The organism is Desulfuromonas thiophila (assembly GCF_900101955.1).
Classification (GTDB): Bacteria; Desulfobacterota; Desulfuromonadia; order Desulfuromonadales; family Desulfuromonadaceae; genus Pseudodesulfuromonas; species Pseudodesulfuromonas thiophila.
This window is the reverse complement of record NZ_FNAQ01000012.1, coordinates 1-57,671: the sequence shown is the minus strand read 5'-3', so window position 1 is coordinate 57,671 and position 57,671 is coordinate 1. Positions and strand designations below refer to the sequence as shown.

At 61.3% G+C, this 57,671-nt stretch carries 49 protein-coding genes, 1 tRNA gene, 1 pseudogene and 1 riboswitch (1 of these 52 running past the window's edge); of the genes and pseudogenes, 19 read left to right on the top strand and 32 right to left on the bottom strand.

Going from position 1 to position 57,671, the window contains the following annotated elements; all coding sequences use genetic code 11:
- The 8 genes from ruvB to BLR80_RS09635 form a co-directional block, all read right to left on the bottom strand.
- On the bottom strand, window positions 1-612 hold the 5' portion of the coding sequence (gene ruvB, locus BLR80_RS09670; protein ID WP_092079301.1) for a Holliday junction branch migration DNA helicase RuvB. The gene continues 444 nt to the left of window position 1, outside the view; 612 of the gene's 1,056 nt are visible here — the first part of the coding sequence; the start codon lies at window positions 610-612; its stop codon lies beyond the left edge, outside the window.
- Window positions 613-630: 18 nt separating this feature from the next.
- Window positions 631-1,242, bottom strand: coding sequence for a Holliday junction branch migration protein RuvA (gene ruvA / locus BLR80_RS09665; protein WP_092079298.1), 612 nt, complete (start codon window positions 1,240-1,242; stop codon window positions 631-633).
- Entirely contained in the window at window positions 1,239-1,763 is a 525-nt protein-coding gene (gene ruvC, locus BLR80_RS09660; RefSeq protein WP_092079295.1) for a crossover junction endodeoxyribonuclease RuvC, read from the bottom strand. Before ruvC ends, ruvA begins: the two co-directional genes overlap by 4 nt.
- A gap of 10 nt (window positions 1,764-1,773) precedes the next feature.
- Entirely contained in the window at window positions 1,774-2,520 is a 747-nt protein-coding gene (locus tag BLR80_RS09655) for a YebC/PmpR family DNA-binding transcriptional regulator (protein WP_092079292.1), read from the bottom strand.
- Between the two features lie 489 nt (window positions 2,521-3,009).
- Window positions 3,010-5,292, bottom strand: coding sequence for a sigma 54-interacting transcriptional regulator (locus tag BLR80_RS09650; RefSeq protein WP_092079289.1), 2,283 nt, complete (start codon window positions 5,290-5,292; stop codon window positions 3,010-3,012).
- Between the two features lie 74 nt (window positions 5,293-5,366).
- Window positions 5,367-6,371: an ABC transporter ATP-binding protein gene (locus BLR80_RS09645; protein WP_092079286.1), complete on the bottom strand. Its 1,005-nt coding sequence runs from the start codon at window positions 6,369-6,371 to the stop codon at window positions 5,367-5,369.
- Window positions 6,371-7,330 carry an ABC transporter ATP-binding protein gene (locus tag BLR80_RS09640; RefSeq protein WP_092079283.1) on the bottom strand — a complete coding sequence of 320 codons (960 nt, stop codon included), beginning with the start codon at window positions 7,328-7,330 and terminating at the stop codon, window positions 6,371-6,373. The genes BLR80_RS09645 and BLR80_RS09640 overlap by 1 nt, the downstream gene beginning before the upstream one ends.
- The gene (locus tag BLR80_RS09635; RefSeq protein WP_092079280.1) at window positions 7,327-8,847 is read right to left on the bottom strand and encodes a sensor histidine kinase; all 1,521 of its coding nucleotides are present in this window, start codon (window positions 8,845-8,847) and stop codon (window positions 7,327-7,329) included. The genes BLR80_RS09640 and BLR80_RS09635 overlap by 4 nt, the downstream gene beginning before the upstream one ends.
- Window positions 8,848-8,946: 99 nt before the next feature.
- On the opposite strand from BLR80_RS09635, the gene BLR80_RS09630 reads away from it, so the two are divergent.
- From BLR80_RS09630 to BLR80_RS09565, 14 genes are all read left to right on the top strand, one after another.
- Window positions 8,947-9,972, top strand: a complete 1,026-nt coding sequence (locus tag BLR80_RS09630) for a PHP domain-containing protein (protein WP_245691461.1) — start codon at window positions 8,947-8,949, stop codon at window positions 9,970-9,972.
- A 5-nt stretch (window positions 9,973-9,977) separates the two neighbouring features.
- Window positions 9,978-10,406 carry an FKBP-type peptidyl-prolyl cis-trans isomerase gene (locus BLR80_RS09625; protein WP_092079274.1) on the top strand — a complete coding sequence of 143 codons (429 nt, stop codon included), beginning with the start codon at window positions 9,978-9,980 and terminating at the stop codon, window positions 10,404-10,406.
- Between the two features lie 5 nt (window positions 10,407-10,411).
- On the top strand, window positions 10,412-12,598 hold the full coding sequence (gene rlmKL, locus BLR80_RS09620) for a bifunctional 23S rRNA (guanine(2069)-N(7))-methyltransferase RlmK/23S rRNA (guanine(2445)-N(2))-methyltransferase RlmL (RefSeq protein WP_092079271.1): 2,187 nt from the start codon (window positions 10,412-10,414) through the stop codon (window positions 12,596-12,598).
- Between the two features lie 34 nt (window positions 12,599-12,632).
- Complete coding sequence (locus BLR80_RS09615; RefSeq protein WP_092079268.1) at window positions 12,633-13,034, top strand: rhodanese-like domain-containing protein; 402 nt, start codon at window positions 12,633-12,635, stop codon at window positions 13,032-13,034.
- Between the two features lie 121 nt (window positions 13,035-13,155).
- Window positions 13,156-13,764: a TetR/AcrR family transcriptional regulator gene (locus BLR80_RS09610; RefSeq protein ID WP_092079265.1), complete on the top strand. Its 609-nt coding sequence runs from the start codon at window positions 13,156-13,158 to the stop codon at window positions 13,762-13,764.
- A gap of 92 nt (window positions 13,765-13,856) precedes the next feature.
- Window positions 13,857-15,299, top strand: a complete 1,443-nt coding sequence (gene extH / locus BLR80_RS09605) for a selenite/tellurite reduction operon rhodanese-like protein ExtH (RefSeq protein WP_092079262.1) — start codon at window positions 13,857-13,859, stop codon at window positions 15,297-15,299.
- Window positions 15,300-15,361: 62 nt separating this feature from the next.
- Window positions 15,362-16,528, top strand: a complete 1,167-nt coding sequence (extI, locus tag BLR80_RS09600; RefSeq protein ID WP_281241639.1) for a selenite/tellurite reduction operon porin ExtI — start codon at window positions 15,362-15,364, stop codon at window positions 16,526-16,528.
- Between the two features lie 229 nt (window positions 16,529-16,757).
- Window positions 16,758-18,614 (top strand): selenite/tellurite reduction operon c-type cytochrome ExtM, encoded by a 1,857-nt coding sequence (gene extM / locus BLR80_RS09595; protein ID WP_245691459.1) that lies wholly within the window; start codon window positions 16,758-16,760, stop codon window positions 18,612-18,614.
- A complete protein-coding gene (gene extO / locus BLR80_RS09590; protein WP_245691458.1) occupies window positions 18,556-19,809 on the top strand; it encodes a selenite/tellurite reduction operon b-type cytochrome iron-sulfur cluster-binding subunit ExtO in 1,254 nt (417 codons plus the stop codon). The genes extM and extO overlap by 59 nt, the downstream gene beginning before the upstream one ends.
- Window positions 19,764-20,174: a QcrA and Rieske domain-containing protein gene (locus BLR80_RS09585; protein ID WP_092079257.1), complete on the top strand. Its 411-nt coding sequence runs from the start codon at window positions 19,764-19,766 to the stop codon at window positions 20,172-20,174. The genes extO and BLR80_RS09585 overlap by 46 nt, the downstream gene beginning before the upstream one ends.
- 16 nt (window positions 20,175-20,190) lie before the next feature.
- Window positions 20,191-20,808, top strand: a complete 618-nt coding sequence (locus tag BLR80_RS09580) for a cytochrome b N-terminal domain-containing protein (RefSeq protein WP_092079254.1) — start codon at window positions 20,191-20,193, stop codon at window positions 20,806-20,808.
- A complete protein-coding gene (gene extQ, locus BLR80_RS09575) occupies window positions 20,805-21,236 on the top strand; it encodes a selenite/tellurite reduction operon b-type cytochrome membrane protein ExtQ (RefSeq protein ID WP_092079251.1) in 432 nt (143 codons plus the stop codon). The genes BLR80_RS09580 and extQ overlap by 4 nt, the downstream gene beginning before the upstream one ends.
- A complete protein-coding gene (gene extS / locus BLR80_RS09570; protein ID WP_092079248.1) occupies window positions 21,212-22,024 on the top strand; it encodes a selenite/tellurite reduction operon c-type cytochrome lipoprotein ExtS in 813 nt (270 codons plus the stop codon). Before extQ ends, extS begins: the two co-directional genes overlap by 25 nt.
- The gene (locus BLR80_RS09565) at window positions 22,021-22,893 is read left to right on the top strand and encodes a hypothetical protein (RefSeq protein WP_092079245.1); all 873 of its coding nucleotides are present in this window, start codon (window positions 22,021-22,023) and stop codon (window positions 22,891-22,893) included. Before extS ends, BLR80_RS09565 begins: the two co-directional genes overlap by 4 nt.
- Before the next feature lie 316 nt (window positions 22,894-23,209).
- Here BLR80_RS09565 and BLR80_RS09560 read toward each other — a convergent pair whose 3' ends face one another.
- The 12 genes from BLR80_RS09560 to BLR80_RS09505 all read right to left on the bottom strand — a co-directional run bounded on the left by BLR80_RS09560 (window position 23,210) and on the right by BLR80_RS09505 (window position 39,694).
- Window positions 23,210-24,205 (bottom strand): 2-oxoacid:ferredoxin oxidoreductase subunit beta, encoded by a 996-nt coding sequence (locus BLR80_RS09560; protein ID WP_092079242.1) that lies wholly within the window; start codon window positions 24,203-24,205, stop codon window positions 23,210-23,212.
- Window positions 24,206-24,210: 5 nt separating this feature from the next.
- Complete coding sequence (locus BLR80_RS09555; protein ID WP_092079239.1) at window positions 24,211-26,082, bottom strand: 2-oxoacid:acceptor oxidoreductase subunit alpha; 1,872 nt, start codon at window positions 26,080-26,082, stop codon at window positions 24,211-24,213.
- 287 nt (window positions 26,083-26,369) lie between these two features.
- Window positions 26,370-27,353: a malate dehydrogenase gene (mdh, locus tag BLR80_RS09550; RefSeq protein ID WP_092079236.1), complete on the bottom strand. Its 984-nt coding sequence runs from the start codon at window positions 27,351-27,353 to the stop codon at window positions 26,370-26,372.
- Window positions 27,354-27,682: 329 nt separating this feature from the next.
- Window positions 27,683-28,429: a LysM peptidoglycan-binding domain-containing protein gene (locus BLR80_RS09545; protein WP_092079234.1), complete on the bottom strand. Its 747-nt coding sequence runs from the start codon at window positions 28,427-28,429 to the stop codon at window positions 27,683-27,685.
- 78 nt (window positions 28,430-28,507) lie between these two features.
- Entirely contained in the window at window positions 28,508-30,301 is a 1,794-nt protein-coding gene (gene aspS / locus BLR80_RS09540; RefSeq protein WP_092079337.1) for an aspartate--tRNA ligase, read from the bottom strand.
- Between the two features lie 103 nt (window positions 30,302-30,404).
- The gene (hisS, locus tag BLR80_RS09535) at window positions 30,405-31,655 is read right to left on the bottom strand and encodes a histidine--tRNA ligase (protein WP_216095201.1); all 1,251 of its coding nucleotides are present in this window, start codon (window positions 31,653-31,655) and stop codon (window positions 30,405-30,407) included.
- A 111-nt stretch (window positions 31,656-31,766) separates the two neighbouring features.
- Window positions 31,767-34,205, bottom strand: a complete 2,439-nt coding sequence (locus BLR80_RS09530) for a DNA internalization-related competence protein ComEC/Rec2 (RefSeq protein WP_171906405.1) — start codon at window positions 34,203-34,205, stop codon at window positions 31,767-31,769.
- A 49-nt stretch (window positions 34,206-34,254) separates the two neighbouring features.
- Window positions 34,255-35,352: a rod shape-determining protein RodA gene (gene rodA / locus BLR80_RS09525; RefSeq protein WP_092079225.1), complete on the bottom strand. Its 1,098-nt coding sequence runs from the start codon at window positions 35,350-35,352 to the stop codon at window positions 34,255-34,257.
- A gap of 8 nt (window positions 35,353-35,360) precedes the next feature.
- Window positions 35,361-37,229, bottom strand: coding sequence for a penicillin-binding protein 2 (gene mrdA, locus BLR80_RS09520; RefSeq protein WP_092079222.1), 1,869 nt, complete (start codon window positions 37,227-37,229; stop codon window positions 35,361-35,363).
- 15 nt (window positions 37,230-37,244) lie between these two features.
- On the bottom strand, window positions 37,245-37,745 hold the full coding sequence (gene mreD, locus BLR80_RS09515; protein WP_171906404.1) for a rod shape-determining protein MreD: 501 nt from the start codon (window positions 37,743-37,745) through the stop codon (window positions 37,245-37,247).
- Window positions 37,742-38,560: a rod shape-determining protein MreC gene (mreC, locus tag BLR80_RS09510; RefSeq protein ID WP_092079216.1), complete on the bottom strand. Its 819-nt coding sequence runs from the start codon at window positions 38,558-38,560 to the stop codon at window positions 37,742-37,744. Before mreC ends, mreD begins: the two co-directional genes overlap by 4 nt.
- Before the next feature lie 90 nt (window positions 38,561-38,650).
- Entirely contained in the window at window positions 38,651-39,694 is a 1,044-nt protein-coding gene (locus tag BLR80_RS09505) for a rod shape-determining protein (protein WP_092079213.1), read from the bottom strand.
- Between the two features lie 217 nt (window positions 39,695-39,911).
- On the opposite strand from BLR80_RS09505, the gene BLR80_RS09500 reads away from it, so the two are divergent.
- From BLR80_RS09500 to BLR80_RS09490, 3 genes are all read left to right on the top strand, one after another.
- The gene (locus BLR80_RS09500) at window positions 39,912-41,846 is read left to right on the top strand and encodes a SurA N-terminal domain-containing protein (protein WP_092079210.1); all 1,935 of its coding nucleotides are present in this window, start codon (window positions 39,912-39,914) and stop codon (window positions 41,844-41,846) included.
- Between the two features lie 5 nt (window positions 41,847-41,851).
- Complete coding sequence (locus BLR80_RS09495) at window positions 41,852-42,736, top strand: phosphoribosylaminoimidazolesuccinocarboxamide synthase (RefSeq protein WP_092079208.1); 885 nt, start codon at window positions 41,852-41,854, stop codon at window positions 42,734-42,736.
- Between the two features lie 222 nt (window positions 42,737-42,958).
- Window positions 42,959-43,034, top strand: a tRNA-Ala gene (locus BLR80_RS09490).
- 148 nt (window positions 43,035-43,182) lie between these two features.
- Here the strand turns inward: BLR80_RS09490 and BLR80_RS09485 are convergent.
- From BLR80_RS09485 to BLR80_RS09465, 5 genes are all read right to left on the bottom strand, one after another.
- A complete protein-coding gene (locus BLR80_RS09485; RefSeq protein WP_092079205.1) occupies window positions 43,183-43,977 on the bottom strand; it encodes an ABC transporter ATP-binding protein in 795 nt (264 codons plus the stop codon).
- The gene (locus tag BLR80_RS09480; protein ID WP_092079202.1) at window positions 43,968-44,999 is read right to left on the bottom strand and encodes a FecCD family ABC transporter permease; all 1,032 of its coding nucleotides are present in this window, start codon (window positions 44,997-44,999) and stop codon (window positions 43,968-43,970) included. Before BLR80_RS09480 ends, BLR80_RS09485 begins: the two co-directional genes overlap by 10 nt.
- Window positions 44,996-46,129 (bottom strand): ABC transporter substrate-binding protein, encoded by a 1,134-nt coding sequence (locus BLR80_RS09475; RefSeq protein ID WP_171906403.1) that lies wholly within the window; start codon window positions 46,127-46,129, stop codon window positions 44,996-44,998. The genes BLR80_RS09480 and BLR80_RS09475 overlap by 4 nt, the downstream gene beginning before the upstream one ends.
- 11 nt (window positions 46,130-46,140) lie before the next feature.
- Window positions 46,141-48,267, bottom strand: a complete 2,127-nt coding sequence (locus BLR80_RS09470) for a TonB-dependent receptor plug domain-containing protein (RefSeq protein ID WP_092079196.1) — start codon at window positions 48,265-48,267, stop codon at window positions 46,141-46,143.
- A 169-nt stretch (window positions 48,268-48,436) separates the two neighbouring features.
- Window positions 48,437-48,624, bottom strand: a riboswitch (cobalamin riboswitch).
- A 283-nt stretch (window positions 48,625-48,907) separates the two neighbouring features.
- A complete protein-coding gene (locus BLR80_RS09465) occupies window positions 48,908-49,573 on the bottom strand; it encodes a transposase (RefSeq protein WP_092079193.1) in 666 nt (221 codons plus the stop codon).
- A 195-nt stretch (window positions 49,574-49,768) separates the two neighbouring features.
- On the opposite strand from BLR80_RS09465, the gene BLR80_RS13330 reads away from it, so the two are divergent.
- Window positions 49,769-49,900, top strand: a complete 132-nt coding sequence (locus BLR80_RS13330; protein WP_281241637.1) for a hypothetical protein — start codon at window positions 49,769-49,771, stop codon at window positions 49,898-49,900.
- Window positions 49,901-49,941: 41 nt separating this feature from the next.
- On the opposite strand, the gene BLR80_RS09460 is transcribed toward BLR80_RS13330, so the two are convergent.
- The 7 genes from BLR80_RS09460 to cobM all read right to left on the bottom strand — a co-directional run bounded on the left by BLR80_RS09460 (window position 49,942) and on the right by cobM (window position 56,986).
- Window positions 49,942-51,072, bottom strand: a complete 1,131-nt coding sequence (locus BLR80_RS09460) for a hypothetical protein (protein ID WP_143012130.1) — start codon at window positions 51,070-51,072, stop codon at window positions 49,942-49,944.
- A 101-nt stretch (window positions 51,073-51,173) separates the two neighbouring features.
- The gene (locus BLR80_RS09455; protein WP_092079187.1) at window positions 51,174-52,550 is read right to left on the bottom strand and encodes a cobyrinic acid a,c-diamide synthase CobB; all 1,377 of its coding nucleotides are present in this window, start codon (window positions 52,548-52,550) and stop codon (window positions 51,174-51,176) included.
- Window positions 52,547-53,890, bottom strand: coding sequence for a uroporphyrinogen-III C-methyltransferase (cobA, locus tag BLR80_RS13250; RefSeq protein WP_245691456.1), 1,344 nt, complete (start codon window positions 53,888-53,890; stop codon window positions 52,547-52,549). Before cobA ends, BLR80_RS09455 begins: the two co-directional genes overlap by 4 nt.
- Entirely contained in the window at window positions 53,887-54,696 is an 810-nt protein-coding gene (cobK, locus tag BLR80_RS09445) for a precorrin-6A reductase (RefSeq protein WP_092079183.1), read from the bottom strand. The genes cobA and cobK overlap by 4 nt, the downstream gene beginning before the upstream one ends.
- A gap of 3 nt (window positions 54,697-54,699) precedes the next feature.
- A complete protein-coding gene (cobJ, locus tag BLR80_RS09440; RefSeq protein ID WP_245691463.1) occupies window positions 54,700-55,413 on the bottom strand; it encodes a precorrin-3B C(17)-methyltransferase in 714 nt (237 codons plus the stop codon).
- Window positions 55,414-55,424: 11 nt separating this feature from the next.
- Complete coding sequence (locus BLR80_RS09435) at window positions 55,425-56,204, bottom strand: cobalamin biosynthesis protein (protein ID WP_092079177.1); 780 nt, start codon at window positions 56,202-56,204, stop codon at window positions 55,425-55,427.
- A complete protein-coding gene (gene cobM, locus BLR80_RS09430; RefSeq protein ID WP_092079174.1) occupies window positions 56,201-56,986 on the bottom strand; it encodes a precorrin-4 C(11)-methyltransferase in 786 nt (261 codons plus the stop codon). Before cobM ends, BLR80_RS09435 begins: the two co-directional genes overlap by 4 nt.
- A gap of 592 nt (window positions 56,987-57,578) precedes the next feature.
- Between cobM and BLR80_RS13455 the strand changes: the two are divergent.
- Window positions 57,579-57,671 (top strand): annotated as a pseudogene (locus BLR80_RS13455) (IS3 family transposase); the annotation flags it as partial.

Genomic DNA, 57,671 nt, shown 5'->3' with positions numbered 1-57,671 from the left:
GCTGTCGATGGCGACCTGCAGGATGTCGGCGCTGCGCCGCACGATCACCGCCAGTTCCTCATGGGTGTAGAACTGCAGCCGACTGATGACACCAAAACGGTCGCGCAGGGGAGACGACAGCAGCCCGGCGCGGGTAGTGGCGCCCACCAGGGTGAAGCGGGGCAGATCAAGCTTGATGGTGCGGGCCGAAGGCCCCTGGCCGATGAGAATGTCGATCTGGTAGTCTTCCATGGCCGGGTAAAGGATTTCCTCCACCACCGGCGAGAGACGGTGAATCTCGTCGATGAACAGCACATCGCCCTGTTCCAGGTTGGTCAGGATGGCGGCCAGATCGCCGGCTTTTTCGATGACCGGGCCGGAGGTGCTCTTGATGTTGACGCCCATCTCGCTGGCGATGATGTGGGCCAGGGTGGTTTTGCCCAGACCGGGAGGGCCGTAAAACAGCACATGGTCGAGGGCTTCATCGCGCTGGCGGGCCGCCTGGATGAACACCGCCAGGTTCTGCTTGGCCTGTTCCTGGCCGATGTATTCAGCCAGGCTGCGTGGCCTGAGCGGGTTGTCGAAGTTTGCGTCATCGTCGCGCAGATGCGGACTGATCAGCCGGTCGGACATGGCGTTTCCTTAAGGCGGTCAGTTTCTGCCAGGAGTCAGTTCCTGCAGGGCCGCCCGCAGCAGGGCTTCGGTGCTCAGTCCGGCCGCTCCCTCGATACGGCCGAGGGCGGCGCGGGCTTCCTTTTCTTTGTATCCCAGACTCAGCAGGGCGCTGAGCACATCGGTATCGCTGCGGCCAGCGGTTGTTGCGGCACTGCGACCACTGGCCGCAGCTGCTGCCGCCGAGAGCTTCTGCACCTTTTCATGCAGTTCCAGTACCAGGCGCTCGGCGGTTTTCTTGCCGATGCCCGGCACCAGTGACAGGCGGACGCTATCCTGCAGCAGCAGAGCCTGCTGCAACTCATCACAGCTCAGATGCGACAGGATGTTGAGAGCCACCTTGGGACCGATGCCGGAGATGCCCAGCAGCAAAAGAAACAGCTGTTTCTGCAGCAGGCTGGAAAAGCCGTACAACAGCAGGGCATCCTCCCGCACCAGGGTGTGGATATGCAATTGCACCGGCTGGCCGGTGTCCGGCAGTTCGTAAAAGCTGGACAGGGGGACGAATACCCGGTAGCCGACGCCCTGCACGTCGATAATGAGCTGTTCGGGTTCCTTGTGGCACAGCAGACCACTCAGGCGCGCGATCACGCCAGTCTCCGGCGGCTACTGCTGGCGCCGGCCTCTCCGGCCAGACGTGTGGCCAGGGGGCTGCTGTGGGCGTGGCAGATCGCCACGGCCAGAGCATCCGAGGCATCTTCCTGGGCGATCTCGGGCAGATGCATCAGAACCCGCACCATTTGCTGCACCTGTGGCTTGGCGGCCTTGCCGTAGCCGACGACGGCGTTTTTGACCTGCAGAGCGGTGTATTCATAGACCGGCAGTCCGGCGCTGACACCGGCCACCACCGCCGCGCCACGGGCTTGGCCCAGTTTGAGCGCCGACAGGGCGTTTTTGGCGACGAATACCTGCTCGATGGCGACGGCGTCGGGGCGGTATTGGCGGATGATGGCGCCGAGCCCGTCGAAGATCTGCTGCAGCCGCAGGGGCAGATCGTCCTGTGAGCGGGTGATGATGGCGCCATTGTCGACGTGCAGCAGCCGGTTGCCCTGTCGGTCGAGCAAGCCGTAGCCGGTGACGCGGCTGCCCGGATCGATTCCCAGAATGCGCATGGTCGCCGCGTCAGCCCATGATCCTGCTCAGGATGTCGTCGTCGATGTCGGCGTTGGTGTAAACGTTCTGAACATCGTCGTTGTCTTCAAGCTTGTCGATCAGCTTGAGCATCTGTTCGGCCTTTTTTTCATCCAGTTCCACCATGTTCTGCGGAATCATGGTCAGTTCAGCCGCTTCGAAGCTGAATCCCTTGGCGCTCAGGCCGTCGCGCACCTGGGCGAAATCGGTGGCTTCGGTGAGGATTTCATAGAACTCGCCTTCGTCCTTGACGTCGAGGGCACCCAGTTCGAGGGCCGCTTCGAACAGGCTGTCGAAATCGGCGCTGGCGGGAAAGGTGATCTGGCCGCGGCGGTCGAACTGGAACGCCACCGAGCCATCGACACCGAGGCTGCCGCCGTGTTTGGAAAAACAGTGGCGCACGTCGGCCACGGTGCGGGTGCGGTTGTCGGTCATGATCTCAACCAGGACAGCGACCCCGCCGGGCCCGTAGCCCTCCATGGTGCCCTCTTCGTAGCTGACGCCGTCCAGATCGCCGGTGCCCTTCTTGATGGCGCGGTCGATGGTGTCCTTGGGCATGTTGCTGCCCTTGGCCTTGTCAATTGCGGTGCGCAGGCGGGGGTTGGTTTCGAAGTCACCGCCACCGATTTTGGCCGCTACGGTAATTTCCTTGATCAGTTTGGTGAAGATTTTACCGCGCTTGGCGTCCTGGGCGCCCTTGCGGTGTTTGATGTTGGCCCATTTGCTGTGTCCTGCCATCGGGGTTCTCCTGTTCGTTGTCGCGTTTTTGTTGCGTTCTGGTCAGCGATGGTGGCGGGCTTGTGCCGCCGGAGTCGCTTTGATGTCAAGGCTGTTGGTCAGAAAAATCCCAATAGACTACCATGGCCAAGGTGGTTGGCTCAACCGCAAAGCGGTTGTCGGGCGGACAGGCGGGCTGGGTGGCACAATAAAAAACGCCGCCCGGGAGGAGAGAATCCTGAGCGGCGGAACAGGTAAGGGAGGAGTTTTCGGTCAATCGGGGGATGAGAAAGACGCGCTCCCTTGGCATAGACATGCCGGAGAAGCCTAGCAGTCTTGGTGCCAAGATTGTCGGAAGCCGGGTATTTTGTTTGCAACTCACCGATATCGTTTTGATTGTCAGTACGCCTGAGCGGTTTGTGAGGTCGCCGGCCAGTGGGCGGATTGGGGTGTGGGCCGAGGATTTGTGCCTTTTGTGGCACAAGTATTCTTGCAGCTGTGCCGAATTTGTCACAGCTGATCGCCGCGCTGTTCGGCGCTGTGCAGCTGATGTCGTTCCAGCAGGCGATAAAAGCTGCGACGGGGCATCTGGGCCAGGCGCGCGGCGGCGGAAACATTGCCCGCGGCCTGTTCCAGATAGTTTTTCAACAGGCCTTTTTCGATCAGGCTGATCTGTTGCTCCAGGCTCTGGCGCAGGGACTGATCGGTCGCGCCCGACTGCTGACCGCGTCGGCCGATCAGTTCGGTGAAGACTACCGGCAGATTTTCCAGGTGAATGCTGCGATCCTGGGTCAGAACCGCCGCCCGTTCAATGATGTTCTGCAGTTCGCGAATATTGCCGGGCCAGTGATACAGGCGCATGGCTTCTATGGCGCGCCGATCAATCGCCGTGATGGTCTTGTTGACGCGCTTGCTGGTGTGGCGCAGGAAGTGTTCCAGCAGCTCTTCCAGTGAGTCAAGGCGGTTGCGCAACGGCGGCATGGTAATGGAGAAGACGTTGAGACGGTAGAACAGATCCTCGCGGAACCAGCCTTCGCGCACACCGTCCTCCAGGTTTTTATTGGTGGCGGCGATCAGTCGGACATCCACCTTCTTGCTGTGATTGCCGCCGACCGGGCGGATCTCGCCGCTGTCGAGCACCCGCAACAGTTCGGCCTGTACCTTGGGCGAGATATCACCGATCTCGTCGAGAAAGATGGTGCCGCCGTGGGCGGCCTCGAACAGACCCTTTTTGTCGCTGACGGCACCGGTGAAGGCTCCCTTCTGGTGGCCGAACAGCTCGCTTTCGAGCAGGCTGTCGCTGAGGGTGGTGCAGTTGAGGGTGACCAGTGGTTTGTCGGTGCGTGGGCTGACGCGGTGAATGGCGCGGGCGGTCAGTTCCTTGCCGGTACCGCTTTCGCCGCGGATCAGAACCGTGGTCGGGGTCGGGCCGACCTGGTGGATCAGATTAAGCACCTCCTGGGTGTGGCTGTCCTTGCCGACCAGGGTCAGATCGCCGAACTCCTGTGACAGGGCGTGCTGCGCCAGTTCGTATTTCTGAGTCAGGGTCAGGCGGTCTTCCTCCAGCCGCTTGAGGGAGTAGGGCAGGCACATTTCGATGTCCGCCAGACCCTGATAGACGGCGATGGCATGTTCCCGGCAGGTGCGGTAGCCACAGCCGCCGCAGTCGAGCTCGTCCTGTTCGCTGTGCTTGTTGGTCTGCAGCAGAATCTTGCGGATGCTGTCACTGCTGGGCAGGTCGAGGCGCTTGTATTTGTTGCGGAAACTGCGGCCAAAATCGATCTGTGGCGGTTTGCCGTAACGCTCACTGGTGCTGTAGCGGATGTCGTCGCGCTGAAAGTGGCGGTGAATCAGGGTCTGTTTGGCAAAGGTGGTCAGGCGGTTGTTGCGGCCGGGGCCGCCGATGCAGCCGCCATTACAGAAGCGGATGTCCACCAGGCGCGCGTCGATGCGACCGGCGGCCAGATCACGGATGATTTCGAGTGAGTTTTCCTCGCCTTCAGCACAGAAATAGCGCGGCTGGAAGAAATCATCATGAATATCGAGAACCTGAAAGGGGCCACCGCTGATCGGAAACAGGCAGCCGCGCCGCGGCTGCAGGCCGTCGAACGGGGTGTGTCCCAGCCGGGTCAGATCAAGGCGCTGTTGCTGAAACATCTGGCCCAGTTCCTTGTAGGTCAGCACCACGTCGATGGCGTCAGCCACGGGTTCAGCGAAGATCTCAAATTTGCCGGCGATGCAGGAGCTGATGTAGACCAGCTGGACCGGTGCGCTGTTGCAGGCCTTGATAAAGCGGCCGATGGCGATCATCGGTGAGACCACCGGCAGCAGGTTCTTGAGCATCTGTGGATAGTGGCGTTCGATCAGGTCGACAATGGTTGGACAGTGGCTGGTGATCAGGGGGGTGTCGCCGGGCTGTTGCATTTGTTGATGATAGCTGGCGCTGAGCAATTCGACGCCGGCGGCGCCCTGATGGACCTCGTCAAAACCGAGCCGGCGCAGGCCGCTGACCAGCTGGTTGGGAGCCACGTCCTGAAAGAAGGCGGGGTAGGAACAGCCCAGAACGGCGATCTTGCGGTCGCTGCCGCCCAGCAGACGCCAGGTCTGCTCGCGGCTGTCAGCAATAACCTTGGCTTTCTGGGTGCAGACGGCAATGCATTTGCCGCAGCCGATACAACGGGAATGGATGACCTCGGCGTAATGGGCCTTGACCTTGATGGCCTTGACCGGGCAGTTGCGTACGCAGGCGTAACATTTGCGACAGCGTTCCTTGACGGTCAGGATGGGGCCCATGACACGGATTCCTTCTTCTCGGCGGACGCGGGGGTGCGTCGGACAGGCACTGTGCCACAGCTGGCACAGGTTGGTCAAGGGCTCTGTCGCAGCAGTCGTTCGAGGCCTTCAAGCTGCAATTCGGCGGCGCGCCAGCAGGCCACCTGTCGGTGGTTGCCAGCGTCCTGCAGTGGCGGGCGCTGCTGTTGGCACAAAGGCTGGGCGTGGGCACAGCGTGGATGGAACGGACAGCCGGGCGGCGGTGCCGTGGCGGAAGGAATCTCGCCGCGCGCTCGTGGCCGTTGACGGTGGTGCGGGTCGGGCAGGGGCAGGGCCTGCAGCAGCATTTCGCCATAGGGATGCAGGGGGCGGCCAAAGAAGGCGTCCACCGGAGCGATTTCCACCACGCGGCCCAGGTACATCAGTGCTACCCGGCTGGCCAGGCTGGCAACCACAGCCAGATCGTGACTGATAAACAGGTAGGTCAGTTGATGGCGCTGCTGCAGATCGCGCAGCAGCTGCAGGATCTGCGCCTGGATGGAGAGGTCAAGGGCCGAAACCGGTTCATCAGCCACCACCAGTTCCGGTCGCAGGGCCAGGGCGCGGGCAATGCCGACGCGCTGCCGCTGTCCCCCGGAAAATTCGTGGGCGAAGCGCCGGGCATGATCCGGCGTGAGACCGACCTCTTCCAAGAGCTGCAGCGCGCGTTGGTGGGCTTCGGCGCGGGAGCAGATGCGGTGGATATGAAAGGGTTCGGCCAAAATAGTGCCGACCTGCATGCGCGGATTAAGGGAGGAAAAGGGATCCTGAAAGACCATCTGCATCTGGCGTTGCAGCTGACGCCGGGCCGCACCGGGCAGGCGGGTCGGTTCGAGGCCCTTGAAACGCAGCGTGCCGCTGTCCGGTGTCAGCAGGCCCAGAATGAGTTTGGCCAAGGTGGACTTGCCGCAGCCCGATTCTCCCACCAGCGCGAGGGTTTCGCCGCGCCGCAGCTGCAGATTGACCTGCTCGACGGCACGCAGCCACTGGCGCGGCCGGCCGGGGCCGCCGCTGACATGAAAGCCCTTGGTCAGGCCTTCCAGTTGCAGCAGGGTATCCATCAGGGGGTCTCCGGCCAGCAACGCAGCCAATGACCGGCGCTGGTCTGTTGCAGTGGCGGCGGACCTGTCGGCCGCGGCCGGAAGCGTGCGGGACAGTGGTGCCAGAACGGGCCGGTCGGGCTGGCTGTCTCGGTTGGCTGACCGGCACGGCGAGGAATGCAATTCAGCAGATGGCGGCTGTAGGGGTGCAGGGGGTTGTCGAACAGCTGGGTGACCGGCGCCTGTTCCACCACCAGACCGTCGTACATCACGGCGACCTCGTCGGCATTCTGGGCCACCAGCCCCAGATCATGACTGATCAGCAGCAGGGCCATGTTTTGTTGTCGCTGCAGGTCGCCCAGTAGGGTCATGATCTGGGCCTGGATGGTGACATCCAGAGCCGTGGTGGGTTCGTCAGCGATAAGGATCTGCGGTTTGCCGGCCAGCGCCATGGCTATGACCACGCGCTGACGCATGCCCCCGGAAAGTTGATGGGGGTAGTCGCGCAGGCGCTGGACCGGGTTGGCCAGCCCGACCTGGTCGAGCAGCTCCGCCGCTCGCAGCAGGGCCGCTCGGCCGCTCAGGCCGCGATGCAGCTCCAACCCTTCCGTCAGTTGACGGCCGATGGTCAGCACCGGATTGAGGGCCGTCATGGGGTCTTGAAAAATCATGGCGATGCGGTTGCCACGGCGCCGCCGCATCTCCTGGGCGGGCAGCTGCAGCAGCTCCTCGCCGTCGAGTCGGATGCTGCCGCTGACAATGCGGCCGGGGGCGGGCACCAGCCGCAGCAGCGACAGGGCGGTGATGGATTTGCCGCAACCGGATTCGCCCACCAAGGCCAGGGTGCGGCCAGGCCAGAGGTCAAGGTCAAGCTCGCGCACGGCCTTGACGATGCCACCACGGGTGAAGAAAAAGGTACTCAGTCCGCGGACCTGCAGGCAGGGTTGGTCGGACAGGAGACAGGGCGCGGTCTGACTCATGGGGTCTTGTCGTCGCGCGCGGGCAGGCTGAAGGTGACCGTGGTGCCCTGATGCAGCACACTCTGAACCCGGATCTCGCCGCCGTGCGCCTCCACCAGCGCCTTCACCAGACTCATGCCCAGTCCCAGACCCGGTGCGGTGGCCGAGGCCGCGTCCGTGCGGTAAAACCGGTCGAAGATGCGGGTGGTTTCCTCGTCGGTCATGCCGATACCTTCGTCGCGCACACTGATTTCATAACAGTGGTCGGCACGATGGCCGTGGACAAAGACATACTCGGCACCGGGTGAGAACTTGATGGCGTTACTGATCAGGTTTTGCAGGACCTGCTCAATCTTGTCCGGATCGACGAACACAAGGGTCTGCTCGTCGCGACAGTCGATCCGGAACTGGCAGGTGCTGGGGGTCTGATGGCAGAGCCGCTGAACGCGTTCAAGCAGGCTGGCTACCGGCAGCAGCTGTTTTTCCAGGCGGATCTCGCGACCGGATTCGACCCGGCTGATATCCAGCAGGTTGTTGATCAGCCGGTCGAGTTGCCAGGCTTTTTCGTGGATGTAACCGAGAAATTCCTGTCGCTGGCTCACGGGCAGTTCGCCATCGGCCAGCAGCAGTTCGGAGTAGCCGGCGATGGCGGTTATCGGGGTTTTTAGATTGTGGGCGGCGCTGGAGATGAACTCGGATTTCATCCGGTCGATGCGGTGCTCCTCCGTGGTGTCATGCAGAATCAGCAGCAGCCCACCGCAGTCGCCGCGGTCGTTGCGGATATTCACCAGCTGGGCCTTCACCGTGCGGGGTTTGCCGTCGCGGGTCAGCAGGCTGAAGGTGCGGCTGCGGCCGCGCCGTTCGGGAGAGAAAAAGTCATCCAGGCTGCTGGCGACAGCCCGGGCGAACAGGGCTTCGAGGGGCTGGCCGCAGGCGTTGGCCTCTTCCAGCTCGAGCAGCTGCAGGGCGGCGGCGTTGACCCGTTCGATGCGGCCGGTGGCATCGGCCACCAGCAAACCGTCACTGATGGAAACGAGAATGTCCGACACCTTGTTTTTTTCCTGCCGCAGCCGTTCCAGGGTTTCGCTCTGGCTTGCCAGCAGCTGATGATTGCGCAGCAGGTAGATGCCGATGAGCAGGCCGCTGGCGCCGCCGAACAGGGTCGGTACGACAAAGCCTTTCGGATGCAGGGGATAGCCGGCCAGCACCTTCTGGGCCAGCGAGAACAGGCACAGCAGCAGGCTGCCGGACAGCGCGGCGTTGATCAGCACCAGCAGGTGGGGCAGGCGCAGGCGCAGGTCAAGTCCGGCCCGCTGCAGGTTGGCCTGTTCGGCCCGGCGGAGCCGGCCGTAGAGGTAGGCAATGATGACGGAGGTGACGCCACCGGCCAGCACCGGGATCAGGTAGCCAATGAGTCTCTGCGGATAGCCGATCAGCAGTTTCTGCAGAAAGGACAGAAAACTGAGCAGGCTGGCGCCGAGTATGAAAAAGGCCAGCTGTAGCAACAGGTGGCGGAGCAGTTTGACAACCGAAGACATAGGCGGGATTTCCCCAGGGTCTGAACGACGAAATAGGCGGATACAACAAGACGGGGTGGCGGGGCAGCCGTCTGGCTAATTATGGCACGATCGACGCCGATGGCAAGTCTTCGCTTGTTGCTGTCGGTGAGGCAGGAAGTTGAGGTGGTGACTGCGCTCTCGCTGTGTTACCATGACGGCCATTTCTGGCGCTTCCCGCCGCTTTCAGGCCATCGCGCTTTGCCTTTTTTCTCCGGCTCAAAAGGGACCTTCATGCATCCGCGCGTCGATCTGCACGTTCACAGCAGCTGCTCCGATGGTGTTCATCCGCCATCGCTTCTGGTGGCGCGTGCCGCCGCGGCGGGAGTGCGGGCGCTGGCGCTATGCGATCACGACAATATCGATGGCGTGGTTGCCGCCCAGGCCGCTAGCCGTGATCTGGGTATCTATCTGGTCAGCGGAGTCGAGCTGTCCTGTGTCTGGCGCAATTATCAGGATATTCATCTGTTGGGTTACGGTTTTGACCCGGCGGATGCGGTGCTGGGGCAGGCCCTGCGCGATTTTCAGCAGTTCCGCGCCCAGCGCAATGCCCGTATCGTCGAGAAGGTGAACGCGGTGCTGCGCCAGCGCGCCCTGCCGCCGCTGGATTTCGCCGCCGTCAGCGCCCGGGCCGCCGGCAGTATCGGCCGGCCCCATATTGCCATGGAACTGATGGCTCAGGGACTGGTCAGCAACATGGAGGAGGCCTTTCAGCAGTATCTGGTCAGTTGCAACGAGCCGAAGCGGTTTTTCCCCGTCGATGAGGCCATTGGTCTGATCCGCGCCGCTGGTGGTGTGGCTGTTCTGGCCCATCCCCCCTACATTACCCGCGATCCCCAGGCCATGCAGCAGTTACTTGATGAGCTCTGTGCCTGCGGCCTGCAGGGCATCGAAGCCTACAACAACGGCGTCAATTGCGATGAACTCGAATGGTATCTGGCCCAGGCGCGGCGGCGCGATCTGCTGGTGACCGGCGGTTCCGATTTTCATGGTATCGAGGATGGCGGGGCCGAATTTGGTCGCATTCGCGCCATCGGCGATATCCCGTACAGCTGCTATGAACGGCTGCAGCTGTTTCTGCAAACGCATCAGCATTCACAGGAGTAGTTTTCATGGTTACAGCGCAACCCGGAGATCGCGTCAAGGTTCACTATACCGGTACCTTTGACGATGGCAGTCAGTTTGATTCCTCGCAGGGGCGCGAGCCGCTGGAATTCGCCCTTGGCGAAGGCGCGGTGATCCCCGGTTTCGATCAGGCGATTCAGGGCATGCAGGTTGGTGAACGCAAGCAGGTGCGGATTGAGGCCAGCGAGGCCTATGGCGATTATGACGAGGAGCAATGCGTCACGGTCGAGCGTGCCATGCTGCCGGCGGAGCTGGAGCTGGAAGTCGGGATTCAGCTGCAGGCGCAGACGGCCGAAGGCATTCCGCTGGTGGTGACGGTGGCGGAGCTGGGCGAGGGGACGGTCACCCTCGACGGCAACCATCCTCTGGCCGGCCGGGCACTCAATTTCGCCCTCGAACTGGTGGAGATCGCTTAGGCAGCATGGATGTGGTGAAGCAGGGGCCGGGGGCCGGCCTGGAGCTGTTTGTCAGTGCGCCGCGCGGCCTGGAGCCGCTGCTGGCCGAGGAGCTCACCGCTCTGGCTGCCGAGGCGGTGCGGCTGGCACGGGGTGGCGTGCATTGCCGGGGCGATCTGGCGCTGGTCTATCGTATCGGTCTGTGGTCGCGTTTTGGTGGCCGGTTGCTGCTGCCCCTGTGCCAGGGGGCGGCTGGTGATGCCGATCAGCTCTACGCTCTGGCGCGCCAGGTTGACTGGTCGGCCCACTTTCCGGTCAGTGCCACCTTTGCCGTTGACAGCCATGTCCAGCAGTCGCAGCTGCGCCATTCGCAGTTCGTCGCCCTGAAGGTCAAGGATGCCGTGGTTGACAGCTTTCGCGCGGCAACCGGACAGCGACCCGATGTTGACAGCCGCACGCCCTGCTGGCGGGTCAATGTGCATTTATATCGCGATCAGCTGACGCTGAGTCTGGATCTGTCGGGCGAGAGCCTGCACCGGCGGGGCTATCGCTGTGAAGGTGGCATGGCGCCGCTCAAGGAGCATCTGGCGGCGGCGTTGCTGGCGCGGGCCGGCTGGCCCGCCATTGCCGCGCGCGGGGGCGCCTTTGTCGATCCGCTGTGTGGTAGTGGCACGCTGGTGCTGGAGGCGGCTCTGATGGCTGGCGATGGTGCGCCTGGCCTGCTGCGCTCGGGTTTCGCCTTCGAACACTGGTGCCGGCACGATCCGGTCCTGTGGCAGCAGCTGCGTACCGAAGCCCGGCGGCGCTGGCAGCTGGGCATGGCGCAGGTGCCAGCGCTGCTGGGTTTTGACCAGAACGCCAACGCCGTGGCTCTGGCGCGGGTCAATGCCGAACGGGCCGGCCTGAGCGAGCAGGTCTGTTTCGAAAGTCTGCCCCTGGATCAGCTCGGATGCCGCAGCCTGCCACAGCCTGCCGGACTGGTGCTGACCAATCCGCCCTATGGTCAGCGGCTGGGCACGGTCGAACAGGTGGCGGGCTTGTATCGTCAGCTGGGTGTTCAGCTGCGGCAGGCGGCTCAGGGTTGGAAACTGGCCGTGTTGACCGGCGCGCCCGAATTGGGGCCACAGCTCGGCCTGCGGGCCTTGCGTAAGCACCATTTCTTCAATGGCGCCCTGCCGTGCCAGTTGCTGCATTTCGTTATCGAACCGCAGTATTATTTCCGGGAACCGGTCGAGGCTTCCCACGGGCTGGCGCCAGTTGAACAGCTGTCGGACGGCGGGCAGATGTTCGCTAATCGTTTGCGTAAAAATCTGCGCCACCTTGGTCGCTGGGCCCGCCGGCGCCAGATCAGCTGCTATCGCCTGTATGATGCCGATCTGCCGGATTATGCCGTCGCCATTGACCTTTATGGCGAGCAGGTGCAGGTGCAGGAATATCAGGCACCACCGGAGTGTGATCCCCGGCTGGCCCGGCGGCGCCTGCGCGAGGTGGTTACCCTGTTGCCCGAGGTGCTTGGCGTATCGGCCGATGCCGTTCATGTCAAGGTGCGTCAGCGCCAGCGTGGCCAGGCGCAGTATCAGCGGCAGGATGACAGCGGCCGTTTTTTTATCGTCGAGGAGGGCGGGCTGAAATTTGAGGTAAATCTGCAGGATTATCTCGACACCGGCCTGTTTCTCGATCACCGCCAGACCCGCGAGCTGATTCGTGACAAGGCCGCAGGCCGCGACATGCTCAACCTGTTTGCCTATACCGGTAGTGCCACGGTCTATGCCGCTGCCGGCGGTGCCCGCAGTACCACCAGCGTCGATCTGTCAGCGACCTATCTGCGCTGGGCGCGACGCAATCTGCAGCGTAATGGCTTTGATGGCCCGACGCACCGTTTCATTCAGGCGGACTGCCTGGCCTGGCTGGCCGAAGAGCAGGGCTGCTACGGCCTGATTTTTGTCGATCCACCAACCTTTTCCAATTCCAAACGGATGGAAGGGGTTTTCGATGTGCAACGCGACCATGTGGAACTGCTGACCGCCGCCGCCGCCCGCCTGGCCGTCGCTGGCGAGCTGATTTTTTCCACCAATTTGCGCCGCTTCCGTCTTGATACTGCAGCGCTGACCGACGCCGGACTGGCCTGGGAGGATCTGGGTGCGGCCACCTTGCCGGAGGATTTCCGTCGTAACCCGCGGATTCACAGTTGCTGGCGGCTGTGGCGGGTTTGAGTTTGCGTACTGGTGCACATACAAGGAGGCGGAGATGCTCGACGCTGTGTTGCAGCGGATGGATCTGGCGTTTATCGGAACGCTGCGCCACAAGGTGACTTTTGCTGAGCTGTTGCAGCAGCCCGGCGCGCGGGTGCTGGATGTGCGCACCCCTGAAGAGATGACGGCGCTGCTGCCGGGGGAGGCGTTCCCGCTGCCCTGGCAGTGCCTGGCGCTGAATCAGCTTCCCGAAAATTGGGCCGAGGTGCCCAGGGAGCCTCTGGTGGGAATCTTTTGTCCCCATGGTGTGCGGGCGGCCATGGCTTATGTCTATTTGTCGGCACGGGGATACGATAACCTGCGGGTGCTTGACGGTGGCTACGAGGCCCTGTGTCAGTGCGTTCGGCCCGCCGCGCTGCTGGCCGCGCGGAACAGGGGCCAGGCTGCAGCGGAATGAAGCCGATTCCAATCAGAACGGGGTTTCCTTCTGCTGTGCTGTTGGTCTAAGATGGCGCCGCTTTTCGCCGGTGGATTTCCGACCGGCCTCAGGGATTGATTCAGGCAAGAGGAGGGGAAATATGGCACCGGGTAAGAAGCGCGAGATTGCGCCCGAAGCCAAGATGGCGCGGGTGCTCAGGGTGGCGCGGCAGCTGTTTGTCGAAAAGGGCTACTACAACGTATCGATACCGCTGATTGTCAAGGCTTCGGGAGTCAGTACCGGCGCCATCTACAGCTATTTTGCCAACAAGGAGGACCTGGCGCGGCGTATCCATGCCGAAACACTGCAGGATTTTCAGCAGATGCTCGATGCCCGGCTGCGGGATGCGCAGACCACACGCGAAAAGCTCGAAGCCTTTGCCCGCCTGTGCTTCGACGTGGCTGAGTCTGATCCGGTCATGATGGAATACATGCTCTACATGAAGCATGCCGAATTCATGACCGACACCACGCCCATCTGTTTTACCGAACCCTTCCGGCTGGTGCGCGGCATTCTGGCGCAGGGCATGGATCAGGGCGATATCCGCCGGCAGGATGTCTATGTCGCGGCCATCTCTTATACCGGTGTGATTCTGCGGGCCATTCAGCTGCGTCTGCTGTGTGTGGTGAACACCCCCCTGCAGGAGATTGCCGACGAACTGATGGCTAACGCCTGGGCGGCCATCGCTAACCATTCGCTTGGCAATTAATTTTATTATTTTAACGGATTGGTTTGCACTTTTTGTGATCGAATAGTCTTTTCAACCTCCGGTTGCTGTGCTACGTTTGCCGCCATAGGTGAATGATCATTCGTTTTTTTGCATGGAAAGGAGGTTTCTGGCTGCAAGACCATGCTGTGGATCAAACCGTTGAGAACAGTTTTATTTCTGCCAACTGGATTACTGGAGGTCACATGAAAGAGGTGTTTCAACGTTCGCGCATGCGCCTGATGGCCCTGCTTCTGTTTCTGTTTGTCGGTACACTGCCCCTGGCGGGTTGCGGTGGCGGTGGCGGTTCCGACAGCTACGATGAACCGGATACCAGCACAAACAATCCGCCGGTTGTCGGCCAGACCGAAAATGTGCTGATTGATGCCGCAACGCTGAAATCTTGGGTGGATAAAGGCCTGGTAAACAATGAAACCGGTTACGAAAAGGTTGTGATTCTGTGTGCTGGCGGGACCTATGCGGCCGGGCATATTCCTGGTGCCCAACTGTGGTCCACTCTTGGCATCGATCGTTACGAAGGCCCCGTGCTCAGTGGCAACATGGTTTTGGATGGTCCGACCATGGACGCTGAACTGCAGCGTTGCGGTATTGACGAGCGCACGACAGTGGTCTTTGCTGGCAGTGGCAACCCGGCACGTTTGTACTTTACCTTCCGCTACTGGGGTTTCCCGAAAGAGAAGCTGAAGGTTCTCAATGGCAACCAGGCGGCCTGGACTGCTGCTGGCTATGAGCTGACCACGGTCGAGCCGAATGTGGCCGCTTCGACATTTAGTGTGCGTGATCTTCCGGCACTGCGTGATGATGTGCGCGCGGCACTGAGTGAACTGATTGTTGGCGTTGAAGAGGGAAGTGTTCAACCCCTTAACACGCTGCTGAACAATACGGAAAAAGCTGGCGGAACCTCAGGTATTTTTGCCGATGTGGCTGGTGATTATGTCATCTTCCAGGGAAGCATTGAAGGCGTTGCCCATGTTGGTTATGCCGACTTCTATGTGGGTGGCAGCCCCAATAATGCCCTGAAGAGCGCCGATGAGATCCGTGCTCTGCTTGAAAGCTATGGTATCGACGGCTCCAAGCCGATCATTACCTATTGCCGCGCCGGTAACGCTGCGTCCTATGGTTTCATGCCCATCGATGTTGCCCTGGGTTGGGATGTCATGGTCTACGACGGTTCCTGGAGCCAGTTTGGCAGCCTGACCAACCAGACCGGTGCCGCCTATGTGCCCGATGCCAGCTATGCTCTGCCGACCTTGCTGTCCGAGTGGGCAACTGACGTGCTGATCACCGACCATCGGCTGGAGAGTAATGGCCCGTTCTTTGCCGGTCCTTACTACAACGTGAATTTCCCCAGAACCATCGAGAAGCCGACCTTCCGCATTCTTGACGGCATGCTGAGCCCCTATGACGCCGATGCCAACAGCATCGAGGACGAGGACTACGCCTACTGGGCAACACCCGCCGCAGGCGGAAGTGATGGTGCGTCTTCTGGCGGTGGCGCAGGCGGTGGCGGCTGCTAAGGCGGCAGTTGCTCTGTAAAGCGCGTTGTTCTGCTGTTACCCTTTTAAAAAGGAGTCCTATCGTGAAACTTGGAAAACTGCTGACCGCCTGCGCGGGGCTGGTACTGATGGCGTCCTCGGCCGTTGCCGGCCCGGTCTGGACCTTTGGCCCGGAGGATCAGGGCCTGCTGAAACTGGAGTATTTCGGCCAGTTCCAGCTGACCCACCGCGACATGGGTGCTGGTCCCGATGATGACGACACCATGGAATTCAATTTTCGCCGTAACCGTCTGGCCCTGATCGGTGCCTACGACAAGCTCGGTTTCTACTTTCAGACCGAATACACCGAGGATGTCAACATTGACAATTTCAATGTTGATGATGGCGACGAGTCTGAGTTCCGCGTGCTGGACGCCCAGTTCCGCTACAAGTTCAGCGATGCGGCTGAGTTGCGCCTGGGTAAGTTCAAGTATAATTTCACGCGTGAGAACCTTGAGGCCTGCGAAATCCCGCTTAACCTCGACCGCTCGCTGTTTATCCGCGCACCGTTTGTGGGAACCCGCGACAAGGGTGTGGCCCTGTGGGGCAATCTGTTTGACGATGTGTTCCAGTACCGCATCGACGTGATGAACGGTCGCAACGATTCCTCGTCAGCACCGGATTCGAACTTCCGCTATACCGGCCGTGCCCACCTGACCTTCCTCGACAAGGAAACCGGTTACGGTTACCGGGGTACCTATATGGGCAACAAAAAGGTCATCACCCTGGGTGCGGCTTATCAGTATGAGGCCGATGTGGCCTACGCCAACGAAGCTCTTGAAGCAGGCGCAGTTGACTACAAGGCCTGGACGGTGGACTTCTTCGTCGAGTATCCCTTCGACGGCATTGGTACCTTCACCTTCTCCACCGCCTATGTCGATTACGATCTCGACGAGGCCTACAAGGGTGCCACTCCGACCTCCAGCACCCTGGGTGTCAATGGCGAAAAAAATGGTGGTTACATGAAGGCCGGCTACATGTTGCCGAATTTCCCGCTGCAGTTCTTTGTTCGGGCTGAAAACTGGTCGTTTGCCGAGTGGGATGGCGTGTACGATCAGGAAGTCGACTGGCTTGGTGGTGGTTTCAACTACTATTTCCGTGGTCAGGATCTGAAGTTGACGGTGGAATACGCCACGGTTGAGTTCGACACCGAGAGCCGCGAGTGCCAGGACTTCGATACCCTCACGGCGCAGCTGCAGGTGATTTTCTAGATCGCCACCACAATCGCCGACCGTTTCCGGTCTGGCGTTGTTCCCGCCCTCCGGCTTTTGTGGCCGGAGGGCTTTTTTTGTCTGGCAGCGGTCGCAGCACATTTGCCGATGGTGGTCGCGCAGGCCTGGCTGTGATAGAATGCCGATTCGTCCGCTGGCTGCCGGACACCGGCACTGACGCGGCAAGCCGCATGACCTGCAAAGCGGTATGGATGGGACGGGAGGTTCGGTGAGATTCTGGTCGAACAGCATCGGGGCACTGTTTTGGGCTCTGACTCTGGTGGGGGTGTTGGCCGGCTGCCACCAGCCGCCGGCGTCGCACTGTGTCGCCTGCCATGTCGGTCTGGAGCCGGCCAGCGCGAGCCACACCGACTGTATCGCCTGCCATGGTGGCGATGCCCGGGAGCCGGACAAAAAAAAGGCCCATGGCGGCATGTATGGCCCGCGGAATCCGTCGGCGCCGCCGTTCTGGGAAAAAACCTGTGGGCGCTGCCATCCCTATCAGTTGGAGCGGATGCGTGGCAATCTCATGTTCACCAACACCGGTTTCATCAAGAACATCCAGCTGACCTGGGAGGGTCAGGACGGCCACCTGTATGGCACCCAGGCCCAGCAGCTGTTCGATGCTGCCGGCGAACCGTTGGAACTGAAGGATGTGGCCCAGCTGAACAATCTGGCCGGTGAGTTGTACCGTAAGTTCTGTTCGCTGTGCCATGTCGGCATGGAATCGCATGAGGTCTGGACCGGCTCCCATGCGTCGGGCTGTGCCGCCTGTCATTTTCCTTTTAATGACAACGCGACCTACCAGGGCACGGATGTGGCCATGCGCGGCCGCTGGCCCCATTCGGCCAGCCATCGCATGGAGCCGTTGCCGACCAACGAGGTTTGTCTGCGTTGTCATAACCGCAGCGGCCGGATTGCTCTGACCTATCAGGGACTCAATGATGGCAATAACGGCCTGATGCCGGTGAGCCAGGCTTTCCCGGGGCCGGAGTTGATCAGCGGGGTGCGCAATGTCACCCGGATCGAAGCGGATATTCACCATCAGCGAGGCATGGACTGCATCGATTGTCATACCTCGCGCGACCTGATGGGCGATGGCTATGCCTATGAAAACATGTATCTGCAGACCGAGATCGCCTGCACGGACTGTCACGGCAGCGCAACCGAGCGCCCGCGGCTGGCGCCGTCCCAGCGGGAACAGACGGAGGCTCGCCGTGAGGCCCGCTCTTATCACAGCGCGCCACCACTGGAGGCGCCAGCGGTGCTGACCGCCAAGCAGCGGCCCTACTCGAACGTTTTTTTTGAACAGGGACAGGTAATCGTGCTGGGCAAGCGGGATGGTCAACGCCATGTCAGCAAGGTGATCACCGGTACGCCGGAACATCGCATAGCCGGACATGAGCGGCTGAGCTGTTACAGCTGCCATTCGGCGGCGGTGCCGCAGTGTTTCGGCTGCCACACGGAATATGATCGTTCCCAGCCCGGCCAGGACTTCATTCGCCAGCGCATGACCCGGGGCCGTTTCAGTGAAACCGAGGATTATCGCTCGCTTTATCCCTTTGCCTTGGCACTTGACCAGCGGGGCCAGATTGCACCGGTCACGCCCGGCTGCCAGACCTTTGTGACCGTCAAGGGCCGGCGGGGTCAGCCGGAGACCGAGGAATATGTCGCCCGGTTTCGCGATCGTCAGCAGCTGCGTTTTGCGCCCTTTTATTCCCATAACACGACCGGCCGCACGGTGGGGTGCCGTGAGTGTCACGCCAATCCGGTTTTTGTCGGTTTCGGCCAGCATCAGGTAGTCGCTGGCCGAGTCGAGGCCAGCCTGCTGTGCGAAAAGGCCGACGACAAACCCCTGGATGGTTTCCAGCAGATGACTCAGAACGGGATTCAGGCGTTTTCGGCCATTGTCCGCGAACACAGCCGACCGCTGCAGGGGGAGGAGATCCAGCGGGTTTTCGCCGTCAATCAGTGTCTGGTCTGTCATGAAAGTGGCAAGGATGTCATTTATCAGCAAAAACTGGATTATGGCCGTCTGCTGCGCTCTGCTGGGCAGCGGTCTGATGGCGGCTGCGAGCCGCGCTGAGCCGGCGGTCGCGGCTGGCGATAGCTGTCGCCAGTGCCATGAAACCCGGCTGGAAGGCGTGCACGCCGGCCTCGACTGCCTGAGCTGTCATGGCGCCGCCGGCAACCTGCGGCGACCCGCCGATGGCCCGCTGGCGCCGGGCTGTCAGGGCTGCCATGCCGATTCGGCGCAAATCTTTCAGCACGCCATGGCGACGCGGGCCGAGGAACAGGCTTTCTGCCGGCGCAGCTGGGGCCAGGCCGATGCGGCCTTCTTTCAGACCAACTGTCTGGGCTGCCATGTCAGTAGCTGTCACGATTGCCACGGTGACGATGGCCATGCCCTGCGGCGGCCGGATAATGACAGCTGCCTGCGCTGCCATAACGGTTATTTCGTCGGCTGGGACTACCTGGGGCGGGCGCCGCGTGAGGATCATGAACGCTATCAGCGCGGTCCGCAGGCCCAGGGGCAGCACTACCTGAAGATGAGGCCCGATGTCCATGCCGAAGCCGGGCTGGTCTGTGGCGACTGTCACGCCATGGCGGGCTTGCAGCAGGGCTTGCGGGTGAGCCGGACGTGTCGCGATTGTCATACGCCCGCTGCGGCGGTGATTGAGCATGGTATTGCCGCGCATCTTGAGCGGCTGAGCTGCAGCAGCTGTCATGCTGCCTGGTCAGCGCAGGAATATGGCACCTTCTATCTGAAACTGGGCGGGAGCAGCAACCGGCAGTATTTCCGTGTGCGGCCGGCGGGTACCGATTATGTGAAAAGCAGCTATCTGCGCCGACAGGACGGGCCGCTGTTGGGCCTGAACAACCAGGGGCTGGTCAGTCCGATCCGGCCGCAGTTTCTGGCCTATTACAGTGAAATGCGCGACAACCAGCCGGTGGGGCAGGAAAACCGTCTGCTGGCGGCGGAATGGAAGGCCTACGCGCCGCACAGCATCCGTCGTGGCGCACCCCTGTGCGATGCCTGCCATGGCGATGCCCGCCGTTTTTTGTTGCAGCCGCCAGAGCGACGCATCTACCGGCCCGATCTTGACGGTCTGGGGCTGGCCGATTTCTGGCACCAGCAGGGCCAGCGCCTGCGCAACGGAACCTTTTTCCCCCAGGACCGTTTTGACCGGTTGACGCGCCCGTCACCGGCCTTTGTCGAAGGATACGTCAGAAAATGGCAAACCCTGCTGCCAGCCGCCGCCGCTTCATCAAAACCCTGATGCTGGGGCTGGCCGGAGGCTGGTTTCTGCGGCGATTTTTTACCCTGCCGGCAGTGCCGGCCCGGTTGCTGGTCACGGTGGCCGATGCCGATCTGCCACAGCGCGGTGCCCTGGTGTTTCGCCAGCAGCGTCTGGCGCTGATTCGTGACCAGGATCAGGTGTACGCCCTGAGCCTGGTCTGCACCCATCTGGGCTGTACCCTGGCGGTGCTGCCCGAGGCGCTGGTCTGTCCCTGCCATGGCAGCCGCTTTGATGCGGCGGGAGCGGTACAGGCCGGTCCGGCCAGCCAGGCGTTACCGCGCCTGCGACTGCAACGGCAGGGCGATCAGTGGCAGGTTTACGATCAGCCAATTGGGCGTGGCTGAACCCTTTGAGGAGCCTATGCGCGATTTTCTCCGACATCTGTTTCCGCGGGTGGTGCTGCGTGCGAATCTGCGCATCCGTTACACCTTCTGCCTTGGTGGCATGGCCTTTACCCTGTTTCTGCTGCTGGGCCTGAGCGGGGTGCTGCTGGCCTTCTATTATCAGCCCCACAGTGCCGCTGCCTACGGTTCGATTCTGCTGATTGAGGAGCAGGTGTTTGGCGGCCATTTTCTTCACAGTCTGCATCGCGTTGCCGCCAACGGCTATCTGTTGCTGTTGTTTCTGCATACTCTGCGGGTGATTTTGACGGGCGCCTACCGGCCGCCGCGCCAGTGGAACTGGCTGATCGGCTTCAGCCTGCTGTTGCTGGCGTTGTTCTCTGGCTATACCGGTTATCTGTTGCCGATGGACCAGCTTGCCCTGTGGGCGACCCAGACCGGCATGGAGCTGGTGCGGACGGTGCCCCTGGGGGAGCTGTTCTACCGTTTCATGGTGCCGGATCAGGTCGGCGGGCCGCTGTCGCTGTTGCGCTTTTATCTGCTGCATGTGGTGGTGTTGCCGCTTCTGACCCTGCTGCTGTGCGGCCTGCATTTCTATCGCATCCGCAAACAGAAGGGAGTGCTGCCGTACCTGTGAAAAAGCCCGATCCCCATACCGATTACGTGCGAAGCTCGCCCTGTTTCTTCCGCCTGATCCGTCAGGCCATGGCGGTGGTCTGTCTGCTGGTGGTGGCGCTGGCGGCTCTGCTGCCGGCGCCGCTGCTGGAGCCGGCGGATCTGGCGACGGTACCCAATCCGTCACGTGCGGCCTGGTTTCTGGTCTGGACTCAGGAGGTGGTCAGCTATTCCAAACAGGCGGTCTATGGCCTGCTGCTGCTTGGCCTGCTGTTTGCTGTGCTGCCCTGGCTGCCGCGTACCCGACCGGCACGTCAGGCCCGGTGGTTGCCGGCCGATCAGCGCTGGGTGAATGCGCTGACACTGCTGACCTTTGGTATGATTGTGACGCTGACGTTTGTCGCTCTGTACCTGCGGGGGGAAAATTGGGTCTTTGGCTGGTTTTTCTGATTCTGCTACTGGGGGAGCCGACGCAAAGTCAGGCGGCGCTGTGCCGTCATTGTCATGATTTCAGCTGTCCGCACAGTGAGCAGGCTGCCTGTGGCCAGTGTCATCGGGGCAATGACGCCACCCGTCGCAAGGAACTGGCCCACAGTGGTCTGATCCGCGCTGTTCACAGCGCCTATGGTCTGAGGTTGACACCGCTGCGACTGGCTGCGGCCGAGGCGCTGCAGTTCTACGGTTGTCGCCGCTGTCATCAGATTGGTGGCACTGGCGAGCGCCTGGCGACAATTCTTGATGGGGTGGTACCCCAGCGCGCCAGTGTTGCCCTGGAACAGGCGCTGGATCAGCCGGCCTTGTTCATGCCCGATTTCGAACTGGCGGTGGCCGAGCGTGATCTGCTGATTACCGGTCTGCTCGATGCGGCCCAGTGGGTTGTCCCGCCGAGCCAGCAGCCGCCTGAGGTGGTTCATTTCGCCCATCCCGCTGATGAGGCCCATCCCTTTGAGAAGCACTGTGGCGCCTGTCACCGGATGCTGACGGCCTCTGCCGGGAGTCTCGGCGGCGGCCGCATTGGGCCCGACCTGTCGGGGCTGGCCGGTGCCTTTTACCCCCCCACCGCGCGTGAGGGCGCCAACTGGACTCGCGCGGCACTGTCTGACTGGCTGGTGAATCCGCGCAAGATCCGCCCGTTGAGCCAGATGCCAGCGGTACGCCTTAAGCAGCAGGAGCGTGAGGATCTGCTGCAATTTTTCTGGCCCTTAGGGCCTGCTGTTGACAAGGAGACCCCCCCATGAAGGCCGCTAATTTCTTCGCCAGGTTCCTTTGGCCGCTGTTGCTGATCCTCATGGCGCTGGCGGGTTGTGCCCATTTGCATGTGGATTTGCAGCAGGGCTGGAACCCCAGCCAGGTCCAGCGTGTTCAGGTCGCGATTGACAAGGCACCAGCCAGTCAGTCGGCGGCCTGGTTTGATGAGCAGATCGCCAAACAGCTAGCCGCTCTGGCCTGGCAGGCCAGTCCAAGATCGCAGGCTCAGGTTGAGGCCAAACTCTTTTGGCAGTGGCGCAAGGATCTGACCGAGGATAGTGTGCTGATCTACCAGCCGGCCAGCCTGCATTTGCGCATTGAAACGTTGCCCGATCAGCAACTGGTGGCGTTGGCCGATTACTTTTATCCTCGTGGTGGCGAGCCTGATCATCTGGCTGCCTTAGAGGCGGTGTTTGCTGGTTTGGCCCGTCTGCCCCAGGCGGCCCCAGCGGCCCTGACGGAGCCTGCGTCAACCCCGTCGGTTGTGATGACTCCTGACGCCCGCCAGTCTTCCGTTCCGCCAACGCCGGTTGAGCAGGTCGCTGCGGCTGCGTCAATCGCGTCAACGCATCCGCCGTCAGCGCCGCGTGCTGAGCCTGTTGCGTCCGTCATGGCGGGTGCTTTGGCCCCTGAGCAGGTGCAATCCCTGCCCCTCGTGACAGTGCCGCCGGGCGGCGACAGGGTGGCGCCGGCTGAGAACCCCCTGACGGTTGCGCCAGCACCACCGGCCCTGGTTCCTGCGTCCCAGGCCCCAGCGCCTCTGCGCACCATGACGCGCTCGCCCTGGTTGCCGCGCCTGGAAAGTTGGGGCTTTGAAGATTGGGGCCAGGTTGATCGGGCGGAAACGCTGATGGACTGACGCGCCGTCCATCCCTGCCCTGTCCATGATGAGTGTCGCCTGTGCTGTTGTGGTAGAGATTTGACAGGGAGCCTTTTGCTGCAGCTGGCAGTGGGCTGACGAAGGTTCAGCTCAGGGCTGGCGAGTGCTTGGTCGGGCGCTGTTGCGCCTCAGGTGAGCAGCGTGGGTTTCTGTTGTTTGTGCCGGTGCAGAGTAAAGGGTGAGCTTGGTCTGTGACCGCTTTGCAGACAACTTGCAGGAAACAAAAATGCAGCAAACAAAAAAGCCCGGGAATATCCCGGGCTTTTTTGTTTGCGCTCAGTGTTGCAAAGGAGGATTACACCGTCCAGGTGTGGCCTTCCTGCAGCAGCTTGTCCATGGTGCGACCGCGCTTGGCTTTAACGGCCTCGATCTGCTCATAGACCATGTCGTCGTAGGTTTTCTTGCTATCGTCGGCGTAGATGATGCCCAGGGCGATGGGCAGACCAGCATCCGGACGCATGGCGGTGAGAACCGCCGCCATTTCAGCGTTCTTCTCGTCGTGCACCAGGATGTCGCTTTCCTGCACATCGGCTACCTTGGCGGCCTTGATGCCGAAACCGCTCTGAACCAGACACAGGTCATTATCGACACCGAAGATCATCTTCTCGCCATGGCGCAGAACGATACGGTGGTTGGCACCGGTTTCCTTGTCGACCAGCGCTTTGTGTGCGCCGTCGTTGTAGATCACGCAGTTGGCATAGATCTCCATCATGCTGAAGCCCTTGTGCTGGGCACCACGGATGCAGATTTCCTCCGACAGCTTCATCAGGGCGTCCAGGCCGCGAGCGACGAAGGTGGCGCCCAGGCCCATGCACACGCGCAGCGGAGCCATCGGGTAGTCGATCACGCCGTAGGGGCTGGTTTTGGAGATCTGGCCCATTTCGGAGCAGGGCGAGTACTGACCCTTGGTGAGACCGTAGATCTTGTTGTTGATCATAACGTAGTTCAGGTTCACGTTACGACGCACGGCGTGCATGAAGTGGTTACCACCGATGGCGGTGGAGTCGCCGTCACCGGAGATGACCCAGACGTCCAGTTTCGGGTTGGCAACCTTCAGACCCGATGCCACAGCAGCGGCGCGGCCGTGGATGGTGTGGAAGCCGTAGGTTTCCATGTAGTAGGGGAAACGGCTGGAGCAGCCGATACCGGAAACAATGGCCACTTCGTCACGCGGCTTGCCAGCGGCAACCATGCCTTCGCGCACGGCATTCATGATGGCGTAGTCGCCACAACCCGGGCACCATTTAACCTCGGCGGCGGAGGCGAAATCTTTTTTAGTCAGTTCTGCCATGGTGATTATTCTCCTAACATCTCGTGGACTTTGTCGATGACCTCATACTCGCGGAACGGGTCGCCCTGAACCTTGGACAGGGACTGCACGTCCACCAGGTAGCGGGCACGCAGCAGCAGGCTCAGCTGGCCCATGTTCAGCTCGGGTACCAGGACCTTGTCGAAACGCTTGATGATGTCACCCAGGTTGGGCGGGAACGGCCACACCCAGCGCAGGTTGATGCCGGATACCGGTTTGCCTTCGGCGATGAGACGATCGACAGCGCCCTTGACGGCGCCATAGGTGCCGCCCCAGCTGATGACCAGGATCTTGTTGGAATCCTTGCCGTTGATTTGAACAGGAGGCAGGTCTTGGACGACCTTTTCAACCTTGGCGTAGCGGGTCTCGGTCATGATCTGGTGGTTCATCGGATCATGGCTGACGGCGCCGGTAAGGGCGTCCTTCTCCAGCGTGCCGATACGGTGCTGCACGCCCTTGGTGCCGGGGATGGCCCAGTCACGTGCCAGGGTCTGGGGATCACGCTTGTAGGGCTGGTAGGTTTCGCCCGGGTGATCTTCCGGTTTCCACAGGTTGACATAGGGACGCAGGTCTTCCAGTTCCGCCATGGTCGGCACCTTCCACGGGCAGCTGCCCTGGCCGATGTAGCCGTCGGTCAGAACGATTACCGGGGTACGGTACTTCAGGGCGATTTTGGCGGCCTGATAGGTGGCATCGAAGCAGTCAGCCGGGCTGTTGGCGGCGATGATCGGCATATAGCTGTCGCCGTTGCGGCCGAACATGGACTGCAGCAGGTCAGACTGCTCGGTCTTGGTCGGCAGACCGGTGCAGGGACCACCGCGCTGGACGTTGACGATCACCAGAGGGATCTCCAGGATCAGAGCCATGCCAGCGGCTTCGGTTTTCAGTGCCAGACCGGGGCCGGAGGTGGTGGTGAAGGCCAGGTTGCCGGCGCAAGCGGCGCCAACGGCACAGCAGATACCAGCGATCTCGTCTTCCATCTGCATGGTCACCAGGCCCAGGTCCTTGAACTCCGAGGCGTAGTGCAGCAGGTCGGTTGCCGGGGTAATCGGGTAGGAGCCGATGAACGGCTGCAGGCCCGCTTTGTGACCAGCGGCGGCAATGGCCAGAGCAGCGGCGTCGTTGCCGGTGATATTGCGGTAGAGGCCTTTTTCGATCTGGGCGGCACCCAGGTCGTAGCGCTCCTGGAACATGATGGTGGTTTCACCGTAGTTCAGGCCCGCTTTGAAGGCTCTGGTGTTGGCTTCAGCGATTTCCAGCTTGGGCTTCTTCGCTTTGGGGCCGAATTTCTCCTGAATGAAATCGAGGACCAGCTGCGGCGTCTTATTGAACAGCCAGCACAGCACGCCCATGACGAAGAAGTTTTTGCAACGATCCTTGGCGGCGTTGGGCATGTCCATATCGGCCAGGGCCTCGCGCACCAGGGTGTGCATCGGAATGGCCTTGACGTCATAGCCGGCCAGGCTGCCGTCTTCCAGCGGATTGCTCTTGAAGCCGACCTTTTCCAGCGCCTTGTCGGTGAAGGTGTCGGAGTTGGTGATGATCATGCCACCAGCCTTGACGAACTTGGAGCTGTGCTTGACGGCGGCCGGGTTGAAGGCCACCAGCACGTCCGGTGCGTCACCGGCGGTGTAGATCTTGTGATCCCCCAGACACATCTGGAAACCCGAGATGCCGGCAACGGTGCCGGCCGGGGCGCGGATTTCAGAGGGATAATCCGGCAGCGAGTTGACGTCGTTGCCGTCCAGAGCCGCCAGGGCGGTCAGCTGGTTACCGATGAGCTGCATGCCGTCACCGGAGTCTCCGGTAAACTTGACGACAATCTGCTCGGCTTTGGTGAGTTTTGCATTCTGAGCCATACTGTCTCCTGTTCGAAACGAGAGGTGCAATTGCCACTGCTGCGATAGCAATAGCGAATAAAACGTGGGTTGGAACTCAAACGGGCTTGGTATAGCACCAAATGCGACTGCGGTGCAAGCCGTGATCGTATCCAACCCGCTAAAAAAGGGTCATTCTTTCAGCCAGACTGTAAACAACGACAGCACGGGTAACGCAGGGGCTGTGAAGGCAGGGTGGCTTTACTGACAAGCAACAAGGGCAATGTTGCCATTGCCCTTGTTGTGGTACCTGCAGGCTGTGCCGAAAATTACTTCAGCAGGGCTGCCATGTCCGGCAGAATGCTGGGCAGTTCGTCGATCAGGCCTTTAACGGCAGCGACCGAGTTGTCGAACAGTGCCTGCTCTTCAGCGTCCAACTCAAATTCCATGATGCCTTCAATGCCGCCAGCGCCGAGGATGCAAGGCACGCCGACATAGTAGTTGTCAACACCGAACTCACCCTTGAGCAGGGCGCAGGTCGGCAGTACGCGCTTCTGGTCGCGCAGGATGGCTTCTGCCATGGCAATGGCCGAGGAAGCCGGGCTGTAGAAGGCCGAACCGTTGCCGAGCAGTTTGACGACTTCGCCGCCGGCCATCTTGGTACGCTCAACCATGGCGGTCATCACTTCCTTGGCCTTGGCTTCGCCGTACTTGCGGACCAGCTGCTCCATCACGGGAATGCCGTTGACGTTGGCATAGCGCACGATGGGGACCATGGTGTCGCCATGGCCGCCAAGCACCATGGCGTTGACGTCGCGTACCGACACGCCCAGTTCCCAGGCGATGAAGGAGCAGAAGCGGTTCGAGTCGAGCACGCCGGCCTGACCCATGACGCGCTCCGGCGGGAAGCCGGTGATCTTCTGGCACAGGGTGACCATGGCGTCGAGGGGATTGGAGATGATGATGACGAAGGACTCCGGTGCATACTGCTTGATACCTTCGGAAACCTGCTTCATGATCTTGGCGTTAACGCCGAGCAGGTCATCACGGCTCATGCCGGGCTTGCGCGGCAGGCCTGCGGTAACGATAACGATGTCCGAACCGGCGATGTCGGCGTAGCTGTTGGTGCCTTTCAGATTGACGTCGAACTGATCAACGCGGGCAACCTCAGCGATGTCGAGCATTTTGCCCTGCGGCATGTTCTCAACGATATCGAACAGAACCACGTCACCCAGTTCGCGCAGGGCGCACAGCTGGGCCAGAACACCACCGATTTGACCGCCACCGATCAGGGAAATTTTTGCTCTTGCCATGTCTCTCTCTCCTTATGTTGCGATTAAATGAACAAAAGCCGGTACAACTTCACAGAAGTCGTACCGGCACGGGTCGATTGCAGGGTCACAGCTGTTCCGCAGCTTCGCGGGAAGCCTGTCGGGCTGAGGTTCGTGGGTTCGCGATCGGGCTGGGCATGGATAGCGTCGTGCCTTTCACTGAGGAGTCGACGGATCGGGCCGAAAGCGGCGTTGTGCAGAGCAGCGTGCTGGACATTGTTGCGATTCGCAGCGGGCTGCCCGACGCCGCACGGGCGGCGCCGACAAACGTTGTATACCGTATGCAAAAGGCCTGGGGCTGTCAAGTAAATTCACTTTGACAGTCGGGGCTCTTGCGCCGGGTTCTCTCCGGGCAAAAACAGCCCCGACTGACGGGCCGTTTCGCGGGCATTTTCCAGATCGGCGGCCGACTGGCCGCGTGGAATGGTGAGGATCTGGCCCGGATAGATCTGGCGGGGATCTTTGATTTGGTCGCGGTTGGCGCGGTACAGCAGCGGCCATAACAGGCCGTCGCCGTAGACGCTGCGCTGGGCGGCAATACTGGAAAGGGTTTCCCCATCCCGTACCCGGTGTTCCGTGACGGGTGCCTTGGAGACAGAGGCGGCAGGTCGGGGATCTGCTGCCGGTGCGGCTGGGGCCGGCGGCGGTAGCACCGGCAAGGTGGGGGGCGTGACAACAGGTTGCAGCTGCAAAATCCAATCGGCTCGGCGTGACGCATGGAGACCGCCTTGCAACTGCAGCAGGCGCTGGTGCTGCAGGCGGCTGTCGATCACGGCCTGCAACGACAGCTGTTGGGCCAGTTCGAGCAAACGGGCGGAGCTCTGGTGCCGGCCCTGATCGTACAGCAGGCGCCCCTTGACCAGTGCCCGTTTGGCGGCACGAGTCAATTCGGGACTATAGCGCGGTCCTGCTTCCTGTTGCGTCAGCCGAAAGGCTTCGCGAGCCTGCTTGAGTTCGGCCTGGGGCGCCAGGCTGCAACCATGCAGGCTGGTGATGACCAGAACAGCCAACGGCAGGAGAATCCTCTGACAGGACAGGCGGCGCGCAACGGACGGCATGGGCTTCCTTGATGGCGGCAGAGGGACTGTGGCACAGGCCGGTCCGAAAACCGACCTGTGCGACGGTACACGTAGGATCTATTGCTCTTTTTTGCGCAAGCGCAGACGGATCGACAGTTCCTGCAGCTGTTTCTCGTCGACCTCGCCCGGAGCCCCGGACAGCAGGCAGGTGGCTTTCTGGGTCTTGGGAAAGGCGATGACGTCGCGGATGGAGTCCGAGCCGGTCAGAATCATGACCAGCCGGTCGAGACCAAAGGCCAGGCCGCCGTGAGGCGGTGCTCCGTATTCGAGGGCATCAAGCAGGAAGCCGAATTTTTCCCGCGCCTCTTCCTCGCCGATGCCGAGCAGGGCGAACATCTTGCTCTGGATGGCCTGGTCGTGGATACGAATGCTGCCGCCACCGATTTCAGAACCATTGAGTACCAGATCGTAGGCCTTGGCGCAGGCGGCTGCCGGATTGCTGTCAAGCAGCGGCAGGTCCTGGTCGCGCGGTGCGGTAAAGGGATGGTGAACGGCGGCATGGCGCTGGTTTTCCTCGTCCCATTCCAGTAACGGAAAGTCCGTAACCCAGACAAAGCGGTAATCGTCTTTCGCCGCAAGGCCGAGGCGCTGGCCGAGATGACCACGCAGGCGGCCAAGAGCCTCGTTGGTGATGCGGGGATTGTCGGCGACGAACAGCAGCAGGTCGCCCTGGGCAGCGTCAAGGCGCTGGCCGAGGGCGTCGAGTTCGGTCGGGGTGAAGAACTTGGCGATGGGTGACTGCCAGCCTTCTTCGGTGATCTTGACCCAGGCCAGGCCCTTGGCGCCGTAGATCTTGACGAAATCGGTCAGTTCGTCAAGGTCCTTGCGCGAGAAGCCGGCGCCGCCCTTGACGTTGATCGCCTTGACCAGACCGCCGCTTGCCGCTACCTCGGCAAAGACCTTGAAGCCGCAGTTGGCCACCAGGTCGGTCAGTTCAATCAGCTCCAGGCCGAAGCGCAGGTCGGGATTATCGACCCCGAAGCGGGTCATGGCTTCGGCATAGGTCATGCGGGCCATCGGGGTCGTCACCTCGACACCGAGACAGTCGCGGAACACCTGGGCAATCATCTTTTCCATGGTGGTGATGACATCATCGGCGTCGACAAAGCTCATCTCACAGTCGATCTGGGTGAACTCCGGCTGGCGGTCGGCACGCAGATCCTCGTCGCGGAAGCATTTGACGATCTGGCAGTAGCGGTCATATCCAGATACCATCAGCAGCTGTTTGAATAATTGCGGCGACTGCGGCAGGGCGAAGAAACAACCGCCGTTGACCCGGCTTGGCACCAGATAGTCGCGCGCACCCTCGGGGGTACTTTTGGTCAGTACCGGGGTTTCAATTTCAAGAAAGCCCTGCGCGTCGAGATAGGTGCGCACGGTACGTGCCACGCGGTGGCGCAGCATCAGGTTTTTCTGCAGAGCCGGTCGGCGCAGGTCAAGATAACGGTGCTTCAGGCGGATATTCTCGGCCACCTCGGTGTACTCATCGAGCCCGAAAGGCGGTGTCTTGGCGCTGTTGAGAATCTTCAGCTGTGCCACCTCGATTTCGATCTCGCCGGTTTTCATTTTCGGATTGACCGTGCCTTCAGGGCGGGCCGACACCGTGCCGATGACGGCGATGACGTATTCACTGCGTACCCGGTCGGCCTTGCTGTGGGCCTGCGGATCGCGGTCCGGGTCGAGGGCCAGCTGCGTGATGCCTTCGCGGTCACGCAGGTCGATGAAGATCAGACCGCCGTGGTCGCGGCGGCGTTGGACCCAGCCCATCAGGCAGACCTGCTGGCCGATGTGGGCGCTTGTCAGTTCACCGCAGTAATGGCTGCGTTTCCAGGTGCCGAGGGTGTCATGCAGGGGCGTGTTCAAGGGGGTGCCCTCCCAATAAGGGGTTGCCGGGGGTGCCGGAGAGGTCAAATAAATGCGACAACCCGCCCGCAGGCGGGAAAAGAACGCGCGATTATAGCGAGGCGGCCGCAGCGGCGTCAAGGGCTGCCCGTAGCTGGGTCGTTAGTTGATCAAGCTCGATCGGGCTTTGCTGGCCATCGGCCATGCGTTTGAGCTGGGCCTGGCCGCTGGCCAATTCGTCGTCGCCGAGCACCAGGGTGAAACGGCTGCCCAGTTTGTCAGCGCGACGCATCTGGGCCTTGAGGCTCTTGCCGCTGAAATCCATGTCGGCCTGAAGTCCGGCCCGCTGCAGTTGGTGCAGCCAGATAAAGGCCTGGCGCGCGGCGGCCTCGCCGAGGGCGGCAATGAACAGATCGGGTGACGGGCTGGCGATGGCGTCCTCGCCCAGCAGCAGCGCCAGCCGCTCCACGCCCATGGCAAAGCCGATGCCGGGCAGATCCGGTCCTCCCAATTGCGCGATGAGGCCGTCATAACGGCCACCGGCGGCAACAGCGTTCTGGGCACCGAGGGCGCCGGTGACCATCTCAAAGGTGGTCTTGGTGTAGTAGTCGAGTCCGCGTACCATGCGGGGATTGATGCTGTAGGGCACCTGCAGCTCGGTCAGATGTTGCTGCAGGCGGCTGAAGTGGTCGTTACATTCCGGGCATAGGTGGTCAAGCACCGATGGTGCCTGCTCGGTCGCCTGACGGCAGCCGGTCGCCTTGCAGTCGAGCACCCGCAACGGGTTGCTGCCGTAGCGACGGCGGCAGTCGTCGCACAGGGAATCGAGGCGCTGGCTCAGAAAGTCGATGAGCTGCTGGCGGTAGCCAGGCCGGCACTTGGGACAGCCGAGGGAGTTGATCTGCAGGCTGACGGCGGAAATGCCGACAGCGTCAAAATAATGGCTCAACATCGCCAGCACCTGGGCGTCGATACGGGGATCGTCCAGCCCGATGACCTCGGCGCCGATCTGGTGAAACTGGCGGTAACGGCCTTTCTGGGGCCGTTCGTAGCGAAACATGGGGCCAAGGTAATACAGCTTGTTCAGGGCATCGCGGTTGTGCAGTCGGTGTTCGATAAAGGCGCGCATGACCGGCGCGGTGCCCTCCGGTCGCAGGGTCAGGCTCAGGTCATTGCGGTCGGTGAAGCTGTACATCTCCTTTTCAACAATGTCAGTGGTTTCCCCGATGGAACGGCAGAACAGCTCGGTTTTCTCAACCACCGGAACCCGGATTTCCTCAAAGCCGTAGACGGAGAAAATGGCCCGGGCCTGTTGTTCGAGAAACTGCCAGGTGGCGACGGATTGCGGCAGGATGTCGTTCATGCCTTTGATGCCGGTGATGCTCACGGAAAAACTCCTTTTGTGGCAAAGGGATCTGAACCCGGCGGCAGGGCAACCTGGTCCGGCCGGGGCGAGGCTATTTGGCGAGGCCTTTTAATACAGCAATTGCCGGGCCAAGGGAAGCCCTGGGCGGAAAAAAGCCTGTACGGGGAACGGATGGCGCAAGGGCGGCCAGTCGCAGCGGATATGCCAGCCCTGGCCAGTGCTGGTCGCCACGATGGTGCCATCGCGGTCGGTACGCCACAAATGGACACCGGCCCGGTCAAGGCGCTGTAGCACCTGGGCATGGGGAAAGCCGAAGCGGTTATGATGACCGACGCTGACGGTTGCCTGCCTGCAGTCTGCCGGCCAGGTCAGATCGGCCGGCCAGGAACGCCGGCTGCCGTGATGGGGCAAATTGAGCAGGGTCAGCGGGCCGGGCAGGGGACCGCCCAGCAGCTGGCGCATGCCGGCCGCTTCGAGATCACCGGTCAGCAACAGGCCGTCGTTGCCCAACCGGGCGTATAGGGCCAGGGAACGGTCATTGAGGTTGCGGCCCTGTTGTGCTGGCGTGAATAGCCAGATTCCTTCAGCAAAGGGCTGCCAGCCTGGCGAGGTCTGGTGACAGGCAATGCCTTGTCGCTCGATGGCGGCGCGCAGCTGGTTATCCAGGTCGTCGCAGGCCAACGGACTGTAGAAGGCTCGCACCGGGAAAGCCGCCAGGATATGGCGCAGACCATCCCGATGGTCGGGGTGGTCATGGGTCAGCAGCACCGCATCGAGCTGTCGCACCCCCAGTCGTGCCAGGGCTGGCGCCAGCAGCCGTCGGCCGACATCGAAATCGCTGTGCGGCAAGCCACCGCCGTCGATCAGGTAGTTGCGACCCTGCGGCGTGCGAAGCAACTGGGCCTCGCCCTGACCAACACTGAGTTGCACCAGTTGCAGCCCGACCGGGGCGGCGGGACGCTGCTGGGCAACTCCGGTCAGCAAGAGCAGCAAGGCCAGCAGCACGGGTGTCTGGCGCCAGCGCCCGGCCAGAAGCAGCAGCAGGGTCAGACACAGGGCCATGGTGACGGCCAGTTGCACGGGGTTGAGGTAGAAAAAGCCACCCGCCAGCGGTCCCTGTGCCAGCCTGTCGCACAGGCCCAGAAGGGTTTCGAGCAGTGTGCCACTGCCCTGCAGCAGCGTCTGTGCCGCCCTTGGCCATACGGAGAGTAACGGCAGTGCCAGCAGGCATAACGGCAGGACCACAAAGCTGATCAGTGGCAGTGCCAGCAGGTTGGTCAGCAGGCCGGCAGCCCCCGCCCAGTGGAAATGTGCCAGGGTCAGGGGCAGGGTTGCCAGGCTGGCGGTCAGATTGGTCAGTAGCAGCAACGCCGGCCAACGCAGCACCTGGCCGGCCAGCCGGCGGTGCCATGCCGGCAGTACCAGCAACAGGGCGGCTACGGCGGCGAAGGACAGCTGAAAGGAGGCGCTGAACAGGGCCAGAGGGTTGGCCAGCAACAACAGCACGGCCGCCAGATTCAGAAGCAGGATGGGAGCGCAGGTGCGTTGCCACCACAGCAGGGCCAGCCCCAGACACAGCATGAGGGCGGCGCGCCAGCCGGGCAGGGAGGCGCCGCTGAGGGCCAGATAGAGCAGGACGATGGGCAGACTCAGCAGTGGCACCAGGCGTTGGGCGGGCTGCCACAGCAGCAGGCGGGTGCTGCGGCGATAGAGACGTTGCACCAGCAGCATGACGGCGCCGGCCACCAGCCCCAGATGCAATCCCGAGATGGCGAACAGGTGTGACAGGCCGGTCCGGGCCAAACGATCGCGCTGGGCCTGGCTGAGCAGGCAGGCCTCACCCAGGGTCAGACTGAGTACCAGGGCGCCCTGGTCGGGCGGCAGACGTGTGAGCAGCTGGTCGATCTGTCGAGCGCGCCAGCGCGCCACGGCAAAAGGCCAGGTGGCTTGGGCAGGCTGGGCCAGGCGGACAATGGTGCCTGAATCGGGAATGATACCGGTTAGCTCAATGTTTTGCTGTGCCAGGTGGCGTGGCCCGTCGAAGGCGCCGGGGGTGCCAAAACGGCGCGGCAGGCGCAGGCGGGCCAGCGTAGCGATGCGATCACCTGGCAAGAGCGAACAGGGGCCGGCCAGTACCCGTAATTGCAGGCGGACCGGGCGGCTCGGTTGAGAAGCCGGCGAGGTCGGGTCGGTGGACAGGCCGTCGAGATGGGATGCTGCCAACACCAGGCGCCAACCTTCGGGTAAGCGCTCAAGATGCAGAACCTGTCCCTGCAGCCGTACCTGCTCGCCGTCGAGAGCCTGCAGGGCCGCAGGCGCGGGCTGCAGCGCCAGGCTGGTCAGCAGATAGCCGGCAACCAGGCTCAGCAGCGCCAATGCGATGTGCCGGTTTCTGCCGAGCAGTATCAGCGGCAGGGCCAGGGCCAGGGGATGAAGGAGTCCGGCGGGTGCTGTTAGCCGGTCGGCCAGCAGAATGCCGCTGCTTAGACACAACAGCAGCAGAACAGGGTACAGCGCCGTTGAGTGGCTGCGGCGGCAAGGCGGCATGGCCCCTCCTGCGGGCCGGTTTCCGGGACGTGCCGTCCCGGCCGGGGTGTCAGAACATAAAGCGGCGCATGGCCACATTGTTGAGCAGGCCGACACCGATCATGGTGGTGACCATGCAGGTGCCACCGTAAGAGAACAGGGGCAGTGGTACGCCAACCACGGGTAACAGGCCGATGACCATGGCCAGGTTGACACTGATGTGCCAGAACAGCATGGCGGTGATGCCGATGGCCAGATACATTCCAAAGGGACTGCCGGCCTTGCGAGCAATCAGGATGCCGCGCACAACAATCAGCAGATACAGTCCCAACAGCACCAGGCAGCCGATCAGGCCCCATTCCTCGGCAAAGACTGAAAAGGCGAAATCGGTATGGCGTTCGGGCAGAAACGACAGCTGTGACTGGGTGCCCTGCATGAAGCCCTTGCCCCAGAAACCACCGCTGCCGACAGCGATCTTCGACTGGATAATGTGATAGCCGGCGCCGAGCGGGTCGCGGTCGGGGTTGAGAAAGGTAAGGATGCGCTGTTTCTGATAGTCGTGCAAGAGAAACCAGCCGCCGCCGGCCGCTGCGACGGCCAGTCCGGCCAGCCCTGCCAGGGTGGCGCGGCGCACCCCGGCAAATAGGATCATGGTGCTGCCGATGAACAGCAGCAGCAGGGCCGTGCCCAGATCCGGCTGCTTCATGATCAGCAGCAGAGGCAGTGCCAGCAGGGCGCCGGGCAGCAGTAGGTCACGCAGGCTGTGACCGAACGGGTTTTCTTGGCGACTGAAATAGCGCGCCAGCATCATTACCATGACTGGTTTCATGATTTCGCTGGGTTGAAGGTGAAATGGCCCCAGATCGATCCAGCGTGTCGCGCCCATGCTGGTTTTGCCGAACAGCAGCACAAAAGCCAGCAAGCCGACCACCGCGAGATAGGCAAAGGGTGCCGCATGGTAAAGATGGCGGTAATCCACCAGGCTGACCAGTAAAGCCAGCCCGAACCCCAGCCCCAGCCAGTAGGCCTGCCGGATGTAGACAGCGGTACCGGCCAGGTTCCAGTTGGAGGTTGAGCTGTACAGATTGAGAATGCCCAGGGCGGCGGTAACGAGCAGCAGCAGAAGCAGCGGACTGTCAATGTGGGTGAGCAGGCGACGATCGAACATGGGCGGTGTCACTCCTCCTGACCTGCAGTGCTGTCCGGCTGCGGGTCGGCAATGCCAAAGTATTCAGCCAGAATTTCACGGGCAATGGGTGCCGCGGCGCTGCTGCCGTGCTGGCCGTGTTCCACGATGACGGCCACGGCAATTTCCGCGTCTTCGGCGGGTGCATAGGCGACAAACAGGGCATGATCCCGCAGGCGGTAAGCAATTTCGTCGTCTGCCAGCTTTTTATGCCCCGGCAGATCGTCCTTCAGTCGGACCACCTGGGCAGTGCCGGTTTTGCCGGCAACGGCGATGCCGGGCAGGCGACAGGCCTTGCCGGTGCCTCGGGGGTCTCCCACCACGGCTTCAAGGGCTTGCCGCACCGCCTGCAGGTGCTGTCCGGTGAAGCGGACCTGATGGCGGACGCGTGGCTGCTCCTGCAAAAGAATCCGGCCCTGATGGTCTCTGACCTGCCGCAGTAGCTGTGGCTGATAGAAGGTGCCACCATTGGCAACCGTGGCGGTCATGACGGCCAGTTGCAGCGGGGTGGCCAAAACATAGCCCTGGCCGATTCCGGCGATGGCGGTTTCGCCCGGATACCAGCTGCTGCCAAAGCGGCCACGTTTCCAGTCCCGGTCGGGAATCAGACCGCTGCGCTCGTTGTCCAGCGGCAAGCCATAGCTCTGGTCCAAGCCAAGATGGCGGGCCATCTTGGCAATGCGGTCGATACCCAGACGCAGGGAGATGTCGTAGAACCAGACATCGCAGCTTTCGCGCAGGGCTTTCATCAGATTGGTCGGGCCGTGGCCGGTGCGCTTCCAGCAGCGGAAATCGCGTTCGCCGATGCGCAGGCGACCATCGCACTGGATCAGCTCGTCAGGTCGGGTCACCCCCTCGTGCAGGGCTGCCAGGGCGGTAACAATCTTGAAGGTCGAGCCGGGTGGGTACTGACCGCTGATGGCACGGTTCTGCAACGGATGATCCGGGTCGTCAAGCAGTTGCTGCCAGGCTTTTTGTCCGATACCACGGGCGAACAGCGCCGGATCGTAGGCCGGCCGGCTGACCATGGCGAGGATCTCGCCGGTGCGGACATCCAGCGCCACGGCTGCTCCGGCTTGATCGCCAAAGGCTTGCTCGGCGCGACGCTGCAGGTTCAGATCAAGGGTCAGGATGACCTGGTTGCCGGGCTGGGCTGGCCGCTGGGTGCGCTGGCGCAGTTCACGGCCTTGCACGTCGACCTCGATCAGGCGTTCACCCTCCTGGCCGCGCAGATAGCCTTCCAGATGACGTTCCAGGCCGCTTTTGCCGATCTGGTCGCCGCCGCGGTACCCCTGGTCGGTGAGAGTCCGCAGTTCCTTTTCACTGATAGCGCCGATGTGACCGAACAGCTGGGCGGCCAGCTCGCCATGGGGATATTCGCGGGTGGGCTGGACCTCAATGATGAGCCCTGGCAGCTGCAGGGCGTTTTCCGCCAGTTCCTCTACTAGGGTGCGATCGATGTCCTCGGCCAGAGGAATGGGGCGATAGCGGGGATAGAAACGCCGGCTCTGCCAGGTTTGTTGCAATTGCTCGACCGGCAGATCGAGACGTTGTGCCAGGCTGGTCAGCAGGGCGTCGAGATCCTCTACCTCTTGGCGCAGGACCGAAACATTGAAGGCGGGGCGACTGTCCACCAGGATGGCGCCGTTACGATCGTAGAGGGTGCCGCGTGGCGCGGCGATCGGGATGGAGCGGGTGCGATTCTTGCGGGCCAGCAGGTCGTAGCGATCGCCACTGATGATCTGCAGGTACCACAGTCGCAGGGCCAGCAGTACAAACAGCAGTGCCGCGGCGAACAGGAGAAGTTCAAAGCGGCGTTTGCGACAGGCGTCATCCGGCGCCGGAGCGTTGAGAGGCACGACGGGGGGTCCTGTCTACCGGGTGGTGCGGCTGATGGGGTGCAACAGCCGGGAAAATGGTCGACGTAACAGCAGCGCCGCCAGCAGGTTGAGCAACAGTTGTAGAGGCAGCTCGCGCAACAGCAGCCACCAGGCCTGATCGGCTTCGGCAAACAACAGCAGGACGCAGATGCCCAGCAGGCTGTAGAACAATGTGCCGATCAGGGCAACCATCGGCAGCAGGAGGGGGTTTTCCGGGTTGAGTTGGCCGGTCGACAGGCGCACCATGGCGAACAGCAGCACAAAAATCAGGCCGTGAAATCCCAGGGTTGTTCCGCTGAAGACATCAAGCAGACAGCCACTGCCCCAGGCACAACTGGTGCCCGGCAGTAATGGGGCATGGAGGGCAGCGTACAGAACCAGCAGCAGCAGCAGGTTGGGGGCGCTGCCTGGCAGGGCAAGCAGGCGGGGCCACAGAGCGATCTGGCACCATAGCAGTATCAGCGCGGTCAGGATGCAGCACAGCAAGGTTTTCAAGGGGCCTCCGGCAGCAGGACCAGAACCTCTTCCAGACGACTGAAATCGACGGCCGGCCGCACTTCGACTGTCTGGAATAAGCCGTAGTTTTCCTGCTGAACCCGGCTGACGCTGCCGATGGGCAAGCCTTTGGGAAAAATTCCGCCGGTGCCTGCCGTAACGACCTGATCCCCGATTTTGATGGGGTGGAGCCGGTCGGCGTAATCGAAGCTCAGATAGCTGCCCTGCCCCCGCACCACGCCGCGGGTGCGGCTGTCTTGCACCAGCGCGGCCGCAGCGGACGAGGCATCGGTGAGCAGCAGTACGCGGGCACTGTGATTAGTGCATTTGATGATGCGGCCGACGACGCCGGCGGGGGCGATGACGGCGGCGCCCTCATGCAGTCCGTCTGTTAGGCCGCGATCAATGGTGAGAGTGCGAAACCAGCTGACGGCATCGGCGGCGATGACGCGAGCCGCCAGGCCGGGTTGATTGAAACCCTGGCGCAGGTTCAGCAGGGCCAGTAGGCGGATGTTTTCCTGGGCCATTTCTTCGCGCAGGGCCAATTGCCGCCGGGCTTCGCCTAGTTGCTGTTGCAGGTGCTGATTGTGCTTTTGTACCGCAACCAGATGCAGGTAGTCGCTCCACAACTGATGCAGGCGATAGCGTAATTGATCGGTGCCTTCAAGCAGGGGAGCGGTCAGCGAGAGGACGAGGGATTCGAACAGGCTGGTGTGTTGTTTCTGCCGCAGGGCGTTGGAATACAGGAGCAGGGCACCGAGAATCAGAGCCAGAAAGAAAAGGGACAGCCTGTGTCGGTGGAAAAAATCACGCATGACCGGCCTTGCCGCGGCCTTGCGGGGCCGCCGGCGGCAGAAGAGGGAGAGACTTCAGGCGCACGGTCCAGGGGAACGCAGGGCTCGCGTCTAGCTGGAGACGGCTACCCGCCGCAGCAGATCAAGCTCGTCAAGTACCTTGCCCGATCCCAGCACGACGCAGGACAGCGGATCCTCGGCAATAACCACAGGCAGGCCTGTTTCCCGCCGCAACAGGGCGTCCAGGTTGCGCAGCAGGGCACCACCGCCGGCCAGCACAATGCCGCGGTCAACGATATCGGCGGCCAGTTCCGGGGGGGTCCGTTCCAGCGCCACGCGCACCGCTTCGACGATGGCGTTGACCGTTTCCGACAGGGCCTCGCGGATCTCCTCCGAGCCGATTTCCAGGGTGCGGGGGATACCGGTGACCATGTCGCGGCCCTTAACCTGCATGCGCTGTTCATCGTCGCCAGTATAGGCGCTGCCGATCTCGATCTTGATCTGCTCGGCGGTCCGTTCGCCGATCAGCATATTGTATTTGCGTTTAAGGTGCTGGGTGATGGCCTCATCAAGTTTGTCGCCACCCACTCGCACGCTCTGGGCATAGACGATGCCGGCCAGTGAGATGATGGCCACCTCGGTGGTGCCACCACCGATATCAACGATCATGTTGCCATGGGCTTCGGTGATGGGCAGTCCGGCGCCAATGGCGGCCGCCATCGGTTCTTCAATCAGGTAGACCTCGCGGGCGCCGGCCGACTCGGCGGATTCCTTGACCGCGCGTTTTTCCACCTGGGTGATGCCGGACGGTACGCAGATCACAATGCGGGGTCGCACCATGGCCTTGCGGTGATGTACCTTGTGAATGAAATGGCGCAGCATCTCCTCGGTGATGTCGAAGTCGGCGATTACGCCATCCTTCATCGGCCGGATGGCGACAATGCTGCCGGGGGTGCGGCCGAGCATCTTCTTGGCTTCGACCCCGACGGCCAGAACCTTGCGCACGCCCATGGGCTCCTTCTGAACCGCCACCACCGAGGGTTCGCTGACGACTATACCCTTGCCTTTAAGGTAGACCAGGGTGTTGGCCGTGCCCAGATCGATGGCCAGATCGTTGGAAAACAGGCCCCACAGGGCATTGAACAGGTTCAGCATGGTCGGAAACTTTCTGCGAGGTGGCTTCGGACAGCGCCGGGGGAATGGGAATGACGGTCTGACTTCCCGGCCGGTGGAGCCGCAGAATCTAACAGAACAACCGCTCTGGTTTCAAGCCGTTTTACGAAAGATGCTGTTGCATTCGGTCGGGAGAATGATCTAAGATGCGACGCTGTTTTTACCCCAAAACCGTTGTGACAACAAGGAGAAAGTGTCCATGCTCGACCTGATTCGCAGAAAGCAGAAAACGACCATTGTCAAGGTCGTGTTCTGGACGATTATCGCCGCATTTATCGGCACCATTTTTCTGGTCTGGGGCAAGGGCACCGATCCGCAGGGCCGGCAGACGGCAGCGGCCGAGGTCAATGGCGAACCCATCAGCTTTGATGATTTTCGCTCGGCCCACAGCAATCTTTACAATCTCTACCGCTCGCTTTATGGCCAGGCTTTCACGCCGGAACTGGAGCGACAGCTGGGGTTGACCCGTCAGGCCATCAATATGCTGATTGATCAGGCACTGTTGCGCCAGCACGCCGGTACGCTGGGGGTGCGGGTCAGTCGTGATGAACTTGTTGCCAGCATCGCCGAGATTGAGGCCTTCCAGCAGGAGGGTCAGTTCAGCAAACAGCGTTATCTGGAGGTGTTGGCCTATCAGCGCATGACCCCCGAACAGTTTGAAGCCTTGCAGGAGAATCAGTTGCTGGCGGACAGGGTGCGCTGGCAGTTGCGTTCGGCCATAACGGTCAGTGATGCCGACGTGGCCGAGGCTTACCGTGTCGAGCAGGAGAAGATCAACCTGCAGTTTGTCCGTTTTGCTCCTGAGGCGTTCCTGGCCCAGGCCGATGTGGCCGATGCCGAGGTGGCGCGGGCCTATGCCGAGCGTGGTGAGCAGTTCCGCCAGCCACCGCGTGCGCGCCTGGACTATGTCCAACTCGACAGTGGCACGTTGCAGGGCGAGGTGGCCATTGACGAAACGGCGCTGGAACGTTATTACCGCCGTCAGATCGGTCGTTATTCGGTGCCAGAACAGGTGCGTGTTGCCCATATTCTGCTGGCTGTGCCCGAGGATGCCAGCGATGCGGAACGAGAGGAAAAACGTGCGTTAGCCGAAAGCCTGCGGCAGCGGGCGGCAGCCGAGCCCTTCGCCGAACTGGCGCAGCGCCATTCGGACGACAAGGCGACTGCAGGCAAGGGTGGCGATCTGGGCCTGTTTCCTCGCGGTGTCATGGTTGCCGCTTTCGAGGAGGCTGCCTTTGCTCTGGCGCCGGGAGAAATCAGTGCACCGGTCGAGACGCCTTACGGTTACCATGTGTTGCAGGGCATTGAACATGTCGAGGCGGGCGTCAAAAGTCTGGAAAGTGTGCGTCCCGAGGTGGAAGAGGGCCTGCGTGCCGAACTGGCGCAGCAACTGGCCTACGAAAAGGCGCTGGATGCCTACAATATGAATCGCAAGGGCGCCGGCATGGTGGGTGCGGCCCAGCAACTGGGACTGGCGCCATTGACGACGGAACTGTTCAGCCAGCAGCAGCCGCTGGCGGTGTTTGGCGATCAGCCCGAACTGCAGCGGTTGGCTTTTGAAGCGGAGGTTGGCAGTCTGTTGCCGCCTCAGCGGGTGGGCGGCGCGGTTTATCTGTGTCAGGTGGCCGAACGGCTGCCCAGCGAAATCCCGCCACTGGAGCAGGTACAGGAGGCCCTGCGGCAGACCCTGCGGCGCGAGCGAGCGACGGAACTGGCTCGTCAGGCCGGCGAGAAGGCCTTGCAGGCGGCGCGCGAAGGTGCAGACCTGCAGCAGGTTTTGCCAGCTGGCGCCAAACTGGAAGAAACCGGCTTGTTCAGTCGCAGTCTGGGTGATTTTATCCCCAAAATTGGCCAACAGGCTCAGCTGGCGGAAGCGGCTTTTCGCCTGACGCCGGAACAGCCTCTGGCTGCTGAACTTTATGCCCAGGCCGACCAGTATTATCTGGTGCGTCTGAAGCAGCTCGAAGCGGCCGATCCGACCCGGCTCAGCGCCGAAGAGGCCGAACGGTTGCGAGCTCAGGTACTGACCCGGCGGCAAGAGGAGGCTGTCAGCCAGACGCTGGAGCAGCTGCGCCAGTCCGCCACCATTGTGATCGCTGATGCGATCGTTCGTGCTATCCAACAGGGGGAATAGGAACCATGACTGCGACGATTATGCAAACCGACTGTCCGGGGCTCAAACTGGTCAACCGCGGCAAGGTGCGCGACATCTACGATGTGGGAGAGTATCTGCTGATTGTAACCAGCGATCGCATCTCGGCTTTCGATGTCATCATGAACGAAGGCATTCCGGGCAAGGGACAGGTGCTGACTGAAATCTCGGTTTTCTGGTTCAGCATGATGCAGGACATCATTCCCAATCATATCGTGAGCACCAATGTCGAGGAATTTCCGTCGGCCGCTTTGGCATATCGCGATCAGCTCGAAGGCCGCAGCATGCTGGTGAAAAAGGCCCGTCCCCTGCCGGTGGAATGTATTGTGCGTGGTTATATCTCCGGTTCCGGTTGGAAGGAATATCAGGCCAAGGGCAGCATCTGCGGTATCCCGCTGCCGTCTGGGCTGAAGGAAAGCGATCGTCTGCCCGAGGTGATTTTTACCCCTTCGACCAAGGCGGAGCTGGGCGAGCATGATGAGAATATTCCGTTCAGCAAGGTGGAGGAATTGTGCGGTGCCGCCCTGGCGGCCCAGGTGCGCGACACCACCATCGCCATTTATGAGCGGGCCCGCAGCTATGCTGCGACCAAAGGGATTATCATCGCTGATACCAAATTCGAATTCGGTCTCTACAACGATCAGCTGCTCTGGATTGATGAAGCCCTTACGCCGGATTCGTCGCGCTTCTGGCCGGCTGATCAATATCAGCCGGGCGGACCTCAGCCCAGTTTCGATAAGCAGTTTTTGCGGGATTATCTTGAAACCCTCGATTGGGGCAAAAAAGCCCCGGCACCTGATCTGCCGGCCGAAATCGTCCGCAAAACCGGCGAAAAATATCGGGAGGCCCTGGTCCGTTTGACCGGCAAGTAAAATTCTCCAGACGCAACAAGGGGAATGCAAGCCTGGGCCGTTGCAATGCGTCGGCCCGGGCTTTTTGCGTTGGGTTGCTGTTGCGCTGCGCTGCGGTACGGCAAGGTGGTGGTCGAGATCGCAAGACACCGCCAGGCAGAAAAAGAGACGACCGGTGATTTTTTCGATAAAAGTCGTTGACAGTACCTGCGTCTCTTGGTATAAACGCCCTCGTTCAGCAACGGGGCTATAGCTCAGCTGGGAGAGCGCTTGAATGGCATTCAAGAGGCCGGCGGTTCGATCCCGCCTAGCTCCACCAAAGAAAATCAAGGACTTATCGGTTTAGCCGGTAAGTCCTTTTTTCATTGTGGGGTGGTGGCGAGCCTGTTGGCCGGGCCTGGTGCCAATAGCCGCCCTGCAGCGCCCAATCCTTCTTCCGGGGCGTTGTTGAGTTTTTGTTGTTCAGTTCATTTCAGGCTGCCATTAAGGGCTGGCCAAAACCAATGTTGATGGTTCCGCGTTTCCACCATCTGATAAGGCATGCCGAACAGTGTTGACAGGTCGGCCGTGGTGAGTAGCTGGGTTGGATCGTGCCGTAGCAGGCCGCCCTGATGCAGCAGCATCACCCGGTCGGCCCACTGCAGGGCAAGGTTGATATCGTGCATGCTGAAAATGACCATGGTGCCCTGTTCACGGCTGACAGTACGCAGCTTGTCCATCAGCTGCACCTGATGTTTGGGATCAAGGTTGTTGGTCGGTTCGTCGAGCAGCAGGATGACCGGTTGCTGGGCCAGGGCGCGGGCGATGACGGTCATCTGCAACTGGCCGCCGCTTAATTGATTCAGATGCGTGCCTGCCAGGTCGGTGAGGTCCATCTGGTTCAGACAGGCTTCCACCTGATTCAGATCCGCCACGGAGGCTCTGGCTGACCAGCCATGCTGGTGGGGCAGGCGGCCGAGCAGCACGTAGTCGAATACCGTCAGGGTGGCTGGCTGGGTGTTCTGGGCCACATAGGCGCAGTATTGGGCGATGCGCCGTGGGCTGAGCTGACTCAGGGATTGCTCCAGCGGCGCACCGAGGACGATGGCGCCACTGTTTGGCGTCAGAATCCCGGCCATCAGCTTGAGCAGGGTGGATTTTCCCGAGCCGTTGACGCCGAGCAGGGCGGTGAGTTGGCCGTCGGCCAGCGTGGTGTCGAGGCCATTGAGCACTGGACGGCCGCCGCGATAGGCGAAACGCAGTTGGCGCAGGGTCAGGTCCATGGCTGCTCCCGGCTGAACAGCAACACCAGGAACAGCGGCGCGCCGAGAAAGGCGGTGACCACCCCGGCGGGAAAGGTCAGCGGCGCCAGCAGGGTGCGGCCGGTGAGGTCGGCGAGCAGCAACAGAATGGCACCACTCAGGGCACACAACGGCAGCCGTGCCACCACGTTGTCGCCGACCAGCAGTCGCACCAGATGGGGGGCGACCAGGCCGATAAAGCTGATGACGCCGAGCAGAGTGACGGTGGTGGCGGTCATCAGCGTCACCAGGGTCACTCCGGCCAGACGCAAGCGGGTGACGTGCAGGCCGAGGCTGGTGGCGGTGTCGTGGCCGCACAGCAGGGCGTTGAAGGTGCGCCGTTGGCTCCACAGCGCGGCCAAACCAACCAACGTGACCAGGGCCAGCAGACGCAGATCGCGCCAGTCGGCACGACCGACATCGCCGAAACTCCAGTGGACAATGGCGGCCAGCTGGGTGTCGTCGGCCAGATATTGCAACAGGGTGGTGGCGGCAACGAACAGGGCGCTGAGCGCCACCCCGGCGAGGATGATGGTTTCACGGCCGCAGTTGCGCCACAGGCTTAGGGCGAGGATCAGCAGGGTGGTGGCCATGGCGCCGGCAAACGCCAGGCCGGTGACCAGCCACGGCGACACGGTCAGCGACGGACCGGATGACAGCAGCCAGATGCCGCATGCCGCACCGAACGATGCGCCTTGAGAGATACCGAGAGTGGAGGGCGAGGCCAGCGGATTGTTGAGCAGTACCTGAAGGATCAGCCCGGCCGTGGCCAGGGCCGCACCGCCGAGGATGGCGCTGCAGGCGCGCGGCAGGCGGATATGCAGCAGGACGCGCTGCGCTGCGTTCAGTGTCTGGCCGTCGCCGCACCACAGCTGACGCCAGTCCACCTCCATCGCGCCGCTGGTCAGGGCGAGCAGGGTGATCAGGCCCAGTATCAGCAGGGTCACCAGTCCGCCCACGGTCAGACGATGCTGGCGTCGGTGGTAGGCGTTGCTCAGGCTCATAACGACGGGCCGCCCTCTGTGTTGCCCACTGCGCTGGCGTTCAGCGGCGCGAACGGGCCGAACAGTGTCGCCATCTCCCGGTAGAGCGGTGCGCCGACAAAGAAGCGGTAAAAGCGGTCGGCCGTGGACGCGATGTCGACATCGGCAAAGGCTCCGGGATAGAGGATCGTGGCCATGTACCAGGTTTCGGCCAGCACCGTGTCGGGACTGGCGGCATAGTAATGGGGGATGATGCGATACAGGCGCTGGTTGCGTACCGCGCTGAGGGCGGCAAAGGCCGGATGGCTCAGATCGTCGCGCACCAGGGACTCACCGCTGGCACAGATGAAGATGATCTCGGGATCGGCCTTGAGTAAGCTTTCCGCAGCCAGGGAAAAGCGTCCCTTGACCAGGTTGGCTGGCGGCGTGATGGCGTCGGTGATGTTGTTGGCCTTCAGCAGCACAAACGGCGGATAGTCGCGGCTGGTGCCGAGCAGGCCGTGGGCGACGCGGAAATTGAGGCCGCCGATATAGCATGTCGTGGATGAGGTGTGCCCTTTGATGCGCTGGTGCAGATCATTCAGGCTGGCGTTGATGAACGCCTTGATCTGTTCGGCGCGTTCCCGGCGATCACAGATCGTTGCAATCAGATCCAGCGATTGTTCAAACCGATGGTGTTGCTTGGTCAGGTCGCCGTTGTGCACCATCAGTACCGGGATGCCGGTCTGCTGCTGCAGCCGGTCGGCGGCCTGCGGCGTGCCCCAGCCCATGAAGATGACATCGGGCTGCAGCGCCACCAGCGCCTCGGCGTCGATCTGGCGCTGCGAGCCGATACCGGGCAACGCACTGAATTCGGGATGGGCCAGCCGGTAGGAGCGGCCGGTGCCGCCCAGCCACTGACGCGGATCTTTCTCCTCCTGCTCCACACCCACCACCTGGGGTGCCAGGTTCATATAGCACAGCAGGCTCAGGGCCGAATGGATGCCCACCAGCCGCCGGGCCGGAACGGTTACCTCGACCTGACGTCCGGCCAGATCCGTCACCGTGCGCGGGCCAGCGGAATCGCTGGCGGCCGCGCAGGTCAGGGGTGCGGTGATGAGCACGAGTAGCCATCCGATCAGCAAACGGAGCGAGTGCCTCAGCATGTTCATCCGCTTATTCCTTAAAAGGTGCATTGCAGGCCGACCACGATGTTGCGGCCCGGCTCATAGATCCAGGTTTCCTGGCTGGAGCGCAAATGGCTGCGGTAGCCGCGGTCGAGGAGGTTTTTCACGCTGAGGTTCAGGTCGATGGCGTCAAACATCGCCCAAGCGCCGAGATTGAGCCCGGCGTGCAGGTCAAACGTCGTATAGCCCGGCGTCTCGTCTTCGCTGTCCGACACATTGCGCTGGCGGTCGTAGAGCGTGGCCTGGGCGCGCAGGCTGTAGCGCATGCTGTCGGTCAGCGGCGCGGCGTAACGCAGGCCAATGCGGCCGTTGAGCGGGGCGATGGCACTAAGGTGCTCGTGAGTGTCGCGGTCCTTGCCTTCCACCCAGGCGATGGCCGTTTCCAGATCGAGGCGCGACGTCAGGTGGAGGGTGGCTTCGGCATCGATGCCGTACAGTTCCGCGTCCTCGACGTTGACGTAACCATAGGTGGGGATATTGGCGAGGAACGAACTGTCCTGCTTGACCAGATCGATATAGTCGTCAACACGGTTATAAAACACACTGACATAGCCGCTGGCGCGGGACGATAGGTATTTGAGGCCGAGGTCGGCGTTGTAGCTATATTCGGCGTCGAGGTCCGGGTTGCCGATGATCAGTTGGCTGCCGCCGCCACGGGTGGAATAGCGTTCAAACAGATCCGGGGCGCGAAATGCCGTGGCCAAGTTGGCGGTCAGATGCAAGGTGTTGCTCAGGGCATAGAGCGAGCCGAGGCTGAAGGTCATGGCCTGATCGGTTTCGCGGGAGAATGCGTTCACCGCCTGCACCGTGGTGGCACCGCTGCCGCCGTAGCTGGTCTGACTCATGGTGACATCGTCGGCATCGGCTTCAAAGTAATCGTAACGGCCGCCGAGGGTAAGGCGCCAGCGCTGCGTCACCGTCACCTCGTTCTGGGCGAACAGCCCCACATGATCGCGCTCGCCATCCGGCACCGGCTGAAAGCTGAGCAGTTTTTTCAGCGCATCGTTGGTGGTGGTGAAGGTTTGTTGCGATTCGTCGGAATCCGTGGTTTCGTGAACAATCTCCAGGCCAGTGGTCCATTGCTGGTTGCGGCCCGGCGCAAAGGTGGCCTGCAGCGAGCCGCCGCTGGCCGTGGTGTCGATGGTGTTCTGCTTCAGGTTGTGGAGCTGTTTGGCCGTGTTGGGGAAATCGCCGACAAAGCGCCGTTTCTGGTCGACGTGGAACAGGCGCGTTTCCAGGCGCTGCACCGCGCCCAAATCTGTGCCGACATAAGCCAGTTTGTAGGTGCGGGTGTTGTACAGGGTGAAGTGCGATTCCGGCGCCTGCGGGTCTTTCTGCGCCACGCCCATGTCGTTGATGTCGTTGATGCGCAATTCAGCCTGGACGCTGTGATGGTCGTTGACGTTGTAGAGGGCTTTCAGGTCGAGGCTTTTGTTTTCAAACTGGCTGTGGGGTAGCTCGTCGCCGTCGCCGACTTCATAGTCGTCGTGATCCTGAGCCGCCACGTTGAGGCGAATGCCGAGACCGTGACCGCCGGCGTTGACCGTATAGTTGCCGACCAGGCCGTCATCCACCGACGAATAGCGCGTGCCGATGTGGTGCTCGGCCTGCCAGCTGTCGCCGTCGGCCAGAGCCACCTCCTTGGTGATGATGTTGATGACGCCGCCGAGGGCATCGCTGCCGTAGAGCACAGAGGAGGGGCCCTTGACCACTTCGATCCGTTCAATGTCGTTGCTGTCGATAAACGGCGTCAGCGGCGCGCGACCCGCCCACAGGTTGGTCTCGCGGTCGCCGTCGAACAGCACCAGCACCCGGTTGGTGCCCATGCCGCGAATGGTCGGCGTGGTTTCCCACGGCCCGGCGCCGCTCAGGGTCACACCGGCCACGCCGTCGAGCAGGTCGGTGAACGTAGCGGCATTCTGCTCCTGAATCTGTTGCTGGTTGACGACGCTGATCGTCACCGGCGTGGCAAAGGCGGAATTCTGCGAGCGGGTGGCCGTGACCACCATGTCATCGAGCACAAGGCTGTCCGTCGTCTCATCGGCAAACACCGTGGAGATATTGGGTGTCATGCCGAGCAGGTAGAAAAAAAGGGCATAAAAAATGGTGTGGCGGTTTTTCATCGAGAAGCGCTCCTTGGTTGATTGCACAACATTGGATAAAAACGGGGAGGCTTCAGACAGATTTCAGGCGTGGCGGAAAACAAAAAAGCCCGTAACCAGACGGTTACGGGCTCCCATTGTGACCCTTGACCTTGCGCATGCCGACCGAATCATCCCCTTCGGTATAAATGACATCAAAACCACGACAGCAGGTCTTCTGACTCCCGGATCGTCCTTCAACCGCGCCTTCCCGAACGGTGGTTCAGTGGCGTTGTGCGATTGTTGTCCCCGGTTACAGCGGTGGGTCCGTTCCCGATTTGCACGGGATTCCCTTTTCAGCAGCCGCGCGGGCTGAACACTGTTGTGGCAAACTATTCAGTTGTCGGTGGCGGCCTGTGGCCGCCCGTTTCCTGTCGGCGAACCTCCTGAAGGGTGGTTTTACGCGCTGGGCTGAAGATGGCGCTTTTTCAGGGCACGGCCCCGGAACTATAGAGGAGTTCGGCTGCTGACCGCAACCGCATATTTGCGGTCATGACCGAGCCGCCACGCCGCATCGGACAAGAGGCTCAATGTTCCGTGCGGCCAGTGTTCGGGTGGAGATCTGATATCGGTTTCTTCAGGCAACAAACCCAGCCAGGGCTTCTGGCGCAGAGGCCAGATGCTAAACCAGGGGACGCTCCCCGGTTTTTCTTGGCCTGCCCGGTTTGCGGGGCCTTAGCGTTGTCTTCAATGTCTCTTCCATCTTATCGATAAACCCCTCAGAACCGAACGGACGACCTGCCCGGGTTACGCTACGCAAGCTGTCTTCAGCTTTGTCGTCACTTTGCATGATAAAATCAGCATAGGCTGACCTGTCTTTGCAAGCAAGCCAAGAGGGTGAATGTAAAAGATCATCACAGCCAGAGGTGAGATGAGCCCTGGCGCTGGACCAGCGGTAATCTTCCGCCTTTTTTACTGTGCCCGATTTGACCGCGTTCTGTTCGATATATCGTGCCACCGTCCACAGATAGTCATCCTGTTCCACCAGACATGAAAAGAACCGGTTTTGCCAAATACGACCGTTTTGCTTCAATTTGCGATTGAGATATTGCGTATAGACTTGATTTGTCAGGCCGATGCCGCGAGCCAGTGAGTCCTCTTTCTCGGGAACAACGAGCAAATGAACATGGTTGTCCATCAAAACAGTAGGCCCAAATCTGCAAAGAAAACGCCTTGCTGTATTTTGCCAGCAGTTTGAGGTATTGCAGTCGGTCTTCATCGTTAAAAAAGACGGTCGCGCGGTTGTTGCCGCGCTGAGTGACGTGGTGGGGATATTCGGGAACGACAATGCGGGCTATTCTTGGCATGGGAGAAGGATAGACTGGTTTTGTGTTAAAAGCAATTTAATTTGGAGGGTGTCCCTTGTTTCCTCTCGTTTCTCCCTACTTTCTTGACTGATTACAGTCGTTGTCACATATTCATAGTGATTTTTTCGGTCTACTGTCTGGTTCATCTTTAAACCCCATTTTTGAAGGAGGGCGAAATGAGCCACAAAGACGACATGGACAATCATTCAAACCAACTGAACCCGAACAACGATGCCTACTGGGAGTCCAGAGGCGAGGACGAGCGGCCTGAAGATTGGGAAGATCGTTCAAGTGAAGACCTGGATTAAGTAAGAAAGAGTAGAGAGGAAGGGGCGTGGTCCCCTTCCTTTCACTTTTCAATGATGGCGTTGCAGTGAATGAGATGCCAGTTTGAATAGCTCTCAAACCTGACAAGAAGTTCTTTTTCCGGGAGGTCTTTTTTTGTCTCTTCGAAGAATTTTTGAAGAATTCTGGCTCCTGCATATCCGTCGCAAAGCAACTGCTTCTCAATTTCCCGGTTTTCTTCCGATGGATAGATCTCGGAAGGAATCAGTGCGTCTATCCAGGTTCTGAGTGTATGAAACTCAATCGGCTTGCCTTGGTACTTGGCACGTTTGAGCTGCCGCATTCTGTTTTCCTTATCGACTCCGGCTTCGGCTTGGTATTTGGCCGTCTCCTCATCAATCAAGCCTTGTTTGGACAGTTGTACTCTCGGCATGTTGTCCGCAATGTCGTCAAGGCTTTGATACCAACCGCGAGAAACAAGATTGTCAAAAAAATAACTAAAGAAGCGTTTGACCGGGGCCTGCACCTTATTTTTTTCAAAAGTCGGAAGAATGATGTTTGAGAGTTTTGGTTCTTTGACTCCGTAGTAGATCCACAGGCATTCAACTTCTGCCATCGCAAGAAAGTAGATGAAGCGCTCAATGAACAGCCAAGCCAAGGCTGGTTTCATTTCTGAAAAATCCTTGCTTTCGTCAACCAAATTTTTAAGGGGATGGGGCAAGTTGAACTTGGGCGCCAAGACCTCTGAGACGAATGTTTTAAAGTGGCCAAAATGTTTGTCTTCTTCCAATTGATGTGCTGATTCCGCCATTACCAACCATTGTACAGCATCGGAAAATATCTCTCTCAACGTATGAGGTAATAGTGCATCTTCATGCATCAAGATGCCTTGGCTGAAGAGTCTCCATTTGTAGGCATCAGATTTTGCAAGAGGGGATTTTTCAGTTACGAGTCGAAATTCCTCTTTAAACTCACCGTTACCGAGCTGAGTCATGTGTTCAATGATCTTGTTGTAATCTTCTTCAGGAACATCATCTTCTCTGAGCCATTTGCGAACCGTCGGTTCTTTCTTGCCAACGATTTTTCCTGATTCCACACGGCCAAGTTTTTCGATGTTGAACTTTAAACAAGAACAAAAGAAGTCTGGTGAAGGCAGGAGCATTTTTATTTTTCCTGTTGTCAGTTTTTGGGTCAAGCTACAGCGCCATTAGAATTTAAATATGGTAAGTTGGGGGGGGCGCTCAGGATAGAGGATATTCATCTTCACTTTTCTAGTTTGAAACAGTCAGCTAACTTTTACAACATGGAAACTAAATTGTCTAAAGCCTTGGTCGATGAGGCCAGATGCAAATGAACATAGCTCACTAAAACCTGCCCCCGACTATACCCTTCAACACGCAGCGACCCATCACGATTGGTGCGTGCCTGATAAACAGCTTCCCAGTCCAGATTTACCAACGGATCATCACACAATTCTGAATAGTGAAACTCATGGCCACGCAGTCGTGTGCCAGCAGCACCAAACAACGTAGACCGCTGCAAGGTCACCTCCATATACCCGAGACGCTGGCGCCGAGAGCGCATTCTGGTCCAGCTTGGCAGGATGCCGACAAATGGCCAGTTTTTTTCTTCTTCCTGCAAACCCTGACTGAGATACATCAATCCGCCACATTCGGCATACACAGGTCGTCCACTGTTGCAGAAATCCCGGATGCTGGTGAGCATGGTGTGATTGCATGACAGCTGCTCGGCATGCTCTTCCGGGTAGCCGCCGCCGAGGTAGAGGCCGTTACAATCGGCGGGCAGTTTTGCGTCGACTAGCGGAGAGAAAAACACCAACTGCACGCCGCGTTGTTCCAAAGCATCGAACAGGTCCTGATAGTAAAACTGAAAAGCGGCGTCGCGGGCAATGGCCAGGCGCACCGTGCCATTTGCGACAACTTTGACCGGGGGCGCTGGCGGTAGCGGCGGCAGTGATGGCGCGTTGTGTGCCTGTTGCAACAGCTGGTCGAGGTTGAGGTGCTGCTCGGCGGCTGCGGCGAGTTGCTGGATGAGGGCAGCGTTCCATGGGGTTTCCGTGGCGGAGACCAGACCGAGGTGGCGGCTGGGCAGGGCGGGCAGGGCGTTGCGCGGTACGGCACCGAGCAGTGGTGGCAGGCTGGCGGCCTGCAATGCCTGGGTGAGCAGGGTGGCGTGGGAGTCGGAGCCGCAGAAGTTGGCGATCACTCCGGCCAGGGTGATGGTGGGCTCAAAGCTGACGTAGCCGTGCACCAGGGCGGCGAGGCTGCGGGCCATGCCGTGGCTGTTGACCACCAGGGCCACGGGGGCTTGCAGCCAGTCGGCGATCTGGGCGGTGCTGCCGTCGAGGCTGGTCGGGCTGCTGCCATCGTAGAGGCCCATCACCCCTTCGATGATGGCGATGTCGGCAGCGGCGCTGCGCTCGGCAAACAGGCGGCTGACGTAGTCGCGGCCGCACATCCAGCCGTCGAGGTTGTAGCACGGGCGGCCCGATACCCGGCTGAGGTGGCCGGGGTCGAGGTAGTCCGGCCCGACCTTGAAGGTCTGCACCGTGAGGCCGCGTTGACGTAGCGCCGCCACCAGCGCCAGAGTCAGGGACGATTTGCCAACGCCGCTGTGGCTGCCGGCGATCACCAGGCGTGGACAGCCGCTCAAAATTCCACCCCCTTGCGTGCCGGAATGCCTTGCTCAAAGGCATGCTTGACGGGCTGAATCTCGCTGACCGTGTCGGCCAGATCGATGAGGGCGGGCCCGGCATGGCGGCCGGTGAGCACCAGGGTCAGCGGGGCCGGGGCGCGGCGCAGCACATCGACCACCTTGTGTTCGTCGAGCAGACCCCGCGCTACGCTGCCGCACACTTCGTCGAGGATGATCAGGTCGTGATTGCCGCTGAAGATGGCGGCTTCGGCACGGGCCAGCCCGTGCTCGGCGGCGTCACGGTGTGCGGCGTACAGGGGATGCTCCGGCTTGGGCACAAAGCCGAGACCGCATTGTTCCAGGGGTACGCCGAGGCGCTCCAGCGCCGCCAGTTCGCCGACATCGGGGTCGTTTTTCATGAACTGGAGGATGCGTACCCGCTGGCCGTGGCCGACGGCGCGCAACGCCATGCCGAACGCGGCGGTGGATTTGCCTTTGCCGTTGCCGGTAAAGATGAGGATGTTGGTGCGTGCGCTGTCATCCTGCGGCGTGGTGGCGGACGCTTTGGGTTGTGGCTGTGCTGATGTTGCTTCCGGCGTCAGGCGGCGCTGGAACCAATCCAGGCGCTCATGCAGTGTCACCACGTCGCCAACCAAGATCACCGCCGGGCTGGTGACGCCCTGTTGGGCCACCTGTTGTGGTGCATCGGCCAGGGTGGCGATGAGGGTGCGTTGCTGTGGGGTGGAGGCATGGCTGACCACGGCCATCGGCGTGTCGGCGGCGCGGCCATGGCGGATCAGCTCGTCGCAGATGGTGGCGATGTTGGTCAGCCCCATGTAAAACACCAGGGTGCCGTGACCGCGACCGAGGGCGGGCCAGTCGATATCGCGCTGGGCGTTTTTGCGCGTGTTGACGTGGCCGGTGACCAGGGTGACGCTGGTGGTGAAGTCGCGGTGGGTCAGAGGGATGCCCGCGTAGGCTCCGGCGGCGAACCCGGCGGTGACGCCCGGCACCACTTCAAACGGAATGCCCGCCTCGGCCAGGGTGTCGATCTCCTCACCGCCACGGCCGAACACAAACGGATCGCCGCCCTTGAGGCGCACCACCACCTTGCCCTCACCTGCTTTCTCCACCAACAGGGCATTGATCTGCTCCTGGGGCAGGGCGTGATGGCCCATGTTTTTGCCGACGTAGATCTGTTCCGCTGCCGGGGACACATCGCCCAACAGGGCCGGATTGCACAGCCGGTCGTAGAGCACCACATCGGCGCGTTGCAGGCAGCGCTTGCCTTTGACCGTGATCAGGCCGCTGTCGCCGGGACCGGCACCCACCAGATAAACCCGCGTTGTTTTATTCACTTCATTTCTCCAATCTTTGAGACCGTTGAGACCGGGCAGCACTGCTGGAGGGCTGCGACCAGCCGGTCCATGTCGTCAAATGTATTCTCCGTTGTTTCGTCGGGCCGTTGCACCACGATCACCCGGCACTGTTCCAGGCGGGCGGCTGCGAGCTTTTCCGCCACGCCACCGGCGCGGCCACTGTCCTTGGTGACCAGCACGCCGATGTGGTACTGGCGGATCAGGGCGCGGTTCTGTTCCAGACTGAACGGGCCACGCCCGAAGATGCGCCCGTTGTCCGCTAACCCGGCCTGCTCGCAGGCGGCCACGGCTTCGGGATGATTGAGCATGCGGGCATAGAGTGCGATGCCGTTGTGCTGGGCCGCCGCCACATAGGGACCGAGATGACGCGAGCCGGTGGTGAGTAGCACCGGCCGCCCATCAGCGCAGGCCAGCTGGGCCGCTTCGTCATGATCGAGGGCCGTCACCACGTCGCCGGACGCCTCCACCAAGGCCTGACGTTGATAGCGCAGGTAGGGGCGCTGGCTGTGCGTGGCCGCATCGCGTGCCGCCTGATGCACGTCGCGGGCATAGGGATGGGTGGCGTCGATGACCGCCATCATCCGCTCTTGGTCGATCAACGCAGCAAGCTGGTCGCGGTCCAAACGACCGCAGCGGCGGTGGATGGCCGGATGATCACCGACAGCGAGAGCGGCATCCGTGGCCGTCGACACCAGCACCTGATAGCCTGCCGTGGCCAGTTTGACGGCCAGGGGCGCGGTTTCACTGGTGCCGCCGAGCAGTAGAATGTGGGGGGCGTCATTCATCCGTTATTCCTGTTCGCGATCTTTTTTTTCATAGTAGCCGCGCGGCGTCACCATGCGGCCATCCATCACGCAGGTAGTGGAGTTGCCGATGATCACCACCGAGCGCATGCCCACCTCCTGTTCCAGCAGATGGTCGAGGTCGGTGAGCACCACCTGCTGATCGGCGCTGCCCACAGCCGTGGCAATGCCAACCGGCGTGGTGCCGGGACGCTGGGCGCGGAAAATGCGCGTTGCCTCTTCGAGCTGCATCACCCGCTTTTTGCTGCGCGGGTTGTACAGCGACACCACCAGATCGGCGGCGGCCACGGCTTCGAGGCGGGTGACGATCATCTCCCACGGCACCAGCAGATCACTGAGGCTGATGGTGGCGCTGTCGAGCATCAGCGGTGCGCCGAGCAGGGCCGCTGCCGAGTTGGCTGCGGTCACACCGGGAATCACCTCCATGGCAATGTGGTCGCCATCGGCCGCCGCCATCTCCATGGCCAGCCCGGCCATGCCGTACATCCCGGCATCGCCCGATGAAATCAGCGCCACCCGTTTGCCTGAGCGGGCCGCATCCAGGGCGGCGCGGCAGCGCTCGGACTCTTTCATCATCCCCGAGGTGATCACCTGCTGATCCGTGATCAGGTCGGCAATGCTGTCCACGTAAGGGCCGTAACCGACGATCACCTCACTGGCGCAGATGGCCTCAGTGGCGCGGGCGGTGCGGTCGGCAATGCTGCCGGGGCCTAAGCCAACGAGGGACAGTTTTCCCGGGCAATGGCCACGGTGATGCCGTTGAAGGCTGTTTTCTGAAGTAGTAATGACGTCCTCCGTCCTGCAAGTAGGGCCGCGGGTTCACTCACCGCGGGCAGTTGTACGTGACTGGCGACAAACTCCGAATGGCCGAACGGCCGCGTGCTGTGGCGGATCAGGTCGGAGTCGATCACCCGAAGCGGGATGTTGAGTTGCGCTGCCGCTTCCAGCAGCCCGGCCTCCTGCGCCTTAACATCGGCCGTGGCGAGCAAGCGCACCCGCTCCAGCGGCAGCTCCAGCCCGGCCAAGGCCGTGGTGACAGCGGTGACAATATCGGCGGCGCTTTTACCTTTGCGGCAACCGATGCCGACGATGAGATCCTTGACCGCCTCGGTGGTGGTGGAGATCACTGGTTCCGCGCCGGTGATATTGGCCACGGCAATGGCCAGATCATTGGCACCGCCCTCATGGCCGCTGAGCACGCTCATGGCGTGGCGCGCGCCGACATCAAGGCACACCACGGCCGGATCGCGCAGTTTGCTGTCGACCAGCGGGGCAATAGCGCGCACCACCACGCCGCATGGTGCCACATACACCAGGCCTTCGTAGCGGCTGAAAATCTCACCGGTCAGGGCGACAACCCGCTCAAACGGCGTCACGCCGGGCGGGGCGGCAATGGCCTGATGCAGGTACTGATCCACGGCCATGTGGGAGGCAATGCGCTGCATCACCTTGAGACCTTGCGGTGAAAAAGTGATCACGGCCGTGGTCATGACTCGGCTCCGTCGCTGGTTTCAGCACTGCCATCGGCGCTACGATAGCCGTGGCTGAAGTGGCGGTGATACAGTTTCGACACCGGAATGTCACGGGATAAGGCCGGGCCGACAATGATCATGGCCGTCTTGGTGATGCCCGCCTCCGTCACCTTGGGCGCGATATCCGTCAAGGTGCCCTCGACGATCATTTCATCCGGCCAACTGGCGCGAAAGATCACGCCGATAGGGCAGTCCGCGCCGTAATAGGGGATCAGCTCATCCGCCACCGTGGCCAGCTTGTGCACCGACAAAAACAGGCACAGGGTCGATTCGGTGCGCGCCAGCTCGGCCAGCTCCTGCTTGGCGGGCATGGGCGTGCGTCCCGAGGTGCGGCTGAGGATGATGGTTTGGGCGATCTCCGGCGCTGTCAGTTCAGTCTTGAGCGCGGCCGCCGCTGCCTGAAAAGAGCTGACGCCGGGCACCACCTCGTAGTCGATACCGAGGCGGTCGAGGACGTTCATCTGCTCACGGATGGCACCGTAGATGGCCGGGTCGCCGGTGTGCAGGCGGATGACGTCGGTATTTTGTTGCTGACCGCTGACGAACACCGCCTCGATCTGCTCCAGGGTCATGGCCGCGGAGTCGTGCAGCTCGGCGTCCTTGGGGACCAGGCCGACCACTTCCGGGCTGACCAGGGATCCGGCATAGACGCAGATGCGGCACTGGCGCAGCAGGCGCTGGGCCTTGACGGTGAGCAGGTCCGGGTCGCCGGGACCGGCGCCGACGAAGATCACTTTCATGGGGTTCTCCTTGTTATGCTATTTCGTAGTAAACTCGGGACTGTCCCAAGCCCTATCTGGGGCTGTCCCAGATGTTTACGGGCTATGGAACAATGGCGGTTTGCACCGCAACAGCCTGGGACAGTCCCGGTTTTGCTGCTTTTTCCCTTTTAAGTTAGCTTCTTTTTTAACTTTCCTTTGTGGTTCGTTTTGTTGAGCTGGTTGCTCTGGCGAACCTTATCCGTTCTTGTTGTTGGTGCCCACATGACGTGGGAGTGCGCTCCCACACCCGCCTTCATTTTCTTTGTGTCGACAAAGAAAACGAAGCAAAAGAAAGCGACCCACTGTTACCGCCTGCCTGAAGGCAGGTTCCTTCCGTTCCACGCCCAGATGGCGCGCGCTGAAAACTCGGACTTCGTCCTCAAACAGTTCATCGCTTTCTTCGCCATCTGGTCGCTGCACTCCAGCGGCAACAGAAGGGGGAGGGGCTGGATGCTAAATATGGAGCGGCGCCGGTTTTCTTGGACACTGATTTGGGGTAATGTCCCCGTGTCCAAGGAGATTAACAATGACCAAACAGAACCAGAACGAAACCGTCACAGGACCGTTGGCCGAGGGGCAGCGCTGGAGTGCCGCCCGCAAGCGTGAAGTGGTCCTACGTCTGCTGCGGGGCGAATCCGTTGATGCGCTATCCCGCGAACTGAGC

Coding starts and splice junctions, on each gene's coding strand:
- ruvC (WP_092079295.1), bottom strand. CDS start 1,763: ATGCGCATTCTGGGAATCGATCCGGGCAGCCGCGTCACCGGCTACGGC.
- BLR80_RS09655 (WP_092079292.1), bottom strand. CDS start 2,520: ATGGCAGGACACAGCAAATGGGCCAACATCAAACACCGCAAGGGCGCC.
- BLR80_RS09650 (WP_092079289.1), bottom strand. CDS start 5,292: ATGGGCCCCATCCTGACCGTCAAGGAACGCTGTCGCAAATGTTACGCC.
- BLR80_RS09645 (WP_092079286.1), bottom strand. CDS start 6,371: ATGGATACCCTGCTGCAACTGGAAGGCCTGACCAAGGGCTTTCATGTC.
- BLR80_RS09640 (WP_092079283.1), bottom strand. CDS start 7,330: ATGAGTCAGACCGCGCCCTGTCTCCTGTCCGACCAACCCTGCCTGCAG.
- BLR80_RS09635 (WP_092079280.1), bottom strand. CDS start 8,847: ATGTCTTCGGTTGTCAAACTGCTCCGCCACCTGTTGCTACAGCTGGCC.
- BLR80_RS09630 (WP_245691461.1), top strand. CDS start 8,947: ATGGCAAGTCTTCGCTTGTTGCTGTCGGTGAGGCAGGAAGTTGAGGTG.
- BLR80_RS09625 (WP_092079274.1), top strand. CDS start 9,978: ATGGTTACAGCGCAACCCGGAGATCGCGTCAAGGTTCACTATACCGGT.
- rlmKL (WP_092079271.1), top strand. CDS start 10,412: ATGGATGTGGTGAAGCAGGGGCCGGGGGCCGGCCTGGAGCTGTTTGTC.
- BLR80_RS09615 (WP_092079268.1), top strand. CDS start 12,633: ATGCTCGACGCTGTGTTGCAGCGGATGGATCTGGCGTTTATCGGAACG.
- BLR80_RS09610 (WP_092079265.1), top strand. CDS start 13,156: ATGGCACCGGGTAAGAAGCGCGAGATTGCGCCCGAAGCCAAGATGGCG.
- extH (WP_092079262.1), top strand. CDS start 13,857: ATGATCATTCGTTTTTTTGCATGGAAAGGAGGTTTCTGGCTGCAAGAC.
- extO (WP_245691458.1), top strand. CDS start 18,556: ATGGCCGTCTGCTGCGCTCTGCTGGGCAGCGGTCTGATGGCGGCTGCG.
- BLR80_RS09585 (WP_092079257.1), top strand. CDS start 19,764: ATGGCAAACCCTGCTGCCAGCCGCCGCCGCTTCATCAAAACCCTGATG.
- BLR80_RS09580 (WP_092079254.1), top strand. CDS start 20,191: ATGCGCGATTTTCTCCGACATCTGTTTCCGCGGGTGGTGCTGCGTGCG.
- BLR80_RS09565 (WP_092079245.1), top strand. CDS start 22,021: ATGAAGGCCGCTAATTTCTTCGCCAGGTTCCTTTGGCCGCTGTTGCTG.
- BLR80_RS09560 (WP_092079242.1), bottom strand. CDS start 24,205: ATGGCAGAACTGACTAAAAAAGATTTCGCCTCCGCCGCCGAGGTTAAA.
- BLR80_RS09555 (WP_092079239.1), bottom strand. CDS start 26,082: ATGGCTCAGAATGCAAAACTCACCAAAGCCGAGCAGATTGTCGTCAAG.
- mdh (WP_092079236.1), bottom strand. CDS start 27,353: ATGGCAAGAGCAAAAATTTCCCTGATCGGTGGCGGTCAAATCGGTGGT.
- BLR80_RS09545 (WP_092079234.1), bottom strand. CDS start 28,429: ATGCCGTCCGTTGCGCGCCGCCTGTCCTGTCAGAGGATTCTCCTGCCG.
- hisS (WP_216095201.1), bottom strand. CDS start 31,655: ATGAACGACATCCTGCCGCAATCCGTCGCCACCTGGCAGTTTCTCGAA.
- BLR80_RS09530 (WP_171906405.1), bottom strand. CDS start 34,205: ATGCCGCCTTGCCGCCGCAGCCACTCAACGGCGCTGTACCCTGTTCTG.
- rodA (WP_092079225.1), bottom strand. CDS start 35,352: ATGTTCGATCGTCGCCTGCTCACCCACATTGACAGTCCGCTGCTTCTG.
- mreC (WP_092079216.1), bottom strand. CDS start 38,560: ATGCGTGATTTTTTCCACCGACACAGGCTGTCCCTTTTCTTTCTGGCT.
- BLR80_RS09505 (WP_092079213.1), bottom strand. CDS start 39,694: ATGCTGAACCTGTTCAATGCCCTGTGGGGCCTGTTTTCCAACGATCTG.
- BLR80_RS09500 (WP_092079210.1), top strand. CDS start 39,912: ATGCTCGACCTGATTCGCAGAAAGCAGAAAACGACCATTGTCAAGGTC.
- BLR80_RS09495 (WP_092079208.1), top strand. CDS start 41,852: ATGACTGCGACGATTATGCAAACCGACTGTCCGGGGCTCAAACTGGTC.
- BLR80_RS09485 (WP_092079205.1), bottom strand. CDS start 43,977: ATGGACCTGACCCTGCGCCAACTGCGTTTCGCCTATCGCGGCGGCCGT.
- BLR80_RS09480 (WP_092079202.1), bottom strand. CDS start 44,999: ATGAGCCTGAGCAACGCCTACCACCGACGCCAGCATCGTCTGACCGTG.
- BLR80_RS09475 (WP_171906403.1), bottom strand. CDS start 46,129: ATGAACATGCTGAGGCACTCGCTCCGTTTGCTGATCGGATGGCTACTC.
- BLR80_RS09470 (WP_092079196.1), bottom strand. CDS start 48,267: ATGAAAAACCGCCACACCATTTTTTATGCCCTTTTTTTCTACCTGCTC.
- BLR80_RS13330 (WP_281241637.1), top strand. CDS start 49,769: ATGAGCCACAAAGACGACATGGACAATCATTCAAACCAACTGAACCCG.
- cobK (WP_092079183.1), bottom strand. CDS start 54,696: ATGAATGACGCCCCCCACATTCTACTGCTCGGCGGCACCAGTGAAACC.
- BLR80_RS09435 (WP_092079177.1), bottom strand. CDS start 56,204: ATGACCACGGCCGTGATCACTTTTTCACCGCAAGGTCTCAAGGTGATG.
- cobM (WP_092079174.1), bottom strand. CDS start 56,986: ATGAAAGTGATCTTCGTCGGCGCCGGTCCCGGCGACCCGGACCTGCTC.